The sequence below is a fragment of the Bradyrhizobium sp. STM 3561 genome (assembly GCF_045571455.1).
Lineage (GTDB): Bacteria > Pseudomonadota > Alphaproteobacteria > Rhizobiales > Xanthobacteraceae > Bradyrhizobium > Bradyrhizobium vignae.
In genome coordinates, this window is the sequence record NZ_CP120695.1 from 8023038 (window position 1) to 8080708 (window position 57671).

Genomic DNA, 57671 nt, shown 5'->3' on the forward strand with positions numbered 1-57671 from the left:
GATATGACGAAATCGCCGAACGTATGGATGATGCTGCCGGCATCGCCCTCGGCTAGGATCAGTCGCGTCGTTGCAACGGTAAGAGCGAGACGAAAGACGGTGGAGATCAGGATGACGCCCGGTAGGGACGAAAAGTCGAGCGGCGTGTTGAGATACAGGGCGACCATCAACAGCAATATGGCAAACCCCAGATTGAAGCCGATCAGCATATCGATCACGATGATCGGGATCGGCATGATCATCATTCCGATCGCCAGAAGAAGCATCAACGCGACCATCAAATCCGGATGAGCCGGCGCGCGCGTGATGAGAGTTCGTAGAAGGTTGGCCATGAGAAGCCTTATTGTTGTTCGATTGCAGCTGTGCTGCCCCGCAACAAAACATAGCGTTTGAAGACGGCTTGCGCTTCGGTCATGCGGCCGGCGTGACGCAGGGCGTGGCTGCGCATCAGCATCAAGGGCAGACACGAAGACGGCTCGTCATCCAGTTTGTCAAGCTTATCCAATACCGACAGTGCTTCGTCACCGCGACGCTCCGAGATGAGAGCGTAGGCCAGGATGCGGAGCAGGCCGATGTCTTGGGACTGTTCGTGAGCGACCAGCCGCAACAGAGCCAGGCTCTTGGCGCTCTGTCCGCACGCAAGGTAGACATAAGAAAGCACGCAGAGCAAATCTCGCTCCGGCCCGGAGATCAGTTCGACAGCGCCGGCTTCGGAAACGCGCTGTGTAGATGTGAAGTGTTGCACTTTGTCTGGCGCGGCCATCGCTAGCCTTTGATCAAGCCGTTGTGACTCTGGCGAAACAGGATTAATCGCTGCAGCTCCAGTTGCAGAAGTGCGGCCCCTTCACGTGACACCAAATCCTCTGGCGCGGCTGATAGCGTATCAGCCAAACGCTCCAGAAGAAGGCCGTGTTGCTCTGGACGCAGAACATGCGAATGGCGTAAGCGCGGCGTCACGAAGGAGAGTAGACCGTGCGCGAGATTGGGCTCATTAAGCCAAGCGAGTTCCGAGCCTGGCTCGACCTGACCGGGCGGGGCGCGCGCCTCGTCGAGATTGACGCGCGAGACTGCATCGATCGAACTGAGCTCGAGCGCGCTCTCGATCGTGGCGTCGACCAACGGATCCAGCACGTCCCTGTGGCGAGAAATTGAGGTGTGGCTCTTGGTATCATTGCCACGGGTCCGATCAATCCCGATGGACTTGGCTCGAGAACTAACCGGCGTGGTGGCAGATGCATGATGATCGACGTTTGGCTCCTGAAAAGAGGTGCCAGGCTTGACGGGATTCGGGGGCAGCCTAGTCATGGCACTTTGCTTCCTTACATGCGGCCAAAAGCGCTAATAGGGTAGGGTGGCAAGCCGACCATCCCGGCTCAGCAGAACACGCCCTTCCTCAATCCCGCAGACGGTCCATCCATTGCTCAAGAGCGCGCCGACGAAATACTTTTGACCAGCAATGACAATATAGGGTTCGCTCCCGCGCCAAACAGCTTGGACCTCAATTGCGGGGGGCGTCTTCTCAACCTTGATGGCGACCGCATTGACGAGCGTATAAGCGCCATTGCTATTTTGATCAAACCGCTGCTGGACGTCTCGCCATGTGGCCAGCGAGGCGGGCGTAACGGTGCCGTCGGCGGTGACGACGCCCGCCCCAGAGGCGACCTTGATGCCGACAAGGCCCGCTCTGTCAACTTCCTCTTGCAGCCGCTCGGCAGCTGCATCGGTGGCCAGGGCATCAGGAGCGCTGAGCGCCAGCTTGGGTGCAATGGCTGTAGCAGGGGACGACGGACTTGACGCCACTGTGGCGTCGGTCTGGACAAAACTGGATGAGACTGCGCCAACCGCGGCAGAGCTGATCAGGACAAAAGTGAGAACGGCGAGCGATATACGCCGGCGGTCGATGGAGCCAGCTTGTTTGTAGTCCTCGATCGTCCAGCGCATGGACATCGCCCCGGCATGCAAAACGACAGGAAGAGGGACAACAATGGGCTCATTCGCTAAAACAGTCTCGTGCCCCTCGATCCTGACGTCCCTCGCAAGGGCCTCGATCTCGATTGAATTGGAATGCGGGGTGATACGGAAATGGTGCGGTTCGAGGCCTTGTTCGACGAAGATTAAGTCTGCATCGAGGCTGCTGCCAATCAGACACGGTCCGATCCCCACTTTACTTGTCAGCCCGGAATAACACCCCGACAGCACTTCGAAATGCAGGCAATTTGGTTCATTCACGGTCGGTTTCCTGAATAGCGAATGGGACCGTACGGCAAAACCGTACGGCCCGTTGCGACTTCACAGACTAAGCAGCCGGGGAAAGTGGTGGGGCGACGTCGCCCCACCTCATCCCTTACTGCACCCGCTCATCGGCCGCTTTTTTGACGGTCGAGAGCTCGGTCGAGACGACGCGAAGTTCCACATCCCTCTCAGCAGCCTTTGTGCTGGTCAAAGTCAGAGCGGCGATTTGCCGTTGGAATGCCGCCTCTCCAGCAGCTTCAGCAGCCGTGGAAGCTGCTGCAGCAGTAGCGGTGCCGGCTGCTCCACCTGCAGCCGAGGTATGAGACGCACCAACATTCTTAGTCATCCTATTTCTCCTGTGTGTTCAATTTCGCCGCCACGTGCGGCTCCTATTTCCTAACGTCGCAACATGCGACGTCAGGAATCCTCCTCTGTCTCGGCCATGACATCGTCGAAATGGCTCATTGCACTATTCACAAATTGGAGAGCAACGGCTCCCAGAGCGACGTTGAACGCTTGCTGCATAGCGGCTTCATGCGAGTTACCGCCCGGAGTGGACGCGCCGCCGTTTACGGGAATGTTTGCATCAGGCGATCGGCCATGATCGTCGCGCTCGCCAGGCTTGTGAGATCCTTTTTTGCCGCCGCTTTTGCCGCCAGCCGCATGGAGGTCAGCATCAACGTGCCCAGCGGCGCTAGAGCTCGTAACGCGCATCGGGTTCTCCTATGTCAATTCGATGTGCCAATCGAGGCAGTTTCCACCCTCCACTCTGCAAGGATTAGCTTTCGACAAGCTGACGAGTCGTAGAAAATACAATGAGCCGATGGTGGATCGTCACTAAACGGTTCACCAGCAGACCGTATTTGAAAGGTAGCCGGCGAAAGCTGGAGATCAGATGGTTAAGACAAACAATCGTTTGTGGAGCTTGATCGGGTGAGCACGTTGCTCATCTTCGAAAGCGTTCCATTGGCGAAATATCAAAGCCACCACTAAGTTTTGGGCTGAACGTGCTGCAATCTCGGGCTCATGTCTCTTGCGATGCCTCCGAGCTCTTTCGACAATTTGCTTGCGGTCAGGCGATGCTGCACGGAGTTTGACGTCGTCGGGAGCGAGGCTGAAAGCCAGAGTGACGGCCGATTCAGCGGCCAGAGCGGTCCATCGGCCCCGGCGGGCCCATGGCAGATCCTTCAATCGCGACCCACTTTCACGGAGACCGAGCAGGAGCCCGCTACTCGAGAAAGAGCCATTCGGCTCTACCGCTCTGGACCAATGTGCTCTCGATTCTTGCGCCCGGCAGGCTCCGCGGCTGTGGCCGGTCTGTCGGGTATTGTTAATGCATCGCGATGTTGACAGGCGGCGTATGCAGTCACTGGAACATCACCGCGGCAGCCTGACGATCGTGTCGGCCAACATAGCTTGTGCGCAGCGAAGGGCCGAAATAAGTTCCTCGGATTCGGGGCGGTCTCAAGTATGCTGGTGGAGCTTGCGCGACCTACTGCTCGGCAGAGAGGCCCAACCGCGCGGAGGTCGCGCAAGCTCAGTTTCCAGCGTGATCCTGAGAGGATAGCGTCGCTCCGCCTAGGCGTAGGCGCCTGCAGCTTGCAAGCGCTCGGACTCGATGCGAGCCTTCAGGTTATTCAAATAATCCTCCGCGTAGGACTGGGCCACCGAAACCGGCAGGTTGATGCCGGCCGTCGCGGCTTCTTGAATTGCCTGCTTCACCAAGCCTTCTCGCATTGCTAATTTGACCTCAGGTCCGGCGATGCAGCCCACCGCCTGTGCCGCAAGGCTCAGCCCGGCTTCTTCCAGCGCTTGCTTTATGTTGCCGCCACTGATGGCAGTGTGAAGAAGATTTGCAGCTTGCGCCTCGGCTTCGAGCACCATTGACGCCAGATCGGCCAATTCACCCAAACCTGGAATGAAGCCAAGTACACCGACTGCTGTCGCGGCCCAGTCGAATACCTTAGAGCCAACTTTGAGCACGTCATTAAGTGCGTGCATAAAGGCGCCACCGTTCTTTTTGGGAGACTTGATGTCGGGCTGGTCTGCCACGCCCATCGTCATGTCCGCGACCGCGTCCTGCTCGGCAGGCGTTCGGACGGCATGCGTCTTCACTTGGTGGACGGTGCGGTTCGCACCCGACATGTTGTTGAAGAACTGGTTGAAGTCGCTGTTGCTGATGTTGCCGGAATCGACCGTATGCCCGCCGCCGAAGTCGAAGAACTTATGGTGGGTTTTGTAGCCCGTAATTGCGTTGTTCATCAACCCGAACAACACGGGATCGGAGAGCAGCTGGGAGGCCGCCTTTCGCACCTCGGGCGTGAGGCTCTTATCATCGACCATGCTCGCCAGCTTTTCCCGGGTCAGATCACCGTTCCCGAAGAAAGCGTTTTGGTTCTTGTTGATCGTATTGAGCGTATCGAGCTCGGCTTGCGTGAGATTCATCGATGATGAAGCAATCTGCAGGAAGTCCTCTTTGTGGACCTTGTCTATCGAGCCACCATACAGCTGCTTCCATTCATCCGGGTGATCGAGGAAGTATTGAGCGGCCGCGAGAACCTGCGGCGGGCATTTGCCGGTTTTGGCTTCGCCGTCGACGATCCGCTTGAAATCCGCAAGGCTCAGGTTCTTAGGCAGGTTGTCGGAATACCGATAGAGCTCGCGCAATGCATCGGTCTGGGTCATAACCGATGGCTCGCCATTCCGGGTGCCGTCGGAAGGGATGTAGTTTTGCGTATAGTTCTTTGCCCGCTGCTCCTGGAACGCACCAACCTGAGGGTGGTGATCGGAGAAGCTGGAGAGATCACCTGCTTTAATCTTCCCGCCGCAGCGGCCGTCACCTTGCGAGCCTATCGCATAGAAGAGCTCTGGGTCCTGTTGCAGAGCCTCGATCGCCGCTTTTAGATCCGGTGGTGTGGAGGGATCGTTGGCCAAATCTCCAAGAGATTTCCAATCCAGCGGGCACTTGTCTTTGTGTCGGTTCAGCACCGACACAATCTGCAGCTCGGCATGAGTCAACGTGCCGCTGTTCCACGTGATCCTGGAGCTTTGTACGGGTGCCTCTGCAATCTTTGGTGCGCTCTCAGCGGAGGAGGACTCCGTGGAGGATGGCTCTGGCGCCTGCTGACATGCGTCCAGTGCGGCCTTGATCTCCGGCGGGAGGATGTTCCGCACCTCCTGCGTGAGTTCCTCCGTCAGCTGCTTGGCTGAGTCTGCAGCCGCCGGATCCTGCGGTGCGGAATGGTCATCGACCTTGTCTTTCAACGAGAAACTAGCCAGCATCGCCTCGAAATTTGAAAGATCCCGCGCCGATGAGGGCCCGGGCGCCAGCCCGGACAAAGTGGAGCTGGCGGTTAGCGACAGGTTGTTGACTGACATTATAGGTCCTCTGATTTGAGATCGCACCACAGGCCGGGCATGTGGCGCAGCCCGAGAATCGCGACGAACAACGAGCAATAAATGTTGATAGGATCGATGGCTCCTACCAATTGCTTCCGATTGCTCAGTGCGCCCCAGCGCTCAGTTCCGCTACAATCTATAGGCACATCGCCGTCTAGATATTCACGCCGTATGGTAGGTTTGATTAGCTTTCCAAAAGCTGACGGCATTCAGAGGTTTCATAACGAGGCGCGAAATGACAGTGTGAAAGGCGGTGATGGTTCTTGATATCGGAATCGGCTTGCCTGTTTTGTTTCGATCGCTCGCCTCCACGCTAACTAGGTCGAATCAATGAACCCGAGTCTGCCGCTCTGCGGATGGTCACGTGCGCTGATTCCTGCAACAACGTCGCAGGTCTCCGCAGCATCTGATGGTGAAATCACCCACGCCTAGCGACCTCGCGCCTGCGCCCAACGAGAGTGTTGGCGTCTGCCCGATGAGCCAGATACAGAATGATCGTATCAGATTGACTGGCGCAGATGCTCGAAAGAGTCCGTCGGTATTGTGCCGACCATGTTGCCCCGAGCGGATCGAAGCTCAGCTGCGCCTGGCATTCTTCATGTCATCATGCTTATCCGCTTGGCGAGTGTTCGCTCGAGCCTACAGGCCAAAGGGCAGAGTCTAGCGATGGTTTGATACGAATTGAACCTTCTTCTCGCCATTCCGCCCTGACAGGCACACCCAGGTTGGTGAACGTGATTGTCTGTGAGCCCTGGTGGGTATGAGATTGCGGCTTCTTAGCATTTCGATCTGAGCAAGCGTAGCGGTTTGGCCAGTGAAGACCCACTCGCCCCTGGCGCGACGGCCGTTCGCCATGGCGAAATCTCCAAGTTCCGGCGGAGCAACCCGTGCGGGCACGCGAGTCCGCTTGAGACGGTCCAGCGTTGAGGTGACCCGGATCTTGCCAAACAAGGTCGTTGCCGAACTCGGAGGCGTCCACGCGGTGCTGAGCGATCGGCTGTTGGGAATTGGTCCGCTCGCCGCCGCTCAATGATGGCTCGACACGCGATGATCTGCCTCCGAGTTCCTGCCAAATTAGGTCCTGGCTGTATTCGGGTATTTTATGCAATGCGACTCTCTCGGACCGGCGGGCGACGAGGACGAGTGGGATGCTGGGCTGTTGTCCGCCGGGCTTAGCGAGTTGAAGTTCATCCTGTTCCTCCCTTTGGACAACTGAGGGGCTTTCATTCTTGCGCGATGAAGCTCATTTGCATGGCAGAGTTCGTAGAGTTGTTCAAAAGCTCGCATGAGGCGCTAAAGCGGCAAAGCACGGTCACCGATGCTGTTGGCCAGGACCTGGTTCGCGTCCGTGGCTCCGGCCTGGACGTTTATTTGCGCCGCCCTGCGGCATCGACCATCTACATATCCGCGCTTGGACACTGGCAGCAGTAGCTTTCGAAAAGCTGACAGAGGGCATAGACAGACGCATGGCACCTCTTCGTAGGCGATCTGTTGTCATCAGGTCATTTCTTACCTGCATCGGGTAGATGGACCATGCCGTCTTGATGTGGTGCCTCCGGCGAAGGAGCGTCATTCGGTCGTCCTTCGCGAATGACCACGCTGGAGGATCCCCGAAACAGCATCAAAACCGACTCGTGCGGTGGCTTTTCGCCACCGCTCGGGTTTCGCCGTGCCTGTGCCTCCGCCGCAAGTCCTTTGAGTGTTTGCTCCACAAGCGCGACAAAGCGGGGTGGACCAGAGGCGAAGACGAGGCCATCTCCCGGTACGGCTCTCACGATGTAACGCTCGTCGGAGATGTTGAGCGCATCGAGTGCCGCCTTGAGCGCATCAAAGCTGATTGGACTCAAGACCAAAAGGCGGCTTTGCGCCTCATGCGCGTCGGATACATAGAGCACCAGCCCATCGTAGTACCATTGAAGATTGTAGAGATTGATCAACCGTTCGAGGAACTCTCGCGGTGGGAGATCGGGCAGTCGCCCGCGAATCCGCCCCTTCACCCCGGTGCTGACATTGACTCTGATATTTAGGTTGTTGCCGAATTCCTGCAGTGCGGCCGCGAGGTCCTGATCCAGAACTGTGTAACTATAAGGCGTCGATGGCAGCGCCAGGGGAGCGCCGAGCGCCTCGACGACGCCCAAGCAAATGAAAACACCAGCATAGAGAAGTTTCTTCAAGATGTGCCGCCTTGTGGATGGAATGAGCATTCCTGCTTTTTACGCTTGAGAACAAGCACCGGAATTCGTCCCAAAATTTGGAAGCCGCTGCTTCGTCGAAAAATGGAAGCTGACCGTGATCATTGGATGACAGCTGCTCGTCAGTTTTTGGTCAGCTTACTTCTCTAGGGTGCCGGCCCGTTCGTGGGAACTGACGGCTCACCTCACTACGTGACAGAAATGATTTCCTCCATCTTGTTTGGCATTACGTCGACCCCTGTCAACTCCGTCGAGTGTGCCTCCAACGGCTGTTCGCCGGCAAACGCCCAGTTTGATCAGAGTCTTGCGCAGGCGGCCTCGAACCAAGGTGTCACCTCTTCTGTGACCGAGCGCACGCCAGCTCCATTGCTGGCGGAAGTGCCGCGCGCAGTCATATCGGCGAGCCCGCTCGGCGATCGCGTCCTTCAGAGCATTTCTGCTATCCATCAGGGCAAACCATTTCCGTCGGGTGCAGTTTCGCCGACGCTCGTCGGTGAGCCTGATCCTACTAAGGGTCTCCAGCTTGGGCCGGCAGCGCAACCAGTCTTGCGTGTTCAGCAAGTCGAGGTACATCCAGCGGGCAAACCGGAAGGTGCGGATCATTTCGACTCGGCGCTGGCGAATCTGCGGGATGTTTACAACGGCGTCATCCAGGTTTCGCTCCTCTCCAAGGGGACAGGTGCTGTCAGTTCATCTCTGAACAAGCTTCTATCGGCGGGCTGAGCGGGCCGTTGGCTGTCTTGACGAAAGACAAGATCGGTAACGGCTGCCCCGCAAGAAAGCGGCTTCATGCTCTCGTCCTGTTGCCGGTTTTGCTGGCCCTCGCCGGTTGCAAAGCTGATCTGTATACCAAAGTTCAAGAGCGCGAAGCCAACGAGATGCTTGGGCTGCTCCTGAGCAAGGGCGTCGATGCCATCCGTGTTGTCGGTAAGGATGGGACCAGCACAATTCAGGTGGAAGAAAAGCAGCTCGCCTACTCGATCGAGCTTCTGAATGACCAGGGCTTGCCGCGCCAACCCTTCAAGAGCCTTGGTGAGGTGTTCAAGGGGGCGGGCCTCGTTGCATCTCCGGTTGAGGAGCGAGCCCGCTACATCTATGCTCTCAGTGAAGAATTGTCGCGTACGATCAACGATATCGATGGTGTTCTCTCCGCCCGTGTTCATGTCGTTCTGCCGAAGAATGATCTTTTGCGACAGGATGCAACCCCGTCTTCGGCGTCGGTGTTCATTCGATACGCCTCGAACGCGAAGCTCTCAGCCTTGCTGCCGCAGATCAAGATGCTCGTCGCCAACAGCATCGAAGGCCTATCATACGACAAGGTGGCGGTCGTGTTCGTGCCGGTTGAGCGGGCTCAGCATGAGGTCTCCGTTGTGCCAGCGGCAGCTTCCGCCGAACCAACCAAGTTCAATGCAACCCACATTGCGATCGGTGCAGGAGGTGGGCTCGCCGCGTTGGGCATTCTATCTCACGTGCTGCTGAGCACACGTGGGCGACAGCTTCGTCAATCCTGGCGCAAAGTGACGAGTCTCGGCAGAGATGCCAGCAACCCAGCGGTCCAGTCCGCCGGCAAAAAGCTCTCCTCCGATCCGAAATAGCGGCAGCAGGTCCGTATCGATGGCATCCACTAACACAAGTTTTTCACTCAACCCGCATTCCGATCGCCTGCGTGAGCTTGCCGCTTTAATCCATCCCAGCCGGTTTTCCGGCCATCTTGATGAGCGCCTGTCGACCGCCACAGTGCTGCAGTTGCAAAAGTCTCCCAGACTGCAGCAAAGACTGGCCGAATTGCTGCTAAGTAGTGAGGAGCTGGTTTCGAACGGAACCGATTGGGGTAGGGACGTTCTGCTCGGGCATGATCCGCGTCGAGCGGCGCTGCTCGCTGGCAGTATCTGGCATGCCCGTTCTGTGCTGAAGTTTGTGTCAAGACATGATGTAGCGATTCTGATCGAAAATATTGGTGCCGAAGCACATGCTTTCGCAATCCGACACTTATCCAACGCCGTCGCAACCACATCGATTGACGATCCGCAGAAGCTGGCGAGCCAGATTGAACATGACGGATGTGCCTGCCTTGGCGCTTGGCTCAAGGACGCATCAGAGCTTGACCGTGTGCGCGTTCTTTTCCGCTTACCTGTGGGGACCACCGCAGAATCCCCAGCAGCCGAACACCACAACTCAGCGGGTCAGTTACTGTCTTTGGTGGTGGCCCACTTGGCCACGGAGGAGCCAGCGGCATGACGGCCAATGAAACAGTCTTGCCAGATAGCCCGCGGATACGGCCGCTTGGTCGGCTCATACCAGCCGCGGAACTTGGCATCTGGTACGATGCGGTGCAGACGCGCGCGCTAGCCGAGCGATACCTGCGGCAGGTTCGCAGTTGGGCAAGGAAGGCCTATCAGCAGGAGCGGGAGCGCGGGCACTGCGAGGGTCTAAGGTCAGGCTCGGACGAAATAGCACGGCTGATTGCCGGAGCTGCTTCCGATGTGGCCCGGCGAAAAGCCGTTCTGCAACAGGAGTTACCACAGCTCGTCATTGAGATATTGACCGATTTGTTGGGCTCCTTTGATCCGGGTGAGATGTTGGTAAGGACCGTTCGTCACGCCGTCGAGAAAAGATATGGCAGCGGAGAAGTATGCCTTCACGTGTCTCCTGTGAACGCTGATGCACTAAGACATGAATTCCTGGCGTTCGATGGAACGAATGGTCGGCCGAAAGTCAGAATTGATCCGGACCCTGCCGTGGGGCCGGACCAGTGCGTTCTGTGGAGTGAGTTCGGCAGTGTCGATTTAGGACTTGCCGCGCAGCTCCGCACATTGCGTCTCGGCCTTAATCCATCTTCTCAGGAAAGCTAACCGTGACGATGCAACGATCAGGCCAAGATCAAGCCGGCGGAGAAGGAGATGTGCATGCGGCGATAGCATCGCTGAGATTCGCAGCAAAGGATGTCGATACGCGTGCCGTGCGGGGACGGATCACGCGTGCGATCGGCACCTTGCTCCATGCCGTGTTGCCAGGGGCCCGTGTTGGAGAACTTTGCCTGCTGCAGGATCACGCTTCCGGATGGTCGCTTGAGGCGGAAGTCATCGGTTTGCTGCCGGACGGGGTGTTGCTGACGCCCATTGGCGATATGGTAGGCTTGTCCCACCGCGCGGAAGTGCTCCCGACCGGGCGCATGCAGGAAGTGTCAGTCGGGCCCGACCTGCTCGGCCGCGTGATCGATAGCTTCGGCCGTCCACTCGATGGCAAGGGGCCGATAAAGACGGTCCACACTTGTCCGCTCCGCGGCAAGGCGCCCAACCCGATGAGGCGGCGTGGCATCGAGGAGCCGTTTCCGCTTGGCGTTCGCGTGCTGGACGGACTTCTGACGTGTGGCGAAGGTCAGCGGATCGGAATCTATGGAGATGCCGGTTGCGGTAAGTCGACGCTGATGTCGCAAATTGTAAAAGGCGCAGCCGCCGATGTCACCGTGGTTGCGCTCATAGGGGAGCGTGGACGCGAGGTGCGTGAATTCATCGAACGTCATATTGGAGATGCTCTCGCTCGCACGATCGTTGTCGTTGAGACATCCGATCGATCGGCAATGGAGCGGGCGCAATGCGCTCATATGGCGACCGCACTCGCCGAGTATTTTCGTGATCAAGGTCTGCGGGTCGTTCTGATGATGGATTCGCTGACGCGATTTAGCCGTGCGATGCGCGAAATCGGCCTTGCCGCCGGCGAACCTCCCACCCGGCGCGGCTTTCCTCCTTCCGTCTTTGCGCTGCTTCCTGGTCTGTTGGAGCGAGCCGGTATGGGCGAGCGGGGCTCGATCACGGCATTCTATACCGTGCTTGTCGAAGGTGACGGCACGGGCGATCCGATTGCCGAAGAGTCGCGCGGAATTCTCGATGGTCACATCATTCTTTCGCGCGCGCTGGCCTCGCGAGAGCATTTTCCCGCCATCGACGTGCTGTCGAGCCGAAGTCGTGTCATGGATGCGGTCGCCTCTGGTCCACATCGCAAGGCGGCATCCACCTTCCGCGATCTGCTCTCGCGCTACAATGAGGCTGAGTTTCTGATCAAGGTCGGTGAATACAAGCCAGGCAGCGATCCACTGACTGATCGGGCAATCGAGTCAATCGAGGAACTGCGCGCATTCTTGCGCCAGGGACAGGACGAGCCGTGTAGCTTTGAGGAGACCGTTTCATGGATGTCGCGTCTGACGGCCTGAATCTCGTACAAGCGTCAAAATTGCGGCTGGTGAAAGACATGAGAGAGCGAAGCGCGCTTCGTGAATTGTCGAACATGGAAGACAGGCGCCAAATTGCGGTCGCAGCGCTGCAGCGAGCGTCTGAGAATCTTAAAGGCGCTGAGAATCGTCGCGCCAAGGCCGAAGCTGAACTTTATCAGGAGCTGGTGTCCCTCGAGATGATGTCCGTGGCCGAGCTCGATCGTCGCTGTCAAGTCGTCCTTGGGCGGCTGGCAGCAGAGATCGAATCGGCACGCCAGGCGCGTGAGCAGGCGCGCATCGCGCATGAGCAGGCCGAGCGGGCAGTGAATGAGGCGCGCACCATATGGGCCAAGCGGTCGGCGGCGAGCCAGAAATGGCAGGAGATTGAGGGCGATGTCCAGCGCACTACCGCTGTCCGTTCGGAGTTTGCAGCCGAAGTCGATGCCGACGATGAGGTTTTGCTCCGATATCAGGGTGGTTCGCGCAGCCAGACGGTCGATGGCTCGAACTAATGGCTGGTTCTCTTACCGCGTCGCGAGCTGCACCCGCGGAACCTGTCGATAAATGCCATGGGTGAACCCGCACTATTTCAGCCAGCGGCAAAGCTGTCGCATGAAGTGGTCTCCTGGCTCAACGAGACCGCCGCACCGCGCACGGTTCTGCAGAGCCGCATGGGCGATAAGCCGCTATCGATCCGTATGAGCCGGCTTGTTTGGCAGGCCGAGCCATATGCCATGTCGGTGCTCGACTGCGTATTTTGCGCCGGAGGCGAGACCGCTGTGTTGTCCTTGCCCCGCCTTCTCGTCGAGGCACTGATTTCAACGGTCCAGTCTGGCCTTACTTTACCTTCCGACCCAACCCGCTCGCTCCTTCTCGAACTTGCACTGGAACCTTGGCTCGCTCCACTCGAGATCGCGCTCGCGCGGAATTTGCAGCTGATCCGCGTCGAAGACGCAACGGCCAAAGACCCCTATTTGGAGTTCGACGTTACTTTCGGGCCGCTGGCGGCCAAGGCTCGCCTGTTCTTGTTCGCGCCTCTTGACGGTCTGGTTCCGTCTGCGTTTCGTGTCTTAGGCGAGCTGATCGGCCAATCACCGCGAGATTTAGGTAAGAGTTCTTCGGAATTGCCGGTCGTAATTGCGAGAGAGATCGGCTCGCTGCGCGCGCCCATCAAGCTTCTTCGCCAAGCACAGCCCGGCGACGCACTGCTGCCCGAAGTCATTCCCTTTGCTCATGGCCAGCTCATCCTCGCTGCGGACAAGTTGTGGGCGCCGGCGCAGGTCGCGGGCGACAGACTTATCCTTCGGGGACCATTCCGCCTGCAGTCCCATCCTCTAAGGTATGCAAATATGACGATACGCCCACAAGCTGAACAAGCAATCCCGCTCTCGGAAGCCGACATCGACAGTATTGAGATCACGCTTGTGTTCGAATGCGGCCGCTGGCCCATCCCGCTGGGTACGTTGAGAAGCATCAACGAGGGGCACGTGTTCGAGCTTGGCCGGCCGGTGGACGGTCCGGTCGATATTGTTGCCAATGGTCAATTGATCGGCCGCGGCGACATCGTACGTGTCGGTGAAGCGTTGGGCATCCGGTTACTTAGCAAGTTGGCGGTCAATGGTTGACATTCAACCGAGCATCCTTGCGCTTGTTGCGGCGACCGCCGGTCTTGGCCTGCTGGCGTTCGCAGTTGTCACAACAACGGCGTTCATCAAGGTTTCCGTCGTTCTCTTCCTGATCCGCAACGCGCTCGGCACTCAGTCCATACCACCGAATATCGTTCTGTATGGTGCTGCATTGATCCTTACCGTGTTCATAGGCGCCCCAGTATTCGAGCAAACCTACAACCGCGTGACCAATACGCAACTTCGTTACCAAACCGCCGATGACTGGTTGACCGCCGCCAAGGAGGGGAGCGAGCCGCTGCGCGCCCATCTCAAAAAGTTCACCACTGAGGAGCAGCGCACGTTCTTCCTGTCGTCGACGGAACATATCTGGTCGGAGGAGATGCGCGCCAACGCAACAGCCGATGATTTTGCGATCCTCGTGCCGTCTTTTTTGATCTCGGAGCTTAAGCGTGCGTTTGAAATCGGTTTCCTTCTCTATCTTCCGTTCATCACGATCGACCTTATTGTGACGACAATTCTGATGGCCATGGGCATGTCAATGGTATCACCAACAATGATATCCGTTCCTTTCAAGCTCTTTCTGTTCGTCACAATCGACGGCTGGTCGCGGCTCATGCACGGATTGGTCTTAAGCTACGCATCCCCGGGGGGGTGAGATGGACGAGGCGAGCATCCTCACCCATCTGAGCCGATCATTAGTCCTGTTCATGATCTGGGTTCTACCGCCGCTCCTGGCAGCCCTCGTGGCCGGATTGGGTATTGGCATCGTGCAGGCAGCAACCCAGCTCCAGGATCAAACCTTGCCGCTTACCGTGAAGCTCCTCGTCGTCGTCGCCGTGCTCGTTCTGTTTGCCCCGGTGCTGAGCGCGCCGCTGATCGAGCAAGCCCAGCATATCTTCACTGAGTTCCCCGCGCTCACAGCGAGGTATTAGGCTAGTGCGCGCGGAACGCAGGCCTGTCTAAGTTTCAGCTATAGCGTCGCGTTTGTTGGCGTTCATTGCGAACCACAAAAGGGCGAGTTCGTCAGCTTATCGAAAGCTCGCCTCACTATTCTGAGACGGATAAACATCCGAACTGTCCTGTTCGGCTCTATGAGCCTGCCGTATTCGGAGGAAGAATGACCCCATTTGGAATTTCTATCCGTTCGATTCAGGTTTGCTTACGATGTGATGGAATTACCTGCTGAGACCTGGTCCTCGATGCACAGCCTGGCGAGTTGTCGACGCAAGTGAACGGGCAAACCGCTTTGATTGCAAGCGGCCCCACGAGTCTGGCAGTCTGGTGAATGAGCCTACGAATGAAGGTGCCGCTCGAGACCGATCTCCATAGACTGCGAAATTGATGGAAGCTTTGAGGCCCTCAGATCTTCAAACCGCGCTCGGTGAGAGCGGAAGAAGCGTGGCTTGCAGGCGGCGCGAGATTTCGCCGGTGCTCTCATCGAATGGTCATACCTCTGCGCCGGATGGCTGTAGTCATATGGATAGTTGAAGCCGAAGTCATCTGCGAGGCCTGTCGCTCTGCAACCGCTGGGACACGAGATCTGCAGAGTTCTTGACGTCTCACACCATGACGACGTGAGTGCGACGGTTGCATTGGCTGAAGGAACGACGAGCTGAGCTCAAATGGATGCCTTGTCAGCCACCGAGACGCAAACTCTGATTCAGACTGCTGTCGAGTTCGTCGTTGCGGCCGGTCTTGGCGCGGCCCGGGCCCTCGGGATTATGCTGGTTCTTCCGGTATTCACGCGACCGCACATTGGCGGGATTATCCGCGCAAGCGCGACGGTTGTGATTGGATTGCCTTGTTTGATGCAGATCAGGAACGGCTTGCAGACACTAGATCCGGGCACCCGTATGGTTGCGGTCTCGCTCCTCGGTTTGAAGGAGATATTTATCGGCCTGCTGTTCGGGTTTCTGCTTAGTATACCACTTTGGAGCATCCAGGCCGTTGGTGACATCATTGATACCCAGCGCGGCATCTCCAGCCAGGTGGACGATCCTGCGACACGCAGTCAAACCGCCGCGATGGGGCTCTTTCTCGGGACTGCCGCGGTTACGATCTTCGTTGTATCAGGGGGTCTGCAGACCATGGTCAGATGCCTCTATGGAAGTTATCTGATCTGGCCCGTGTATCGGCTGCTACCGCCTCTGACCCAGCAAGGGGCAATGGAGTTTATCGGGCTCCTCGACCATATCATGCACACGACCCTCGTGGTCGCCGGGCCCGTGCTGGCTCTGCTGCTTCTGATTGACGTATCCCTCATGCTGCTGGGGCGCTTTGCGCCGCAAATCAAGCTGAACGATCTCTCTCCGACCATCAAGAACGCCGCCTTTGGCACCATCATGGTCAGCTACGCCGTCTTCCTGATCGAATATATGGGAGCAGAGATCATTCGGTTCAACGACGTGCTGGAGTGGCTCGAGAAGTTCTTGAAATGAACGACACGAGCGAAGAGAAAAACCTTCCACCAAGTCACAAGAAGCTGAGGGACGCGCGTAAGAAAGGGCAGAGCCCGCGCAGCGCCGAGTTTGTGACCGCGGCAAGCCTTTGCGCTGGTTTCGGTTGCCTGTGCTTCAGGGCCAGCTCGATCGAAGACGGATGGCGCGAAGCCGTGCGGCTCATCGACAAGCTGCAGGAACAGCCCTTCAACAGTGCGGCCCGGAAGGCGTTGCTCGGATTGATAGACCTTTCTATAGCAGCCGCGGCCCCCATCCTAGGTGCGGCGGTGGTTGCGGCGATTCTGGCCGGTGTCTTGGCCGGCGGGGGGCTAACGATTTCGGTTGAGCCGCTTAAACCCAGCTTTGAGAAATTGGATCCCGTCAAAGGGCTGAAGCGGATTGTCTCCCAGCGGTCGGCTGTCGAGCTTGGAAAGTCTATCGTCAAAGTTTTGGTTCTTGGCGCTACGTTCGTTTTCACTGTGCTCGCAAGTTGGAGGGCACTGGTATACTTGCCCGTGTGCGATTTGAGCTGCTTTGGTTTTGTCTTTAAAGAGCTCAAAGTGCTGATCGCGATCGCTGCCGGCGCTCTTCTGATTGGCGGCTTGGCTGATCTGCTCATTCAGCGTTGGTTGTTCTTGCGCGACATGCGCATGACGCAGAGCGAAGCCAAGCGCGAGTCCAAGGAACAGGATGGTAATCCGCAGATCAAGGGTGAACACCGCAGGCTCCGCCGGGAGTCGGCGAACGAGTCTCCGCTCGGCGTCCATCGGGCGACATTGATACTGACGGGGCGAGCGACATTGATTGGGCTGCGCTACGTTCGGGGCGAGACCGGCGTTCCGGTACTGGTGTGCCGCGGCGAGGGCGAAACGGCTTCACAGTTGCTGGCGGAGGCGCGCGCCCAACGTCTGAGCATTGTCGAGGATCATGTGTTGGCGCGTCAGCTGATCCGAAAAGGTACGATGGGCAAGGCCGTTCCGATGGAGTGTTTCGAGAGGGTTGCAAAGGCAGTCTTTGCCGCCGGCCTCGTTTAGCGTCGCGCAAACATCGATGCGCTCAAACCACTGGGCAATGACCGAACTGTCCCAGAACCTGATCTGCGAGCTGCACGATCCCCAAAAAAAGACCGAGCAAAGGCTGGAGTCCAGGAGGCTCGTCGGCCGATTCCAAACAGAATGCCAACCGACGTTCATGCTGTTCGGGTTCTACGAGCAGCTTATTGGGTTTCTGGCGCAACCCTGGTATGGGTGTCATCCTCCAAATTGCTCCTGTTGCCCACCGTCGTTGCCCCACGTGCGGTGATGGGAAGCACTGCACGATCACCACTGGTCGGCATGACAGCGTGATTGCCTAACAGGTCGCCAGGATCATTGATCGTGACCGCGAGGTTATTCCGGACTGAGCAGCCAAGGGTCGGGTTGAACGAATTCTCGTTCACCGTAGGACCGACGATGGAGAGCGAGGGGCAGACCGGAGGATGAGCTTCGAAAGTGATCGCTTCGATCCTCACCCCGGAACGAGCCGGCAGATCCACACGAGAAGCGGACAGGAGGATGTTGTAATTGGCAACACCCATGGCGCGAGCCTCGTCGGCGACCTGTGCGATGAGTCTGGGTGAGCCGATGACCCTCACATGGAGGGCATCCCGCCGGCCGCGACTGGTCGCTGCAATAAAGCTTCGCAGCCGATGCCGTTCGGGGCCACGAAGGCTCTGCAGGAACAGCACGCTACTCTTCTGCTCGACCTGGATCTCTTGGTCAGCCGGCGCGGGCTGGATCGAGGCCGGATTTGCGCAGCCACCCATTATTGCCGCAATAAAGATCGGGTAGCACAGATGTCGCAATGTCATTTGACGATCCTCATTCGACAATAAAGCCGGCGTTGCCGGTCAGTCCTGGCGCGCTGGCGCGAGGCGCATCGCGCTCTCGTGGCGGCCGGGCCACCGTGTTCGTCAAAATCCGCCCCGCGTCTGAGGGCGGCGAGATGCGGTCGCTTGGCGCACTCATCTTGTTCGGATTCGATGCGGGCCGCACGATGTAGGGCGTGACAATAATGACCAGTTCGGTTTCACGTTTTTGAAACGATGAGGAGCGAAAAAGTGCGCCCAGGATGGGCACATCACCAAGCCAGGGAAACTCGCCGATGTCAGTGTTGAAGTTGCGCCTGATGAGGCCGCCGATTGCAAAGCTCTGACCGCTGGCGAGCTCGACCACGGTGCTCGCCCGCCGAGTCGAGAGGGCAGGGACCGCCATGCCATTGATTTTGACTTCGCCTTCGCTCGACAGTTCGCTGACTTCGGGCTTCACCCGGACGTTGATCTGATTATTGTTGAGAACCGTCGGAACGAACTCGAGGCTCACGCCGAACTGGCGAAATTGGACCGAAACCTGCCGGTTATCCTGCATCACCGGAATGGGGAATTCGCCGCCGGCGAGGAAGCTTGCCGCTTCGCCGGACATCGCCGTCAGATTCGGCTCAGCCAGGATTGAGGCTAGGTGCTCGCTTGCGAGAGCGTCCAGAACAGCGCTCAAGTTGGTGTTGCCGGCGCTAAACCCAATCCCGATCGTGCCGCCGCCGCCGGCTGCGCCGGACCCTCCCCCTTTGCCGGTGACAAGGAAAGCGCCGTTTGGGCTCGAGGCGGTGAAGTTGATGTTGAGATCCTTGACCGCGCTGCGGGAGACCTCTGCCACCCGGACGCTGAGATTCACCTGTAATGAGCCGGCGACCTGGATCTTGTTGACTACCAGCGCGCCAGCCCCAAGAAACTGCTCAGTGACCTTCCTAGCGGTCTCGACGACCTCGGCATTAGGCGCCGTACCGCTAAGGATCGCACCGCGCGGGGTATAGCTGACCTGAATCGGATAGTCGCCGACCTCGGCCTTCAGCGCGGCCCGCAGATCCTCGATCGGTTGGGTGACGACAACACGCAGCTCGGCGAGAGCCTCTCCATTGTCGTTTAGCGCGAACAGGCTAGTCCGTCCCGACTTTTTGCCAAAGACGAAAATCGTGGTGTTCGAAGGCGCCTGATAATCCGCAATGGCCGGGTCGGCAATAAAAATGCTCGCAGCCGGTCCGGTCAGATGAACTGTCTTTCCCTGTGAGGAGGTAAGGTTGAGCGTGCCGGTGGTGCTGCCAGGCGCAGCACGTGGCGGTTCTCCTTTGCCCTCTCGCTTTGCCTGAGCTGCGGCAGCAAGCGGAAGTAGCAGAGCGACTGCGCACAGGGCGTAGCAGAGGCGGGGAAAAGCGGCAGAGTGCGAGCTGCTGGCGACCACCGACGGCTCATCGGCGGCGGCGTCATTGTTAACGACGTTCAAGGGATTGTTGCCTTCAAGTGAGACTGCTAGGCAGCCGATGCTGCGCCGATGAGTTCAAGGGTGTAGCCGACACCGCGCGCGGTCTTGATCCTGAGCGTTGCCCCGGCCTGGTTCAAATGCGCTCGTAAGCGGTAAATCCCGACCTCCAGCGCATTGGTCGAGACCTCGTCGTCAAATGCATACAAGCTTTCTTCGAGCGCTGTGCGGGGCACGGTACGGCCCGCGCGGTTGAGCAAATGTTCGAGAATGCACACTTCGCGGCGCGCAATTCTCAGTACTCGCCCACCGACGGAGACCTGTCTCGCGATCGGATCGAAATGCAGATTCCCGAATGTCACCACCGGCGCCGTCATCTGCGTTGATCGTCGCAAAATAGCTCGCATGCGAGCAATGAGTTCGTCGATAGACACTGGCTTTGGCAGAAAATCATCTGCGCCCGCATTGAAAATTGCAATCCGCCGGCTGAGATCATTGAGACTGCTCATCATCATAGCCGGCATTGATCGTCCCTCGCGCCGCAACTGCTTCAGCCAGTCCAATCCGTCTCCATCGGGCAAAACCGATTCGAGCAAGACCATGTGGTAGTTCGCGCAATCGAGCGCGGCCGACGCTTCATCCAGCGTGCGCGTCACGTCGACGACGAACCCACAATTTAAGAGCGTTTCCTTCACGGCGCGGCCAAAGTCCGCATGATCATCAACCAGGAGAATTCGCATTCATCGCCTCTCGTCCATCCTCGCCAGGACTTGAGCGTGTCACGCTTGACCATGAGAGTCGGCGGAACCCTGAGGCTGCCGCTTTGGCGTGAAATCGAAAAGCCGTAAACGACACGCAAGGGCTTGTTGGCAGGCGACCCATGTCTGCGCGTCCATCGTCATGGGATAGGTGGAGGCCTGCGGCGGATAGCTTGCGCGGGCGGCGCGGCTCACAATTTCCCTTACGCCGGCAAGAGCTCTGCAATCTCTGACGAGGCTGAGAGTCCTGGCCGCGCGCTGATGCATCTGTAGGCCGAGCATAGCGGTTCCTGCATGCGCTACGCGAGCGCCTGCAGTAGCGATAGCGTCAAACCGCCCGAGCGAAACGAAAGCGCAGGCGAGAGCGGCTGTATTTGGCGCCGAACAGACTTGCGAAACCGACATGGAAACTCCCTGATTCGTCTTGATCCGCGGTCAGTCCTGCAAGGCTGTTGAGCCCGTAGTGTCGTCACGTCACGACAACGCAAGTGTTCCGCGTTTGAGGACACTTCACCCGCTAAGCATCCGCCAATGGGCTGGAAAAGGCCGAGATGCGCGACGAGAGGATCAACACGCGCCCCATCGGCGGGATACACATCCTCTCGCTAGCCGATGATAGCCAAGCAAGATGTCAACTGCCCCGAAGTTCGGTCGCTCCGGAGACGTTATCCGCCGCAGTCGAGCAAATGCTGCCAACGGAGGACAAATTGAGTCCGGCGTTGCCATCATGCATTGTCTGAGGTGGTTACGCCGGCTCCGTTTCGTCAGACGGGGTGAACGGCGAAAGAATGATCTAATCTCGAGCTTGGACTCGGCCTGTGGTCGGCATAGGCGAAAGAGCGATTGTCCGCGTTGTTCTCGCGCGCTGGATCCTGGTCTGGCTGCGAGGAGGGTGCGGCATCCTGCGCTCACAGAGCAGATGAACGACGCAAGCTTTGAAGGGGAGCAGTCGAGCACTGTGACGAGGCGGATCGGCCGAGCATTGAGGTGTTGAGACGTTCGCAAGTGTTGCTACCTGTCAGGAAGAATTCACGCGAGCGGATTCTGTCGCGAGACTGTCGGAAATCCTACAATCTGACGCTGGGTAAGATTCAAGTGCCCTTAAAGGCTCCTTGTAGCGTGCCCTCAAATTCGGAATCGTTGCGAGGCAAACGGCGACACAGTTCGGCCATGCCGTCGACCTGCGCGTGACGGTCGGTCTCGCTCTTTCCTACGTCGTGAGCATTTGTCCATCCAATTGAGAGTAGCGCCAGAAACCCCTTTGACCTGCGCGAAGAGCCAGTCGTTGTTATCAGGCTTTGCGCAAACCATGACGCCAGGATCGGGCGATCCGATCCGCCTCATACGTGGCAATTTAGTGGGAAGATCATGGCGAGGCGCGGGATGCGTCCACCCGACGACAGGAGCGTCGTGCGAGCAAAGTTGTGCGGCAAGGGACTGAGGAGAGAATCGATTGCCAGACGTCATCTTGAATGCGGCCTCCATACATTGCGATCGACTATGGGGCGTTTAGGTGTGCTCGGCAAAATCGATTGTTTTGATGGAACGCATCCAGGGGGCGGATCGGCCGTACTGCAACAGCGCCGCTTGCTGCGGACGAGTGAATAACTGATACGATCACGGCCGAAACACCTGTTGGTTGACCGCGCGGTTAATGTCAGGCCGATCTAGCTAAGGCGGGGAGCGTTCAGCGGCTTACCTCATCAAAGCCGCCCGTCAGCCGCGAGGGGAGGCTAACAAATTGATGCCGGGCGGTGTCACAACACATCCAAGATGCAAGGATGCTCCAACGAGAGGGCTGGGGAGAGAGGATGATCCGGCGTCCTCCCGACCGTCGGAGGCGCGTTCTTCGTCGCAGCCCTCAGCCGCTGTACCGGTCGATCGGCGAGTTGATCGTGCCATCGGTCACGCCGCCATTATGCTCAAGCTGTTATGCGTGAGGCGGAGCTGGTGTGCCGTTTTCTAGTTCCTCCTTGGGCTGTGTTTTGGTGCTTGACGCCTACGAACCCGCCAAACGGCGCAGTCGACAGACCATCTACTCATTACCCTCGCGCTTGTAGGGATTTGCCTCGCTAGCGGTCCGGTAGCCTTCCAAATTGCCGCCCAGGAACAGGCGTTCGGTTTCTCGAGTTGGCGTTCTACCCAGTGAGCACATTAAATCGACGTCCCCATCGATGGTGTCCTGATCTTCGGCATTCATTCCAAGCGCAATGCTCCTCAGCACGTCGTCCGGCGTCCAGATAGTGGACTTCGGTACGGTGTAGGTGTGCAGCGCGTCCGCATTGTTGGCGATCGCTCTCGCCCAAGGATCGCGAGAGACGACGAGTTTTGTCGGATCCTCGACCAACGATACGAAGGGTGATGCTGTTGTCTTGCCGCGCATATGCCAGCCAGCTTGGCGCGCTCGGTCCATAGGATACCGCTCCAGAGGATCTCCAACGGAAGAATGATCCCGAGCTGTGTTGCGGACATGCGATATTGCGCTCGTGTTTTCTTCCGTGCGCGGCTTGCAATGATTGTCCTGATTTTGAAAACGCCGCAGCGTGACATATGACGACCCCGCTACGTCGTCGAATACGCGGTCTCGATCAATGTCACCATCGATCGCCGACGACCAACGTGCTGCTTGCTGCTTGGCAAGTGCGATCTCGTGCCGAAGTGCTTCAAGAGTGGCACCTGTCAGTGTTGCGGCAAGCTGAGCGCGCGCACTGACGAATGATGCGGCTGGATAGCGACTGGGTTCCGAGGCCGCCTCGTTTGGCGCAGATGAGGGCGTGGCGCTCGCAGGATCTGCCGCTAAGGAGACCGACTCCGAGGTTGGATAGCGCGAATTCAAGTTGTCTGGAGCCAAGTCATTCAGCTGCCGCTCAAAGCTTGCTTGAGCGTCTGAACTTGTCGGTGCGCTGGTGTAGGCGCTAAGCCCGTCCTGCTGCCCACCGACGTGGTGCGGCTGGTGAACCTCAAAGGAATTGTCTGGGGCATTCCGTGGATCGACATTCATCTCACTCTCCTTCGAAGTGCCGCCTGTCGGCGCGGATTGTTGCAGCTCCAGCTTTCCGGAAGCTGACGGACCATAAACGCCATTTAGCTTAAGCGCTGCCTTGTGGCTTCTGGCACTGCTGATTCGATTAGGTTCAGATCGGGGGCATCGACCGCCGCGAAGCGTTCGCTCCACCACCTCATTGCGGACGCCTCGCCTTGAGTAGACGGTCCTTGAGACTAAGAAGGACAAGCAAGCGGATGCGCCTGATCGAGTTATTCTTTCGTAGGTCGTCTGCTTGTGCAGATGTGACGGCTGCATTTTCTCGCTTAAAGGGCCTGCAGTTGGCGAGCGCGACCGCTCGCCGTTTTGTGTTCCAAACGGCCGACCATCAAACGAATCGTTCTAGTCGACGCCCGCGAGCCGAAGCCCCTAGAAAACCTGACCTACGAGGTTGTGACGTCGGAATAGCCGTCACAACCACTTGCGCCTGATTGCGGCAGGCTGCTTTTGTACAGGTGCGGGCGCGCTTGCTGAATGAAAACCAAACAAGTCGCCAGCACGACATCTTGAAAAACGTAAGCTGTGGTACTTACCGAGGGAGAAGAGCATATGAAGATTACCGGCAAAGGACTGACGATCCTGTTGTCGTCCTTGCTTTCGGTCGCGAGCGCTGGCACTTTGGCGAGAGCCGATGAGCCCTCACCGAAATACACCGAGGTGCTCAATGCGCTGCAGACGGGAAAGAATGTGAAGCTCATACTGGACATGAGCCGCTGTAACCCCGCGGAGGGTGGCAAGCCGGCATCGGCGACGCAGGCCGGTCTGGTTATCAACGCATTCAGGGTGACGGCCCAGAACGGAATCAGCTTCGCCAATGCTCATCAAACCGTCGACAGCTCTGGGCATGCCGTGACCGAGTACATCCGCCATAGTCTTAGCCGCGAAGGCAAGCTGACGGTGCGAGCCTCGAAGCTTGTTGTCGGAACCACCGAACTTGTGAATCAAGGCGAATTCATCTGCGAAGTCCCGGATGGCGCAAAGTTCATCTGGTAACGAAGAGCACAGAGAAGAGGGGCGATCCGAAGAGTTGCTTCTTTAATTCTGTAGAGACCGTCGCACTATGACTCGGATCCTTTCGATCTCAGGAACGCGGAGGTTTTCTGGCCGTCTTTTCGTCTGCGAAGGAGCGGGTTGCGGCAACTTGCTGCTGTTCGACCAAGGTAAGTCATGAGCGCCGTCGATCTCCCGTCGATCTCAGCGATTGGAGCATCGGCGGTCCGGCTTGTCATCATCTGGGTTGGAGCCAAGGCTTCTCAGTTGAACGCTCTAGATGAGCTGGGCGAGGTACGTCCCCACGCCCTCCGCGGCTGTTGAGGAGTGTATTTACAACCCGATCAAGCGGCGGACTCGCCATGATTTCGCGCGACCCGCGGCTGCCCCTGGATGCGCTCGTATCTTTCACCCCGCGTCTTTTGGAAGGCTTTCACTTGAAACTTCCGTGCTGCCCAATGCAGCCGTAAAGTGATTGAACGATCCCGCCTAAGATCATCGCTGTGAACGGGCGGTACAGGTTTGCTCCCGCCCGAATCATTCGTTGAGGCGCTCCTGATTTACCAAAATAAGCGATCCAACGTGGATTCGCGAGCTTGAGCGGCTGCCCGCGGTGTCGACCGCATATTGTTCAGCCAAATTGCGGCCGATGGAAGAGAAGAACGCGGCCACCGGGTAGGCTTTCAGCCGTGTAGGGCTCACCATGGATCAAAAAGCAGGTCATGGGGACGTCCTGGCTCGGCAGAAGGCCAAGGTTTTGGAGCATGTCAATCACGCGAGGCGAAGCTTCTCGCGGGCCGTGCCTCCAATCGTTGCCGAAAAATTCTCCGAGTTCAGGCACGTGTGGGAACGAGTGATGGCCCGGGACGGGCGCGGCGGACGGCAGTTGAAGGTTCGCCGCCTGTAATTCTAACCAAGAGGGAAGATCAAACCCAGATGAGAGACCGTAGGTTTGCGGGGGAGCCGCCGGCGACACGAGCGCAGCGTCACTCCTCGAAGCGAACCTTGGGTGATGGATGAGTTGAACGTCATTGGATCCTCTCGGCCCCAGCACGGCTGTATAGCGTTCTCCGCCAATCTCATAGTTCATGAGCGGATATTCCGCGTTAGGCAAGAAGTCCCACTTGCCCAGCTCTGAAAGCATCATGTCCGGAGCCGGCTGGGTGCGATGGAAAAAATCGTTGGGCGCTGCGAACGAAACGTCAAATGTATCGCCAACAGCGGGAGAGCGCAGATGGACGAGCTGAAGATCGCCATACCCACGCGGTCCGAACACACCCGAATAGCGTTCACCGTGAATGTCGTAGGTCTTTACCCGCTGTGCTGCATCCGGCATCTGACCCCACCGGCTGAGCTTGGAACGCAGCATGTCGGGTGCAGGCTGGGTGCCGTGGGAAAAACCTTCGGTAACGGCCAAGGAGGCGTCAAAGCTCTCGCCGGCGGTCTCCCCATCTTGATCCATCATTCGTGAAAAGTCTTTCTCAGAGGCGGGACCCTGCGGTCGTGAGCTGGACTGCCAAATCACGGCATCGAAAGGATCCGCTCCGCCGGCGCTATCGGCTGTCGCCTCCATTGCCGGCCATAACTTCGATACCTCCAGATCGAAAGCAGGCGCAAACTGGTCTCGATCCGCAGCATCGAAGAGCTCTTGCTGGACGACACTTTGCACGTGCGGAGGGGGGACCGAGCCGGCGGTTGGCCAACAGACCGGTGCATCGTTGGATGTCGTCGGCAAGGCCTCGCGATTAGCAGCACCTAGGAGCTGATCGCGGGCGACATCTTGCACGGGCGAGTGGGCGACCGAACTCATGCTCGGCCAAAGCACCGGTGCACTGACTGGCGGCAGGCCCTCGCGATCGGCGGCATCGAATAGCGCTTCCTGTTCGAAACTCTGCAGGGGCAAGGGGGCGGCGGCACGCATTTCCTGCCAAAGTACCGGCGCATCGAAGCTGACAGGTGGAGGCACATCGTTTTGGCGCACAGCGTCGAAAAGCATATCCTGTGCGACAAGCTGCGCTGGAGAACGAGGAGTTAAACCCATTCCCTCCCAAAACTGCAGAGCACTGAAACCGCCCGCCGGCAATGAGCTCTCCGCGTTCGCTAACGGCTGTTCACGTTCGAAAAGCTGGACGGGTAAATCGGCGGTCGGCTGCATTGACTGGCGCGAATCGCCCCCGTAGCCCGGCGAGTTGTCCCGCCCCGCGATGCGGCGATAGTCATCCAGCCTGTTCAACGCATAGATCAGTCTCTTGTCCTTCGGAAACAAAGCATCGGCATAGCCGAGCAGCGCTTTGTGGCTGAGCTTGGTGATCGACAAGGGGCGCAATGCTGCCGCTAGCTTGCGAAGACTGCTAGCGTAATTTCCGGCGGTTTTTGCGTCCATTGCTCGACCAAAGCCCGCATCAGTCGCCTCTCTGATGAGGTTGGCGTCTTCCTTGGACGGACGATAATGAGTTGTGGGGGGCGGAGCGGTATCGCTGGGCTCCCGGTACCTACTCACCATTGACAGTGCAGGGACGATGACCTTGTCTTCTGGCAGGAGCTGCTTGGAGCGCTCAAGCAACGTATCGTCATCGAGCTCAGCAATCGAGTGACCAGACTGCTTCAGAAGCTCCGCCAATTTGCGAAGCCGACGGTCATAGATTTCAATGGTAATCGCCTTTGGCGGTGGGCCTCGTTCAAGGGCAGCACCAGATGCTGCTTGGATGAGGCGATCGTCTTGTTCGGTGATGTCATAAAGCCCGCTATGGGAATATACCGGGCCAAGCTGTCGCGTCTCTCGCAAGTGTTGCTCGAACACCGCTTGCGGTTCTTTGGGCTGTTCGGCCCTGGTATCTGACGCAGCGGAATCTTTATACGCTGGGTTGATCGCGTCGTATCGATCCATGCTGCAGTCCGCGGGCTTCGTTTCCTCGTTCTCTCGCTATTCACGTTAGCTTTCCAAAATCTGACCTGGCCGGCCGACAAGTTAGAATGAATGTTGGTCGGCAAGTGCCTTTTCGAGCCCGACGACAAGTGCGGCGAACGTAAAGACGGTACAGGCTTCGGCTAAAACTCTGGTTTTCCAGGGGGGACGCGGAGACTCCCCCGACGGCCAGCTCGGCCGGAGCATTATAGACGGAGAAGGCTGCTTTCGATTTCCGAGCATCGAAAACAGCCGAGTTATCTTGCTAAGCCTCCACCCTCAATCTTCTTTGCCTGACTTTCTGTATGGATTCGATGTGCTCGCGGTCCGATAGTCATCCAGATTCCCGCCCAGAAACAATACCTCGCGCTCCTCAGTTGGGGTATCGCTCACCCAGGCCAGGTCGGGTTCATCATCCTCAGTCCCGTCCTCAAGAATACTGACGATCTCATCGGCCGTCCAAGCGGTGATCCTCGGCACCGTGTACGTGTGCAACTCATTCGCATTTTCCGCGATCACTTTGGCGCCATACTCGTTGTCGTCGTCCGGCGAGAGGAGCAATTGTGAGGCCTCCTCGGACAATGAAACAAAGGGCGAAGAAGTGGTGTCGCCCCTCATGTGTTCTGCCGCTGCGCGACCCAGATCAAGTCGTTGGCCTCCCCAGATATTCCAGGGGGCGGCGTCGAAACGCGCAGCCGCCATAGAACGCAAATGGGCCATCGCGGTTTGATTGGCCAACCCGCGCGGCTTGCAATGGCTGGCGTGGTTTTGGAAGCGCTGCAGCTCCGCGTATGAGGATGCCACCACGTCGTCGTAAACCCGGCTACTATCCACGCCGCCGGCCGACGGTCCAGTCGCTCCTGACCATGGCGTTGATGTCTGCGCAGCGAGTTCGATTTCTCTTCTGAGTTCCGCAATGTTCGCGCAGGTCAGCGTTGCGGCGAGTTGAGCGCGCGCTCTTACAAAGTTTGCGGCTGTGCACCGTTCGCTCTTCGGGATAAGGTCCGCTCTCCTATTGCCTTCCGTTGCAGTTCGGGACGATCCACCCCCGGCTGAAGCTGGTGCTGGGAGGACAGGCCGATGCTCTCCAAGCCGCAGCTCAAAGTCTGCTTGCGGCGCAGTCTCTTCCTGGTGCGGCTCGACGTAACTGATGCGAGCCGCGGACGCGTTGACGTTGTCAAATGGGTCCATTCCCTTCTCCCACTGGTTGCCTTGTCAATGTCATCGAGCAAAGTTGGTCCGATAAGGATCAGAGGCTGAGCCGGGCGCAACTCTCGATAAAATTGCGGCGGACGGTATGTTGAGGGCGTACGGAACGGGCTGAGCCAGGATCCAGGTCCTTCTCTTCCAGGTCTTGAGCCATCAAGTGGGCCTGCTAGTCCGAGAGAGATGTTGCTATGCTAAAGGGCTTAGCTGTCGAATAGCTGACCAGGCCCATAGGTTGAAGTAAAGTTCGGGCCCTTGCCGCTGTGCTGGAGGGCCTGTTGTTCATTGCAGAGTTGAGTTTGGCGGACCCTTCGCCCCTATCCAGCTCCACGGCAGTGCGGTGTGCATGGTCTGGGAGAAGCGGTGCGCGAAAGCGCTGCAATCGTTGAGCTTGCGCTGGGTGATAAGTTCATCTGGGCCAGCTTGCATTGTGCGCGAGTCGATGTCGTTGAAAGGTTCGTCCAGGAGCTAGCTCTGATCCGAGTAGTCGATGCCGCAGCCATCGGGCTGGTGATTGCGCCGGTCTGGCGCATTGTGCTTTGTTGGGACTGCTGTTTGGGGCGAGGAGTCGCGCGGGCGCGGCGAAGGCTGGTCGCAAAACACAACCCGCTCGATGCTATTTCAATCCAGGCATCCGCCGCGAGACGTTGAATTGCCAACCAGACGTGACAAGACCACGAACGATCCAGCCCAAGAGGCTCCCACTCCCATGTGCCGGTAAGTGTCGCGGTCCGATATCCTGCTGGGTGACTTCGTCGACGTTGATGCGCCGCGTTTCTTGATGCTCAAAGGCGCCTGTGTCCAAGCTAGCTGAGTCCCGATGCACATATCGGCGCGCTCGCGCGGCCGTGAAGACGGGCGTTTTTGGCAAATTGGCGGTGCGTCATCACACCCGTAGAGTACGCGAGGACATGCGCCGGGCGCGAGAGAATTAACGACGCTCCAGCATCCTCGAATCCAGCGCAGCTTCGAAGCGTTGCGCGTAACGCTGCATCTATAATCTAGAATGGTTCATCGCATTATTAGATGGTGGGCTTGGCGACGCCTTATTGATCGGATGTCACTTTGCGGGCGCAGCAGCAAGCGGTTGACCAATCATGTCGCGCCAAAACTGCCGTGTGCTCTCGAGCGCATCGGGTCATCTCTTTCGCATCGCGCCGGCGCTCCCAATTGCAGTCGCCGCAATTACGCAGAGCGTGTTCGGTGAGTCTGGTCAGAGAGCGCTTGGATTTGAGCGATCGAAAGTAAAACATCGCAATAGAAGAGGATGCCAAGAGACGATAGTAGATTGAAATACTCAACTATTGCGTTTGCACGGTCTGGACCTCTAAAGATCCTCTGATCATTGCTAGCCCGGCCCGGAGTCCAAACATTTGGATCGCGAATGCCATCCAAAACCTCTTCCTAAAAAGGGAGCGAGCTTCTGATGAATTCTGGAGAGGCGATGTGAGTGTACTCGTGTGGAAGCAACCAGCCGCTGGAAACAAGCTGCTACGTGCACGTCAATCGGCAACCCGCGTGGTCGAAGCTCTTCTCGTCCGCGCCTGCTCGGAGAAGATGGCAACACCTAGCAAAAGCTTCTTTGGTGACATTCTTCTCCCATCATCCGACTGTTTGTTGTCTATCGCTCAAATTGATTGCCCGGAGCGCATGAAAGTGAGCTTGCGCGAAAGCGCAGGGCTGCTGACGAGATCAACTTGTCCACAAAGCCCGCCAAGCAGCTCAGAAGCCGCCGCATGAGGGGCTGTGATGTCTTCGGGTAGCTCCATGCTTCATCTTGGCTTAAATCTTCATGGTGCGGGTGGTCATTCCGCCGCGTGGCGCTGGCCGGGCACAAATCCAAGCGCCTTTTTCGACATCGAGCACTACGTCCGCGCTGCGAAGATTGCGGAGCACGGTCTGCTGGATGCTGTATTCCTCGCCGATACCCCCGCGATAAGTTCCGACATCACGCACCAGCCGCCGCTTAATGGGCTCGAACCGACGCTGGTTCTCGCTGTGATTGCACGTGAAACGGAGCGAATTGGCCTGATTGCGACGGCCTCGACTACCTACAACGAACCATACAATCTTGCTCGGCGCTTCCAATCGCTCGATGTCATCAGCCGCGGGCGCGTTGCGTGGAACGCGGTCACGACGTCGAGTCCGGCGACGGTTGCGAACTTTGGCGGTCGAGAGCTCGGGCGAGCGGATCGCTACAGACGTGCGGAGGACTTCGTTGAAACGGTCCGTGCTCTCTGGCTGAGCTGGAGCGGCGAGATGGTCATCGCCGATCAGGCTGCGGGTGTTTACGCAGATCAGAGCCAGTTCCGCCTGCTCGATCCCGCTAGCAATAGTTTCGGCATCCGAGGACCACTTACGCATCCCGCCTCGCCCCAAGGCCACCCAGTTATCGTTCAGGCGGGCGGTTCGGATCCCGGACTACGGCTTGGCGCCCGCAGTGCAGATGTCGTGTTTGCGGCAGCCGGGGACTTGTCAACGGCTCAGCAGGAGGCAGAGCGCCTGCGCGCGCTTTCTCGGCACTTCGGCCGCCCTGCGGCCCCGCTCATCCTGCCAGGCCTTGTCACCTGTATCGGGGGCACCGAGGAAGAAGCGGCGCGTCGCAAAGAAAGCCTTGATGGGCTGCTCGATCTGGATCGCGCCGCCGCCGCTCTTGCACGAAGCATGGGCGTGGCGGTCGAGAAGCTCAGCCTCGAAAGGCCGATCCCGGAGGAGATTTTGCCCACTGCAGATGATGTTCCGTTTTCTGTCGGTCACCATCGCACGATTGAGACTCTGGCGCGTCAGGGTCGGACGGTCCGCGAAATCATCAGCAGCGTTCAAGCGTTTGGCCACCGCTTGCTCGTGGGGGCACCCGAGCAGATCGCGGATTCGATTGAGGCATGGTTCCGCGCTGGCGCGGTTGATGGTTTCAACATCATTCCGGACGTGCTGAAAGATGGTACTTCAGCGTTTGTCGACAATGTGGTGCCCATTCTGCAGAAGCGCGGGCTCTTTCGCAAAGAATATCGCGGGCAGACGCTGCGAGAGCATTTCGGACTTTCCATTCCATTCCAGCCGGGCCCGAGCCACAGCTAGCTCACCATTATGACGCTTCCTCAACATCAGATGATTTGGAGACTGGATATGCATTTGTCGAATGCGCGGTCAACGAGGCGCTTCACTGGACAGTCGAACTATCCAGCAAGAACCGTGAAGGCGACCCTTCTCGTGCTCCTGGGCCTGTCCCAACTGCCGTCAAGCATTCAGGCTCAAGAAGCCTCAGCCGGTAGCATAAAGCGAGGAGGCGTTATTCGTTACGGGCATTTTCAAGAGCCTTCTTGCCTGTTCGGGGGCTGGGTGCAGCAATGGTATCTGCAACGTCAGTACAGCGATAATCTGGTTGCGCGCAGCGAGGGCGGCAACATTGTGCCATGGCTTGCCGAGTCTTGGACGATCTCCGACGACAAGAAGGTGTACACATTCGAGATAAAGCCAAATGTCAAGTTTACCGACGGGACTGCGCTCGATGCGCAGGCTATAGCAGACAATATCAACGGATGGCTCAGCAACGACCCCGATCTTCGCAATCCGACTGCCGCTCCCTATCTTGGCGATAGCTTCGAGTCGGCAACTGCAATTGCTCCTCTGAGATTGCAGGTAAAGCTAAGGGTGCCGTTCCAACTCTTGCTGAACGTGTTCGCCCAATCCTCGCAAGGCATTCTCTCGCCATCGGCACTCAAACGTGGACTTACGGTCAATTGCGAGAACCCTGTCGGTTCCGGCCCATTCATTGTTGAGAAGTGGCGCCATGGACGAGAAGTCATCTTCCGCCGCAATCCCGACTACAATTCGGCCCCGGCCACCGCAAAACATCAAGGGCCAGCTTACGTTGATGGGATCACCTGGAAGTTTTTGCCAGATCAGACGGTCCGCTACGGCTCGCTGATCACGGGGGAGACCGATGCCATATACGATATCCCGGCTGTTGCATGGAAGGACGCCAACTCCCGGTTTTTCGTATTGCGGCACCTTACCGGCGGCACCCCCCTACGCTTGGCGTTGTATACGGCCCGGCCCCCATTTGACGACGTGCTCGTCCGCAAGGCCTTTGCCTATTCTACTGACCGAAGGGCCGCGGTTGACACATCGTTCCTTGGCTCTTTGCCGTTCGAGGGCAACGGGGCGCTAAGCCAGAGCTCGCCGGAATACCTGCCTGAGCTCGGCCATTCCTATGGATACGATGTCCGGAAGGCCAATCAGCTGCTTGATCAGGCCGGTTGGACCGAGCGCAATCGGAACGGAGTTCGTGTCAAGCACGGCAATCCGCTCATCGTGCGCGTTTCCTATTCGAACGCTTTTCTAAAGCCGGATGGTGAGCAAGCCTTGCAAGTTATCCAGCAGCAGGCACGGGAGGCCGGTTTTGACGTTCGTCTTCAACCCACCAATCCGGCTGATTTCTTCGCCGGCAAAAATCTCGGACCTGATGATTATGAGGTCGTTCTCCTCTATTGGGTTGCCCCCGGGGCCGAGATATTCCGAATCTCGTGGAAGCCCGATCAAAATGGCGAGTCCAATCGCTTCAATCCCTCACGCTACCAGGATCTGACGCTTTGGGACCTCATTCAAAAGGCGGAGCAGGAGTCTAATGCGGTTGAACGTACCACCCTCTACCAGCAGGCGGAACGGAAGATCGTGGATGACGCTCCTGTGATTGGCCTCACGGTGCTGGACGTAACTTTGGCGACTAAGCCGAACCTGAAAGACGTTTGGCTGGACCGCGGGTCAGTTGGCGAACCTGTCTTCTATGACGCTCATTTTGACGACAAATGATGCCATGAAGATAGCAGCCCATCATTCTATAGTTTGGTTCGGGCGTCGGATACTGTCAGGCCTAGTCGTGGTGTGGGCTGCCGCAACATTTGCGTTCGTAATTCAGTGTGTTCTGCCTGGCGATCGCGCGCAGATCATCATCAATGTGACAAGCGGCAACGTCGGACTGGCGTCCTCTGCAGAACTTGCAGCGATCAATGCGAAATACGGATTTGATCAACCCCTCGCGATTCAATACGGAAAATACATATCGGGAATCCTACATGGAGACCTTGGCGAGTCGTACCAGCAGCATCGGCCTGTCGCAGGGATCATCGCGGAACAGATCGGCCCCACCATTGGTTTGGCGGTCACCGCGCTGCTGTTCGCATGGATTATCGCAATTCTGACGACCTTGTTCATCGCCGGCAGAGACAACATATGGGCGAAGTTGCTCAATGACACGCAGGTCTTTTTTGCAACCGCGCCGCCTTATTGGTTGGCCACAATTCTGCTGGTTGTTTTTGCGGTAAAGCTGCGCATTTTTCCAGTCATCGGTGGAAGCTCTCCGGTCGGGCTCATTCTGCCGACAGTTGCGTTGGCTCTTGAACTCTCGGGCTTTTTTGGACAAGTCGTTCAGAACGAGTTCACACGCGTGCTCGAGCAGCCGTTCGTTACATCGGCGCGGGCGCGAGGTATGAGTGAGTTCGGCGTCAGGCTTCGCCATGTCCTCCGCCACGCCGCATTGCCCGGCATTACTTTATCAGGTTGGGCGCTCGGCAAACTTCTCTCGGGCGCGATTGTGATCGAGGTGGTTTTTGCCCGTCAAGGCCTAGGTGGAGTCCTTGTTGCTGCAACGTCCTCGCGAGACGTTCCGATTGTCTCGGGAGCTGTTTTGATTTCTGCGGGCCTGTTCGTTCTTGTCAGTTTGATTGTCGATCTGACTTACCGAGTCGTCGATCCGAGGATCAATTTGACATGAGCATGTTTGCCGAAGACACTGTGTCCCTGCTGCTCAAAGAAGTCCTGGCAATCGTCCGCCATGTTCCGTTCCGAGTTGCCGCCTGTCTTATCGTCATTGGCCTTTTTGCCCTCGCGGCTATAGGGCCAAAGGTGCTGCAGACGCACGATCCGCTCGCTATTGATTTGAGATCGTCATTGCAGCCACCGTCGTTCGCCCATTGGCTGGGAACTGATCAATTGGGTCGAGATCTTTACTCTCGAGTAGTCGAGGGGGCAGGCCAATCCGTGGCTATTGGATTAGGCGCGACGGCGCTGAGCATGTCCATTGCGATCGTTTTCGGCGGGGCCGCCGCACTTTTTGGTGGCGTATGCGACAGCATCCTGAGCCGGATTGTCGACGTGCTCTTCGCAATTCCCACGCTCCTGCTCGCCCTTGTAGTCGTGTCTGTTTTTGGGCCGTCGGTATTGACTGAGGTCATAGCCGTCGGAATCGGCACAGCGCCCGGCTATGCGCGCATGATCAGGGGCCAGATGCTTGCCATCAAGGGGATAGGGTATGTGGAGGCCGCTAAGGTGCTGGGGCATCCATTTTCCCGTATTGTCCGGAGGCATATTCTTCCCAACGCCATGAACCCGCTGACGGCAATGATGACGATCGGCGTAGGTCAGGCGATTATATGGGCCTCTGGGCTTGCTTTCCTAGGACTCGGCGTCGCTCCCCCGGCGGCCGAATGGGGCGCGCTGCTCAATGCCGGGCGCAATTATGTAATCTACGCCTGGTGGCTGGAGATCATACCCGGTCTGGCAGTTACGGCGTTTGCCCTGAGCCTCACCATCATCGGGCGCCATCTACAGGACCGTCTGGAAGGAAGAAAGTGAATGTCGCAGGGTCGCCCCCAGCCTGTCCCGCAGCAGCCAGACCTTCTCACGGTCGATTCGCTGCGTGTTTCCTTCGGTCGCGGCATCCACGAGAAAGCGGTTGTGCGGAATATATCGTTCTCCCTCCAACCGGGACGGTGTCTTGCGATTGTCGGTGAATCCGGCTCGGGCAAGAGCGTGACTGCGCGGGCTCTCATAGGGCTCGCTGGTCGCTACGCCAATGTTCATGCACGCCAGCTAAGCTTAGGCGGGATGGACCTGATGGGTCTTAGCGATCGTGCCTGGCGGCGCATCCGCGGCAACGAGATTGGCTTTGTATTACAGGATGCACTGGTTTCGCTTGACCCGCTTCGCCGGGTCGGCAAAGAGATTGGTGAATGCTTGCTCCTGCACGGTGCGGTATCATCACGCGAGGAGCTCGCGCAGCGCGTCGTTGCCCTCCTTAAGCTCGTCGGTGTCCCTGATCCCGAGACCAAGGCCGAGCAGCTGCCCCATCAATTATCAGGCGGCCAGCGTCAACGAGCTCTCATTGCTTCGGCACTTGCGCTCGATCCCCGCGTCCTGATCGCGGACGAGCCGACGACTGCTCTCGATGTGACGGCGCAAGCTCATGTGCTGTCACTCCTTGAGGAGACCAAAGCGAGAGGCAAGGCTCTGATTCTGATCAGTCACGATCTGGCAGTGGTCTCCCGCGCGGCGGATGAGGTCATCGTCATGCGAGGAGGCGAGGTCGTCGAACGCGGTAGCGCCGTCGAGATATTCAAAGATCCGAGGCACCCCTATACTCAGCAGCTGCTGGACGCCGTGCCATCGGGCCGGCCGCGCGGCTCGCGCCTCTCACCATCGACTATTCTGCCCTCGCCTGCCCGGCACACGCAGGCGGCTGCGCAATCGCCGCCGAAATCTCCTCCCATCCTGCTCGAAGCGACAAGTCTGGTGAAGCGCTTCAAGGGCCCCGATGGCGCTTTACGAGCGGCTGTGGATGGTGTCTCCTTCGAACTGCGATCCGGCGAGACGTTGGGCATCGTAGGTGAGTCCGGATCGGGAAAGTCAACGATGGCGCGCATGGTCCTGGCGCTCGAGGAGCCTGACGAGGGAGCCGTTCAGTTTGCAGGCCGCCCTTGGACCACGCTCGCCGAGCGCGAACGGCGAGCTCGGCGGCGGTCGCTATCGGTCATTTACCAGGATCCTCTTGGCTCGTTTGATCCACGTTGGACGGTCGGACGCATCATATCCGATAGCCTTCCGAGTGATGTTGAGACACGGCGCAAGCGGCAGGATCGCGTTATCGAGTTGCTCGATCTGGTCGGGCTATCCGAGGCCTTGCTGGACCGACGACCGCTCGAGCTCTCGGGCGGTCAGCGCCAGCGCGTTGCGATCGCACGCGCGATCGCACCAAATCCTGCCGTCATCGTCTGCGATGAGCCGGTTTCGGCGCTCGACGTCTCGATCCAGGCTCAGGTCCTCGACCTGCTCGGCTATCTGAAGGACCACGTCGGCGTAAGCTATCTCTTCATCTCGCATGATCTCAGTGTTGTTCGTCACATCAGCGATCGCGTCATAGTTATGCGACGGGGGAGAATCGTCGATAGTGGGGCCACTGAAGAGATATTTCGCCATCCACAGTCTGAATATACCAAGAGCCTTATCTCCGCCATGCCGCGTCTTGTGCGCGAACATCAGATAGGTCATCCAGGTACGATCCTCGAAGAAGGCATCGCATGAACGTCGATGTCCTCGAATTCGATCCTTTATCATAATTGTCTATCTCCGATCGCGAGGGCATTCGCCTTTGTGCACCGAGTTGGTCACAATAGCGCGCTCGTTCATCGCTCGATCAAGACAGTCTGTGGCACGGGTTCCCGCTACATGGACTGGTCGGCGCGCGGAGCAGGACTATCCGCGTTCGAACACTCGCTATCGGCGAGGTCGGCAATCCGCAAATGTCGGATTGCAACTCATCGATTGCGTGCCCGGAAAAGGACGGGCGGCTCTTGTGCTCCTGCGAATGAACTCGCAATCTTCGCTTTCACGATAGCCTTGCGCTCATGGTGCGGTCCCTGACAACGAGAGCGTGTTTGTCAGGTTCAAAACATTCGGCGGCAACATCGATTTGGTGACGTCTATTCAGCTCTTAGTGGCGACTGATGCGGCTGGCACGGTCATTGCTATCGGACATGAGGTAACGCCAAGTAGCGGCTGACGTCAGGTCTGTGAACGATCACGTTTCCGCCCGGAAGCCGTGGGTCCATTCTGAAAAAAGCAAGACCTTGAAGTTTTTTGCATTCGGCTTGATGGAGAGCGATTTGGATTTGCCTACAAGCGCCGAGACTAACCGCAACTACCGGATATATCGGCATTGTCGAACGACCGTTGCGTTGTCAGCGTTGGCGGGCTCAGTGAACAATCTTGGCGAGCGGATGACTAGAATTCGGCTGCCGTGCTCAAGCTCGCCGGCTGCGGAGGTCACCGACACAATAGGCGCTTCATCGAGGCATCGTGTCGCCATTTCGCCGACGAGTTGGCCACAGGTCGCATAGCGTACCGCCAAGGCGGAGCAAAAGAGGTCGATAACAGGCCCCCCGTAATCCGGGTAATACGGAATCGTCATGTCGCAAACGATCGACCCTGATAGCGAGTGCACCGCGAATGAAGGGGCAGAGCACTCGTCAGATCCGAAACACAATCTTTCATCAGATGGCGACTTTGTTCGGTACTGGAGCCGAGCTGCCGATCGGCTGCGCGCGGTGGCGGCCGTCGGGAGGCGAACCGAAGAGGCGATCAGAAGGACCGGGATTGGCTTGCAGCTATCCTCCGAGAACTTTAACGGTCATGACTTGTCAGATTTCCCGCTGCGACGCTGTACGCTCAATCGTGCGCAGCTCTACGGAGCAAAGTTGGATCGGGCAGACCTTTCTGGGGCGAACCTTATCTGTCCGGGGCTAGAAAGGGCAAGTTTCCGCGGCGCCAAGTTCGATTTTGCGTATATGCATGCGATTGCAGCGCAGGTCTGCAACTTCGATGATGCCAGTCTACGCAATGTAATTGATGCAACGGGCAGCCTGTTTCACGGTTGCAGCATGAAAAGGGCGCGCTTTGATAACGCCATGCTCAGCGGGCTTCTCGCTTACCAATGCGACGCGAGTGATGCTGTATTCGATGGCGCGGAGCTACAGGGATCGACCATCAATGAATGTTTCCTTCCTTCCGCTTCCTTCCGCTTTGCCAAGCTGAGCCAACTCACGATCACGAAAGCACATCTGGCGTCTTGCTCGTTCCTCCAGTCAAAGGGGAGCTGCTTATCGATTGTACGTCCCACCTCGGTCGATGGTCTTGTCCTGGAAGGCGCTCATCTTCCGTATCTGAGACTCTCAAAGGTAAGCGGCCGCATTAGAGCGAGAGGCATGAGCGCCCCATTTGCTGACATTCACTTGTCAAATCTTCCAAATGCGGAGCTTGAGCAGGCAGACTTGAGCCAGGCGCGGCTTTTGTCCGTAAGCTTGTCCAGCGGAAATCTTGTCGGTGCCGTGCTCAACGGTGCGTCCTTTCATTCCTGCCAGCTCGACGGAGCGGACCTGTCTCTGGCATCAGGCGAATGCATTTCGATAACAGAGAGCACAATGCGAGCCGTCAAATTATCGGGCTTTCGGGGGCGCTGTGCCTTTGTGCGCGACTGCGATCTCGAACGCGCAGACCTATCCAATGCTTATCTCTACAGGTCGATGATCACCGGTGATCCCCCACGATCAATGGCACTGGATGAGGCAAATCTCGAAGGATCGAATCTCGTTCAGGCATATCTCGCGGCAGGAATGACGAGAACCAATCTGGAGGCAACGCGGGCCGCGTATGTTCGCATGAACCAATCGTCCTTGCGCGAGGCGAACCTGAGTGGGATGTCGCCGTTCCAGGCCAGCTTCGTAAAGGTGGACTTTTCGGGCGCTAAGATAACCACGTTCGAGCCACCATTCTTTGCAGACCGATGTCCGGGCCTACAGGCCGCTCTGAAGGGGGATGAGCCACGCGAGCCATCAAGCTATCTAACTGAATTCTCATCGTTGATCAGACGGAGTCGCGAAGGGTCCACCTGACGGCTTCGAACGCTACAAAATAGAAGGGAATGTAGTGTCGGTGAGCTTAGGACAGGTCTGGGCGGCCGTCCGAGCTGTGAGCGGGCGCTAAAACGCTATGTGGCTCGTGGCCATTGCCCGCCGATACGATAGGCAGGGCAGACTGTCTGCGCGATCCGACCGATCAGATCGCTCTTTTGGCGTTCAAAGAGACTGGAGTAGGAAAATGCATTTTGCATGTCTTTCCGCTGGTAAAGCGTTCCTCCGGGAGGTGGCGAGGACAGGGCAGACTATCGGGACAGTACATACTCTCGGCGCCCTGCATCTTGGGCATGCAGAACTGATCAGAAGGGCGGCATCGGAGAATGACGTCGCGATCGTCACAGTCTACCCGAACAAGATCCAGCTTAGGCCAGGCGGGAGCTACGATTTCAATTTGGACGAGGATATTGGACTTGCATTGCGTTCGGGAGCAACTGCCGTGATTTCCTCCAACGACACCGAAATGTTCCCGCCTGGGTATCGAACCCTTGTATCGCAAGGCGACTGTCATTTGCGTCTAGGGGGGCCTGAGGCCTATTTGAAGGAAGCCGTTACCGGGGCAGTCCGCTGGATCTGCTATGCGAGGCCAACTCGCAGCTACTTCGGCCTGAAAGATATCGGTCAGGCGATCCTGGTGAAGCGCGCCGTCGCAGACCTCGTTCTGGATTGCGAGATAAGGTTTGTGCCGACCGTGAGATACAAGAACGGAGTGCCCATTTCGTCGCGTTTAAGGCGATTTAGCCGTTCCGAGCTTGATGAGCTGTCGTGCCTTTTTAGGGCACTCGACCATTCGAGGAAAGAGATCGCCCAAGGGGTATCTAGGGTCGAGGATCTGGTCGCGTCGGCCACATCTCAGATCAAGTTCCGAAACTTTCAGCTCGATTTTGTTCGGATCGTCGATGCTGACAATTTCGAAGACCTGGAGCAAGTCAAGCTCCCTTTTATAATTTTCGGAGCGGCAACGGCTCATGGTCTCAGGATCTTCGACAGTATCTACGTTCCAGATCGGGATACTCTCGTGAAGGGTCCTTCGGATATCTGGATCGATCTGCCTGAACCGTCCTAGCCAGACGAGTTTTCATCCGTGACCTTGAGAAAGCGATCCGCTCCGGCGGTACCTGAGGGCCGCGGGCGACCTTATGAAGGTGCATTCGGCTTGATGTTGCCTCCAGTGCATATCCACATCTAATCAGCGCTGATAGGTCTCATTGATTCCTGAGTAGATCGAGTCGGAAAGTCAATGCGATCCTGACTGCCCGACATGGTAGGGCGAGGCCAGCTGCACCGTGAGGTAGCCTGGTCGAGCGGCCCGTCGCAGCCAAGCGCAGCGGCAGCTCGAAACGATGAATGGCGCCACACCGTAAATTCTCGAGAGCAGAATCTGCAGGGATGATCATGACAAGGCGATCGGAAGATTATGGGGCTGAGGATTCGTGTGTTATCCCGCTGAGCAAGCTGGATGTAAGCGAGGGCAAGCGCTTTCAAGACGACAGCATGTGGGCTTGCTTTGAGCGGCTGCGAAAGCAAGATCCCGTTCACTACTGTCGAGACAGCGCTTATGGTCCATATTGGTCCGTAACGAAATACCGCGATATCGTGGCCGTCGACACAAACCACAAAGCGTTCTCGTCAGAAGAAGGTGTCACTATTGTCGACGTGCCAGGCGAGCACTGGACCCCGAGTTTCATCAAGATGGGGCCTCCCAAGCACGCCGAGCAGCGCAATACCGTGAGCCCGATCGTCGGACCGGAAAGGTTGACGAAGCTCGAAAGCTTGATCCGGTCTAGGGTCAGGGCGATTCTCGCGGGCTTGCCGCGCAATGAGACCTTCAACTGGGTGGACATGGTGTCCATAGAGTTGACGACGCAAATGCTCGCCACGCTGTTTGACTTTCCATTTGAGGATCGGCGACTGCTGACCTATTGGTCAGACGTCGCTGTTACAGCTCCGAAAGCGGGCCATGCGATCGACAGCTGGGACAAGCGAAGCGCAATCTTATCCGAGTGCCTGGACTATTTCAACGGGCTTTGGAACGAGCGCATCAAAGCCGAGCCGCGCCTCGACTTGATTTCCCTGATGGCGCATTCTCCTTTCACACGCCAGATGGAGCCGAACGAGTTTCTCGGAAATCTGATTTTGCTGATCGTTGGGGGCAATGACACCACGCGCAACTCAATTACCGGCGGCCTCCTGTTCATGAATCAGTACCCCTCCGAATTGCGAAAGGTAATTGACAATCCCAAGCTGATCTCGAGCGCCGTGTCGGAGATTATTCCCTACCAGACGCCAATTGCACATATGCGCCGTACAGCCACGATCGACAGCATCGTAGGTGGAAAACAGATCAGGAAAGGCGACAAGGTCGTCATGTGGTATATCTCCGGTAACAGGGACGAGGAGATCATTGAGAACGCCAACAATTTCGTGATCGATCGGAAAAATGTGAGCCAGCATCTCTCTTTTGGGTTCGGCATCCATCGCTGTCTTGGTCGACATCTTGCGCAACTGCAGTTGAGAGTCCTGTGGGAAGAGATTTTGTCTGCGGAATTGTGGTTCGAGGTTGTCGGCGAACCCGAGCGGATTGCGTCTAACTTCGTGCACGGCTATTCCGCTCTTCCCGTGCGGATTGCATCCTAGCCCCTGATTTGCTGTGCTCACGCAGAGGGCAGGCGGCGGAGCGGGCTTGTCCTGAACCATCTTTGGTTTGTGCAAGCAAGGCAGATTGGGTGATCGACGCGAAACAACGCTGCATGTCGAAAGCCAATTACCGGCCCGGCAGACGCTTGGAAGGACCTGCGAGAAGCGATAGGTGAGGCGCGCCTCTCGACTCGCAAGCGTTTAACATACCGAAAATTGAACTCAACTGCTACTCCGATGCAGGTCTCTTGGGCCACCTCGAGCAGCCGAACCACAGAGGCCGATGACCTTGATGTTGAAAATTGCGGCTATGGCGGCCATTTTCCTTGGAGAAGCGCTTTCGATTTGCGCCGAGTTGATTGCCTCAAGGCAATTCGGAAAGACCGGTGGCGATCTGACGATACTTTGGCCGATGTTTCTCCTGGTATGCTTGGGTGGCATCCTCCTCGTTTTCGGATACGCGCTGGGCTACATGCATCTGCAGAATATCTGGATCATTGTCGCGATATCGGTCGGAGCTATCCTGATCGTGGAGCCAATGCTCACATTTCTGCTCTTCAGAGATGTGCCGACGGCCGGTTCGCTGATTGGGCTGGTTCTCGGCGGGTTTGGTGTGCTCGCTGCGATATTTCTATGAAGGTGATCTCACCGGGCCCGGATGGGCGCCGCACTTTTGCGAAATGCAGCCTGAGGATCTGCGGAAGGTCGTTCGGCCCATTCGCAAGGAGAAAAAATATCGATGCTGATCGAGCCTTCAGCAACTCGTCGTCGGTGTAGGGGCCGTAGCTTGTTAAGCTCTTATGTCAAAGTCCCCTTACCGTTAGCAGGACGCATGTGGCGAGCGTCAGGTCTGCCAATCCAGAAGCTGGCCATTTCTGCTTGATCATAATTCGCCGATTAGGCCCGACTGTTCTCCCGGCTACTTACCCAAGTGTTGGGGACGACTTAACTCAGTCGGCGTGGACGACGCCACCGGCAGACGGCCAAGACTCGTACCGGATCGCGTCCGAGGCGAGGGCACTCAGCCGCGGTTACGTCGCGGCTGCTTACAGCGACACAGTTACCCGCATCGCTCTCTTCAGCGACATTAGAGCTCCGACGGAAATGGAACTTCAGGTGACATCGGCTTTCTTGTGCATCCGCAAGAACGCTTTTGGTCAGCTAGCCGTCAGTCAGGCGGTCTATCCAGACGGGCTGCACATTCGCGACTTTTATCGGAGACGAAGCATGACAAGCATTGGCCGCGCCGGCGCATCGGAAGCTGGGGCCGCAGGAGCGCGCAACACCGGAGACGTAAGCGGTTCGAACGTGGAGCCCCGCCTTTTTCCGGGAGCACTCAGTCAATCTTTCGATGCCGTCATCGAGCGGATGCGCTCTGGGCCTCAAGACAGAACCGCGGCGCTTGGCAACTCAAGTTCGGAGGTGGCAGCGCCCACCCGAGACGAGATAAAGGCAGCAAGGCGAAAAATGGGCGGCCTGCTCGAGGAGCTTGAAGCTAGCCGTCGAGCGGCCACGCACGCCCAGACCTTCCAACAAGCGCAAGAGCTGATCGATCAAGTCGTCAAAGCAGGCTCAACAGTTCTGGAGTATTACGCGGATTTGCCTGCCAATTTGGCGCGCCGCATCCTGCCCGACGATCGGGCTCGCCGGCTCCGCGATGACACGCTGAACGCGGCCGAAGAATGTAACGCAGTGGCCACCCGGATTATTTACGAGCTGGAGGACAAAAGAAAGGAAGCATTAGGCTGGCTCCCGAAGATCAGAGCCAGCGGTACGCCCGCCCAGGTGATCGGCGCGTTTAAAAGCGTGGCGAAACACTATGCCGCCTGCATGGAATGGTGGGGAAAAAAGGTGTTGCGCTCGGAGCGGACGCAGTCTGTCTGTGCGGCTACTGCCAACTTGCCAAGCAGCACGCCCGAGATGCGCAAGGCCGAAGAGGCCGCACTAAGACTGCATACCGGATGGGCTCTGAATACAAAGTGCATGTATCTGCAAGCGCGGATCGCTCTCGCGGAGCTCTTGATTGACTCCCGAACGAGCACGCTCGACCCAGACGTGCGCGAGGCCCTCATGGAGGAGAGCGGGCGGGTGCGTCTGCTCGGAACCTTTATCGAGGATGTTTTTCCGGCATTCGTCTCGACGAGCCAGGCCGTTCTATACAGCGATGGAGCAGTGCTCGACGCGGAGCATCGCGTCGTTCTTGAAGGAGTCATGGAGCGGCTTTCGGAATTTGCATCCGGGCTGAGCGGCATCGTTGCCAGCCTGAGGCAGGTCGGAACGGGCGCTGAAGTTCCCCTGCAGTTGCTGGACGAGATCGTGGAAGGGGCGTGGGTGACCGCGAACGAGGTCATGCGGCTGCTGGCATTGCAGCCAACTACGCCAGCCACGATTGAAGCGCCGGCTTGGGCTGCGATGCCGGAAAATACTGCCGGGGTGAGCCAAGGCAATTCAGGTCGCAGAAAAGGAAAAGCAAGAGATAGGCGCGCAGCGGCTGCAGGCGAGGGGAGTTCAACGGTCAGCTCATCCGAGCCACAACTCGCCAGACCCGATACCGCTACGGCTCCGACGCGCAAGGTTATCGTGCGCTCAGATCTCGGTACCAAGAAGCTGGCGACCACGGAGGAAGCACGCGCCTCATCCGCTGCAACCGAGCATCTGCAGGTGTGGCAGGCGCCGCCGTCCAAAGCAGCCCTGGCGGGATTACTTGAGCGATTGGATAAGCTGCTGCAGTTCGACCTGCGGGCGCAGCAGAGAGCGGTCTCGCAGGCGCGCCAGATGAAGCCTGAGGACGCCGAACACGTCTTGGATCGGGTTATTACGCGCTTGCGGACGCAGGCCGACGAAATTGATGGCTGTGTAACCGCGCTGCAGGAGCCGCGCCGACGTGGCCTGCTCACACCTTCGCAAGTTCCCGAGGTGCACGACAAAATAGTCCGGCTCAACGGGATGTTGTCCGAGCTGCAGGGACAGGCAAGATCATGGAAAGAGCAGAAGGCAGCGATCACGAGCGATTGCATGAAGACCTACCCGTTTCCATCGCAAAACTACCTCGAACAGTTACGCGCGGCGGGGGAACTGGAGTCAGTGGATCCGCCGCGCGCCTTGAAGGGAGAGCCAGGGAAGCTATTCGAGATCAAGCTGCAGCCGAAGGCGCTGCGCAGCGGCGCGATGCCACGGCCGATGTGGGTGCACATCCATACCGAGCAGCCGGTTCGTGCCCGGCAATTGGCAACGCTGAGCGATCGCGAATTCGCTGCATGCCACGTGAAGTCCGACGAACAGCGCGGATACAATCAGCATTGGCAGAACGCGCGAGCCGCTGAGGGCCACGAGAACGTCGTGATCCACCGGGGCAAACTGACGCCTGCGTTCTGTAGGTCCTTGTTGAGCACCGCCGCTGGCCAGCCGTGGCAGCCCCTTCCCGATCCCGGGCACGTTTCAGCGCACATTGCTCGACTGGGGATCTCGTGAGTGAGTTGTCTCGGGGGCAGCCGTTCGGTGGCAGCCTTCATGCCTTCGGATCGGCTCGGTGGATTGCCTGAGCAGCGCCGAGCCATCTCGGGCCCATCTTACAAAAAGATGGAGCCTCGGAAAGAATGCACCTCACGCGAGGGGTAGCGAGTGGGCCATTCCGGAGGATTGACCACGAGCAAGCTGCCATTCCGGGGTGTAGCAAACATCGGCGCTCGGGCGAGAAGCTAGGCCGCTGAGCATTGCAGACCGAAAACATGTACCTGATGCCGGCGGCGACCCGCTCGGATGTAACAGTGCTTTCGCCTGTTTGCCCGCGGCAAGCTGGCGCGCAAACCTTCGGCGGAGTTTCAACGGATCGCGAACGGTTCGGTGGCACGGGAGCTGAGCATCACGGCCGCTTTGACGAATCGGATCGGGCGGTGCACAATAACGTGGCCTGTTTGCTACTCTTGCATAAGGCTACGACGGCCCCAGCATCAAGCCTCCTTGGCCCCCAAGATGCTGGGGCTGTCGTTCTTGCTCGAGCGTCTCAAGCCAAGTGGCGTCGGAGCTGCTTCACTTCAACTGCGATGTCGCGCCGAGCCGTCCGACAATCCCAACATGTGGGCGTATGGTCAGTCATGTCGCTGCGTGTTCAGCCGCCGTCACGAGCACACGACGGCGGCATTGCCCAAGAGCAGCCTCCACCAGCCGATCAGCTTGGCGGAGGCTATCCATTGAGTTAAGACCGAGCTCACGATAGCAACCCGTACATAGGTCTGACCGTCTTTTTTAGCTCGACGCCATGAGCCGTAAGCGCCCGGTGCATCGCCGCGCCTTTGATCTCGCGAGCGAGCTCGTCGACAATTTGAGCCCCGACCGTTCGCTCGGCATTGCCCCTCAGGACTGGCTTTGGCGAGCCGTTGATTCAGCCGAGCGTGAAACTCGTCTTCCATCGCCTCGAGAGCCGCTCCTCAATTGCTGCATGATCTTCGGGAACACGTTCGCGGGTCAACGGCTCTCCCCTTGCGGCGCCGCATGTGCGGGAGCATGCAAGCCGACTGTCGCCTTGCTCGGACGATCCGTCGGATTCAAGCTTAACTCGAGTGCTCCCAGACGTCATCGACTACTCCGAGGCTCCTCCAGCGTTCGATCAAGCAGATTGCAGGTTCCGCGCGCGCTAACATCGAGCCTTACGGTGATGTCCGCACTTATCCATTCCCTAGATAGATCTGATCAAGAAAATCAATTTTACCGCTTGCAGCGTCCTCATATAGACCCGAGGAGGGTTGGGGCCAACCTAGGGAAGCGATTTCTCGCATGAAAAAGTCTGTGTTAGTGACGGCGAGCGCCCTCGCGCTCGCAACGGCGGCGGTGCCTCCTTTTGCTGCAACAGTTTCCGCGCAACCGGTGGCCGCCAGGGTGCATGTAGCCGATACTTCGTATCCTCAGTGCGCGGACGACCCGCTGGATGGTATCTGCGATCTGTTTTTTTGTTTGGCCGATCCCTCGTGCGTGCGACACTGAGAACGGAAAACAACTCAAGCAGAGAATGAGGATCGATCCTCGTGCGGCCGCTTGCTCAAACAGCGGCCGCGCCCTCCGCCGTACAGTTACACTGGCAGATGGTGCAGGCGGCGCCACCTTATTCAAAGCGATTGCTCACTTTCAGCCAGTCGGTAGCTAACGCGCAACCGCCGCATCAGCGAAGGTTGGGTAGACGGGAGAAGCCGTTGAGAGCGCCACGCTGTGTTCCGCTGCGAGCCCCTGCTCGATCCAAAACTAATCAATCATCAGTATCTGTTGCTCTTCCATGCTGCACCGATAGTCCTTTCCGATGATTCGAATTTCGGACGTCATGGATGTCCATTCTTCCCGCTATGCCTAGGGTAGCCGTCGTGGCGTCAGGAAGGATCATTTATGGTTGGGTGTAAAATTGAGTGGCGCCGTCTGCGGCATCATGAGCATGGCAAGGAGCCCGGCCGCGCTCGCGAAAAGCATGTACCATGCGGGCACGAGTGCGCTCCCGGTCAGGTGGATCAGCCAAGTGACGATTGGTTGAGCTGTGCCTCCGAAAATCGCTATCGCTAAAGCGTAAATCGTCGCGAGGGCGCCACCACGAAGGTTCCTGGGCAAACCTTCGGCCATGCTTACGTAGAAGGCGCTATACGGAATCGTTCCGGTCAGGGTGAGGGCGCCGAGACCTCCTAGAAGTGCGAACGCACTGCGACTCTCTGCAATCCACAAGAATACGGGATAGGTCATCAGCAATGCAGTAACCTGCGGCCATATCATGGTGCGGCGACGGCCTGCGCGGTCGGCGAGCAGGCCGCCCAGCAGTGCTGCAGCAATTCCCACCGCATTGCTGATGAGCGTAGTACCAAAGGCAAGCGGCGCGGAAACGTGAAGAGTGTTGATCGCGTAGGTCGTCATATATCCCGTAACATAAGTAGTGATCGTGCAGCTGGCCAGGATCACAAATCCCAAGCTCATGATGCGGCGATCGGCACGTGGTTGGCCCCAAGGCTGGGTGACCAGAACGTGCGCCTCGGGCCGGTGCAAAGTTTCAGGCAGAGCGCTCCGCAACCAAAGTCCAAACGGCAACGTAGCGGCGCCGAGCAACAACGCGATCCGCCATCCGTACGCATTGAGAGCTTCGCTCGTCATGGTGAACGAAAGTATTTCTCCAACCAACGCTCCAGCCGTCGCAGCTATCTGTTGGCTCGCGGGCTGAAAGGAGACAGTAAGACCGCGGGCGTCAGCGGGGGCGGCTTCCATCAAGTAGGCGGTCGTCGGCCCCACTTCACCTCCGAGGGCAAAGCCTTGCAGCAAGCGTGCGAAGACGACCAGTGACGGAGCGGCAAGTCCTATTGCCTCGTACGATGGCATCATAGCTAACAATAGGACCGCCGCGCTCATCATGGTAAAGCTAGCGGTCATCGCGGGTCGTCGGCCGACCCGATCCGAATACGAGCCGAGTACGATCGCGCCGATCGGTCTGGTCACGAAACCTGCACCGAAGGTTGCGAGTGACAGCATGAGGCTGGCGAACGGGTCGGTTGCCGGGAAGAACGCTTGGCCGATCTGTATCGCGAAAAAGCTGTAGGTCCCGAAATCGTAGAATTCGAGAATATTGCCGATGGTTGCGCCCAGCACAGCGCGGCTCGTCAGGCGTTCGTCTGCGGGATCGAGGACCGGCTCCAGCCTCTCTCGAGTAGATTGGCTCGACATCCTCGACCTAATCTGAAGCGCGCTCCCTGACCCAAACATTTTGGACAGGTAGGTCGCAACTGTTGCATTCCACGCGCCGAACTCGTCCCTGAAGGCCATTGCGCCAGTCAACATGTTGGCTGAAGCGAGTCACGACGAAGCTGACCGTAACATCTGCAATAAAAATGCCGGTCTCTGCGCCAACCATATAGCCCTTGATCTGATGGTTGGCCTGCCAGCAAGGACAAATATGCGGACCTGCTGCTGCTGTCGGGCGCCGCAGATATTGCGCGGCTGTCGCGAGTTTGCGACAAATTGGCGTCCGCCGAACACGATTGACCACGACTTGAGCCATTTCAGCGTCACCTGGTTGCGTCCACACCTTAAGGAGAAGTGGGCCACGGCCTTCAGCGCCAGGCGCTTGCCCCCACTCAGGGCGCCTGCGCCGGTCCCACGCGCCTGCAAGATCGCCATTTATAGATGCTCCACCTACGGCCGCCGCCGGGTCGCCAGCGGGCGACTCAGTCTGCTCAGGGGCCGCTCGCATCTGCCGACAATCAAGACCCGGACCATCTTCGTCCGTGCGTTCGGCGCCGCTCGACGTGTATCTCGGCTATCTCCGGCACGAGGGCGTCACCGGGACGGGGGACAAGAGCGGCTTATTCGGCCCGGAGGCCGACGATGCGATCTCAAGTCGTTCGGTCAGCGCTGCCAAAGTGTCAGGGTCGTACATCTTGGTCAGCCGCTCGGGGAGCTGGTAACGCAAATCAGTGACGCGACACGTAGGAGCTAGCGTTAGTGTGCCCGGACGGGCGAGCACCAATGCGGCCTACATTTCCTCGCCAGCGGAGCGTTGGAATGAGAATTCACTCGTGTCCTGAATAAAGAAAATCGTCGCAATTCGTACACGGGATGCCGAAGTTGCCACTGAAATGTCCGCTCCCTGTAAGCGCACCGTGACACGAGCGCCATCTGCATGACGCTGAGCGACAATAACGTCCGGGACAAAGTTGGCCGTTCGTATTGCCTCACCTGAGGATGTAACATTCCGCTTGACCGATCTAGCTCCGGCGTCAGTCCGAGATTGCGTCATGGCGCGCAGGATCGGAGACACTGGGGACGTCGCGGAGTGCCCATTACCGCAGTGGCATCCGCAGTCCCGGGATCCCAGTTCCCTCCGCGGTTGCCTGCTCTCACGTAGGTCGCGCTCTCGTCTGTTCTCGCTGGCGCGGCTACGGTTAGCGGCCAGAGTATAGGCTCGAAGTGTGAGCCAGGACGACTGGTCGAGAGCAGAGATCGAAATGTAGATGTTCGGTGCAAGACTGTGTCTGGCCGCGGTACACATGGCCTGGCCCTTCTAACCAGCTTTACGGCCAGGTGAATGCGATGCCATGGACGACGCAGACCTGCGCCGCCGACCGGGAGATCAGGCGGAATGAGATTTGGCTCGGAGATGATCGTATCCGACGTGACAGATGCGGTCGCGGGTTTGCCTCCCTTTGTTCGATCTTTGTCAGCTTCTCGAAAGCCAACCTCCTTAACATTCGAACTTGGCCTCTCGATGACGAAGCCGCCCATATCTGAATTCGTGACGAGCTTCAGCTCATTCCCTGGGGAGATCTTCAAGAGGCCTTGTTCTCATAACAGAAAGGAGAGCTTTATGGATCCGAACCGGATCGGCCATTCCCGTCCACCAGAATCACCAACGGCGCACGTCTGGACACAGGAAGATCATGATCTGTTCAGTCAGTTCATGAATGAAGCGGGACCATCATCATCTGCCGCACGTGAGGAAGCGGTAGATGTCTCATTCGCCGCTCCCCAGAGATTTTCACACGGTTCGCAAATCGCGCCTGACTTCATGGTCGAGAGGCTGTTCCACCAGGGTCTCTTGCCGGACTCGGACCAGCCGACGATGACCTATGAAATCCGAGGTCACCGCTACACGGCCGGTTTGGATGGGTCCAATCGTGTTCTTCTTGTTCATAACCCTGCGGAGGACCAACTGGTTGGGGCCGGCCGGGCGGGGGTGCCGGACTTCGGAGCATTCTTCACGGAGCACCGGCGCTTCGGAACGCCGCTAGCGCAGCAATGGGCCACACCTGCCCTGATGGACAAGCTGCGCGAAGAAGGTTTCATGCCGACCGCTAATAACCCCACAACAATCCAGCTTAACGGACGGGCCTACAAAGCCGAATTAGCTGAAGGAGGGTTCGTCAGGCTTACGCGGGTATGAGACGCAAGGCGGGGTGAAGCGGATCGCGCCGGACTGGCGCCCTGCGGTCACTTCGGTTGTCCTTACCTGGATAGACAATTCACCGCTTAGCAGTGGATTGCTCGCGCCGCCAGCGGGTACGCATCATCGGACCCGCTGCCAACCCACCAGATGCACGGTCATCCTGGCCATTTCGGTCTTGGTGACGCCAGACCCGTCATGCGGGCTGCAATATTACCTCCGCATTGCCTCCCCTGAGGATGTTACTTTCGCTTGACCGATGTAGCTCCGGCTGTCCGCCAGTCCGAGGTTGCACCATAGCACGTAGGATCGGAGGACTGGAGGACATCGTGGAATGCCCATTACACGCGGCCAGCGCTCGCAGCTTTAGCCGTGCGCGGGATGATCGTCTCGGCTGCTTTGCGTCTGAGCGATCCCAACAAGCTCTGCACGACAGTGTGCTGTGGCCGCCCGAACTGTCCGAGGTGTTGTTCAGCTACGCGGAGACTTGCCAGCGCCTCAGAGGGGGCTTGGCCGCCAAACCAGCGCTCGATGTCGACTGGGTTCGCGCAAATTGGGCAGCGAAATCGGCGGCCGTAGTGGGCACTCGGAAGCGGCCTAGTCTTTGCCGGTGCGAGCCTACATAGTCTTGGCGGAGGTATTCTTAAGGAAGTGGCAGCAAAGGTCGCGTAGCCGCAACCGACCGTCGCAAGTGGCGCAGTCGCTCTGCGTAGCAGTGGGACTGCGCCAGCGTATTTATCGGACTGTCAATTGGGCCCTACCAGATCTGGGCGTTTTGCAAGCAGTACCTCCAACGTAGGGTCAGGGTAGATCGTAAGCACATGGTCGTGTGCAGCCAGCTTCGACGCGGAGAAGAGCGCATGACGAACATCAATCTTAGCTGCCAATCCATTGCGGATGCATGCTCACAGCGAACCATCGCCGATCAAAACACGACATGGAGAACGCTTGGCCCGAGACGTCGAGGTTTCCAGATGATACGAGGAAAGAAGCCGATGGCGCGGATGGTCGTAGCAATCAGGCGCGCGTTCGCCATGTACGATCTCGATCGGTGCTGCGCAATTTGGTGGCTCTATCGTCTCCATTTCGGAGTCACCCGCGACGTGATGTTGGGGCTCGCCGCGGTCACAATTGCTCAGGAGAGATCCCGCTGCGGAATCTAGAAATAGTGGCATCGAGCGCATGCCGGCTCGGCCACCGAACCTGCCGCAGGTTACGCGTTTGGCTGGCGGACAAAAGCCTTGCCCAACGGCAATCGCTTCAAGTCTCTCCCGGCCAACAGGCCGCAAATCACATCGAGTACCGGGGGCCTGCGCGGTGCACTGATGGTGCCGGCCAACGCGATCAGCAGGGCGCGAAGATCGGACTTGTGCTCGCACTTCACACTTAACGTCGAAACTGTCGACGGATGATGCTGCCCATAGCCGAGTTGTGAGTGGCCGAACGGTGGCGCAAGCGATCGTCGAGGATTTACGTACTGCGACGAAGAGCAAGGCGGCCGCTGCGCAACATGCCGCTCTTGCTAAGAAGCGGTTGTCAGGTTTGAGACCGACGTTCAAAAGTTGACACTTGCATGGGGTGGAAACGACTGGAGAACCTCCAATTTTCAAGCGGCACGCTGCTTGCACCATGTGAAGCCAACGGACGCGGTTCCCGCATGCCAGCTCTTTGAAGCGGAGTATGCATCTTTCAAATGCTTCCACTCACCTAGGACGAGGCCCAAGTCCGCCTGGCTAACTTCAGGACACTCCCATGAAAAATTCGCTTTTTCTCGCAGCGTCGCTATCCATGAGCTGTTTGATGGCCGCGGGGCTGTCGCATGCGCTAGCGCCTGCGAGCGGGGCTGAGGATCCTTTTCTTTGGCTTGAGGAAATCGAAGGGCCGCGCGCATTGGATTGGGCTCACACCGAGAACGACAAGACACTCAGTGCGCTCCAATCTGATCCACGTTACCAGCGCTTCTACGGGGAAGCGCTCCACGTTCTTCAGGCCAGGGACCGAATTCCGTACGTCTCATTGGGACGGCGCGGCCTCGACAATTTCTGGCAGGACGAGAACCAGGTGCGCGGCGTCTTGCGACGCACGACGCTTGAAAGCTATCGCACCCAGAGCCCTCGATGGGAGACCATCCTCGACGTGGATGCTCTCGCCGACGCGGATAAGAAAAACTTGGTCCTTAAAGGGGTGAGCTGCCTTCCGCCCGAAGAGCGCCTATGCTTGCTCAACTTGTCTGACGGCGGAAAGGACGCTGTGTTCGTCCGGGAGTTCGACGCTATCGCCAAAACCTTCGTCACGAACGGCTTCGCACTTCCCGAGGGAAAACAGCAGGTCACTTGGGTAAACAGCGACACGGTCCTAATTGCACGAGATTGGGGCGAAGGGACCATGACGCAAGCCGGTTACCCTTTCGTCGTGAAGGAGCTCAAGCGCGGTCAGTCGCTCGCGGAAGCGCGCGAGGTCTTCCGTGGCGAGCCGACCGATGTCGGGGCCAGTCCATTCGTGCTGCGCGACAGTGAAGGCAGGGTCCATGCGACCGGCGCGGTGCGCGGCATCAGTTCGTTCGAACATGAGTATGTTCTCTTTGGGGCCAAGCCGACTAAGCTCAATCTGCCAAAGAAGGCGACCATCGGGGCCATCGCCAGTGGTCGCCTGCTGGTCACACTCAACGAAGACTGGATGCCACCATCCGGAGAGACCCCCTTCTCAGCTGGCTCGATCATCTCGTATGACCTGGCCGAATGGAAGCAGGATCCGCTGCGCGCCAGACCCTCGCTCGTTTTCAAGCCTGGGCCTCGACAAGCGCTCAGCGGATTCACCGCCACAAGAAACCTGTTAATCCTAACGATTCTCGACAATGTTCAGGGTAAGGCGTTCGTCTACAAGTACCATCAGGGCGCCTGGCGGGCCACGCCGATCCCGCTTCCAGAGAATGCGAGCGTCGGTCTGGCTGCAGCATCGCATGAAACGGACGAGGCGATGTTCACCGTCTCCAGCTTTCTTAGCCCGACGATGCTCTGGTACTTCGACGCGGCAACCGAACGCCTTGAGGCACTGAAAGCGACGCCTCCGAGGTTCGACGCCTCCAGACTTGTCGTCGAACAGTTCGAGGCAATCTCGCGCGATGGCACCCGCATTCCTTACTTTCTGCTACGACCCAAGAGTGCAAGGTTTGACGGATCAACTCCAACGCTTCTCTATGGTTATGGTGGCTTTCAGACTCCGCTCATCCCCTCTTACGTGGGCCTCACCGGACGACTCTGGCTCGAGCAGGGCAACGCGTATGTTGTCGCGAACCTGCGCGGCGGGGGTGAGTTCGGGCCGCAATGGCACCAGACTGCTCAAGGAGCAACGAAGCAGCGCACATGGGATGATTTTATCGCTGTCGCGGAGGACTTGATCCGGCGCAAAATTACTTCTCCCCGCCGACTGGGCGTAGTCGGCGGTAGCCAAGGAGGCCTCCTGGTAGGGGCAGCAATCACCCAACGACCCGAGCTCTTCAATGCGGCCATCTTACAAGTTCCGCTGTTCGACATGATTCGGTTCACTAAGCTGGGCGCCGGAGCCTCCTGGATCGGCGAGTATGGCGATCCCACCATTCCCGAACAGCGCAAGTGGCTCGAGGCCTACTCGCCCTATCAGAGGTTGGTGCCAGGCAAGACCTACCCGGCCCCCTTCATTCTCACGTCCACCAAGGACGACCGCGTGCATCCAGCGCATGGCCGCAAGGCGGCGGCGAAGCTCGCTGCGTTGGGCCAACCGTACCTCTACTATGAGAATATCGACGGGGGGCATAGCGCCGCCGCCAACCTCATTGAACAGGCACGCCGGATTTCTTTGGAATATACTTATGCATCCCGGCGGCTTGTCGATGAGTGATGTCGAGGACTAAGATCTACTTCAATGATGAGCTTGGCGGACGAAGTTTTCGGCAGCGGTGTCAGCAAGCCCGTCTTTGCTCATTCTGCGCAGACTATGTTGGGGATGAATACGAGCGATCCAGCTACGCCCTCAGTCTCGCCTATCAGTCCGGGTAGATCACTCAAGGCCGATTTCTCGTTAATACCCACGAGGCATTTGGTGTGAAGAGCCCCGAGAGCAAAGCCGATGCGTTAGCCTCTCGATCCCGTGGCTTCATTGGCAGTGCGGATGCGGATAGGGATAGCGCCTTTCTCATCAAGTCCCCGAAATCATCCGTTCGCTTCTCAGCATGTTTATGGAAGCAGTTATAAAAATCGTTCGCGACATGGAGGAAGTTCTTAAACGCATCCTCCAACTCGGGATAGCGTCCAGACCAAATGCGAGTGAGGAGCCAAGGACGAAGCTGTTGCAACTTTTCGTCCATTGATGCCTCAATCGAAGGCTGGCCACCGCCAAGAACCCAGCTTGTCCAAGCGGTCCAAGTAGCCAAGCCAGCCATCTCGGCCCACTTATCAACGACTTCGGCGTAATACTCATCCTCCCTTTGTTTTTCGGCATCGAAACCGAGTTGTTCGCGCACCCACTGCTCATGATCTGCTTTGATCTTGCGCAGACGTTCGAGCGTGTATTCTCCCACTTGCGCGTCGATCACCTTGTGGTGGTTACGGCAGAGAAGGATAAGGTTGTTGTAGCTATTGCGCCGCTCCATCGGAATTGTTGGGTCTGCGCGAGGACCATCATTGCTCTCTGCGACCATGTGGCAATTTTCGCCAACTAACGTGGGGTCATCAGTTTCGGTCTCGTCTTCGTAAAGATCGATCCGGCATTCAGGGTGAGAGCAACGTCCTGCGGCGCGTCCCCACAACATCTTCTGCGTTTTGACTGAGATTGCCATGCCTGGAGAGTGGCAGCCCCGTGAGCCAGATGCAACGGTTTCGGGGGACTTCTACGTGGACGTACGGTCCAATCCCCTCAACCGCCGTCCGATCTTCCTTCTTCGCCCACGCATCGCTATCTTGAGCGCTCCTCATCCGTCATCGGAATCATCGGCCTCGGCTTCGGACGGGCCGGTGAACGGGGGGTGGCAAGTGTCGAAGAAGTAATTTACCGGTTGATCCGCTGTCATGAGCATCACCTGTGCCCTGAACCAGAATTCGATGCCGTCGGGTCGGATGCGTCGCTTCCTTTCTTCGGGCGTCAGAGGAACTAAGTTGTAACCAGCAAATGGATCGCTATAATCCCTCGCGTTGGTCGTACCGAAGTGCTTCAAACCGGCCACCAGCTTGGCGTTCCCCATCGCTGCGTTATGCTTGAGGCGCTCTCTGAGTACGTGCCTCTTTGCCTTTATCAGGCCGGCGCTCGCTCCAGGGTGAATTCGGCTGTCATGAAACAATTTGTAGGCAGTTAACGATTTCAACTTTTCATTCTGTTCGGCCGTTATATCGAGCCAATTAATCGGATCTCTTCTTGCGATTCGGTCGATCTCGGTGGGCAGTAGTTTGTGGGAACTCCCAAGGGTCGTAAAGCCACATGCTGAGAATATCTCGCCAATCAACTCAGAGCAGAACACTCTCTGATGGCGCTTCCGGGTAATACGCAGGTTGTATTGATCGCCCGCTAGTGCAACAAACGCATTCTGAAACAAGCCAAGATTTGCGAAATCATCCTGCACCAAGAAAGCGTGTAGCGGCGCAAATCGCAGTATCCGGTAACTCGCCTTGGGGTGCATCACCTCCATGAAAACCGTCTCCTCGACGCCCGTTCTCACAGAATGAAATAGAGTGTACTTCCCAATAAACATCGCGGCGTGCGTGGCGATCGGCAATCCATCGTGATAAATGCACGTTGCCCGACACGACTTGCCGATTTCTCATCGCCGTAGATTAAAACGATATCGCCAAACATCGTTATGTCCCCCCGATGGCACTGAACCTGGGTGGCATTAAACCGGCATAAAAATCTTGAGAAAGTTAGCACGCGTTCATTGTACGTGCGACATTAAACTCCAAGGCCCGAAACGTCGTGCGCACCATCGCACCCGCGACATCTTACGGCCCCGTGTTGTGGGTCACAGGATCGGGACAGTCGGGGGGAGGGGCCGGGCATCGACTGCAAATTGCCGACGCAGCGATTGACTCTGCGGAAGAGCGCTAGGATGGCGGCTTGGTTGGTGGTGATCGATTAAAGATTGCACATCTCTGGGATCAGGCTTGGCTCAAAGGCGGTGGGACCGTCGCTGCGGCTTCAAATGCCTTGCGCAGCAGGCGCCTCAGCAAGACCTTCGCTTGTTCCTCGGTCGTTGGGTTTGAGGGCGCTGGATTTTTCCGGCGAGCGTGCCTTGACCAATTCGCGGTCTGTTTGAGCAGCTTCACTTCGTTACGCGGAGCCCAATCCAGAGCGAGGAAGGCGGTCTCACCACCACCAAACCTCTGCATCAGACATTCAAGGGCGTTGTAGAGGTCGAACCAAAATGTTGGTGGGCGCGCCGGGTCGGGCGGGAACGCTCGACCAAAGTAAATCAGCGCATCCTCCAAAAGATCATCGCCATCCGCGATCGCCGCCCAGCTTTGCGCTTCGCTTGGTATGGGAGGTGGCTGTGGCATTGGTTTGCCGTCAGCGCCTACCGTCACAGTCGCAGCGGCAGCTCTCAATCGCAAACGTCCGAAACCCTGGGCGAAAACTGTTCGGTGAACTTTGCCTTCGGGCGTAATTTCGGCAACACCAGAAAACTGGAGCGGCTGACAATCTCTCATCACTGACATAGCGCCATTTAATCGTTCAATGTGAGCGACCACGCGGTCGCGCACCTCGCTTGCTGATGTAAGGTCATCAAGGGAAGCTGATCGCAACACATGGTCGGTGCCATGTACCTCGACCCACGGGTCAAACGGGGGCTTGAGCATATCGCACCAGTCTTGGAGATCATTATCATCGCCGCGCAGTACGGCCCCCCAACTCTTGGACATTCCCGTCACCTTTCATCGTTCCCCCGGCCACCACGTTGACGGCGGATCGCTCGCCGAAATCTTCTTCGGCCGCAGCGCAATAAGATGGCTGCGCTTGTGCGGATAACCTCGCACCTGCGAGCAGTCCTTGCAACGCATGTAGCGTTCCAGCTCGTGGATCGGCGGGTCTCACAGCCAAGACACACTTCACTTCGAGATATAGGTACCCGGCGTTG

The 57671-nt window shown here is 57.9% G+C and carries 45 protein-coding genes and 1 pseudogene (2 of these 46 cut by a window edge); 26 read left to right on the forward strand and 20 right to left on the reverse strand.

The genetic code is table 11. The features are described from left to right. From sctV to P6U28_RS38035, 8 genes are all read right to left on the reverse strand, one after another. On the reverse strand, positions 1 to 332 hold the beginning of the coding sequence (sctV, locus tag P6U28_RS38000; RefSeq protein ID WP_407120896.1) for a type III secretion system export apparatus subunit SctV. 1786 nt of this gene lie to the left of the window's left edge; only the first 332 of its 2118 coding nucleotides appear in the window; the start codon lies at positions 330 to 332; the stop codon falls past the left edge of the window. 8 nt (positions 333 to 340) lie between these two features. Beyond that, complete coding sequence (locus P6U28_RS38005; RefSeq protein WP_407120898.1) at positions 341 to 763, reverse strand: histidine kinase; 423 nt, start codon at positions 761 to 763, stop codon at positions 341 to 343. A 2-nt stretch (positions 764 to 765) separates the two neighbouring features. Further along, positions 766 to 1305 (reverse strand): hypothetical protein, encoded by a 540-nt coding sequence (locus tag P6U28_RS38010; RefSeq protein ID WP_407120900.1) that lies wholly within the window; start codon positions 1303 to 1305, stop codon positions 766 to 768. Between the two features lie 33 nt (positions 1306 to 1338). Then, positions 1339 to 2229: a hypothetical protein gene (locus P6U28_RS38015; RefSeq protein WP_209294978.1), complete on the reverse strand. Its 891-nt coding sequence runs from the start codon at positions 2227 to 2229 to the stop codon at positions 1339 to 1341. Positions 2230 to 2344: 115 nt separating this feature from the next. After that, positions 2345 to 2578 (reverse strand): nodulation protein NopA, encoded by a 234-nt coding sequence (locus tag P6U28_RS38020; protein WP_122405452.1) that lies wholly within the window; start codon positions 2576 to 2578, stop codon positions 2345 to 2347. A 71-nt stretch (positions 2579 to 2649) separates the two neighbouring features. Next, positions 2650 to 2946, reverse strand: a complete 297-nt coding sequence (locus P6U28_RS38025) for a hypothetical protein (RefSeq protein ID WP_160118921.1) — start codon at positions 2944 to 2946, stop codon at positions 2650 to 2652. 864 nt (positions 2947 to 3810) lie between these two features. After that, entirely contained in the window at positions 3811 to 5610 is a 1800-nt protein-coding gene (locus tag P6U28_RS38030) for an HrpF/NolX family T3SS translocon protein (RefSeq protein ID WP_283809918.1), read from the reverse strand. A 1523-nt stretch (positions 5611 to 7133) separates the two neighbouring features. Then, positions 7134 to 7835: a secretin N-terminal domain-containing protein gene (locus P6U28_RS38035; RefSeq protein WP_122405450.1), complete on the reverse strand. Its 702-nt coding sequence runs from the start codon at positions 7833 to 7835 to the stop codon at positions 7134 to 7136. Between the two features lie 189 nt (positions 7836 to 8024). Here P6U28_RS38035 and P6U28_RS38040 point away from each other — a divergent pair, with 189 nt between their 5' ends. The 11 genes from P6U28_RS38040 (at position 8025) to P6U28_RS38090 (ending at position 17133) form a co-directional block, all read left to right on the forward strand. Further along, the gene (locus P6U28_RS38040) at positions 8025 to 8546 is read left to right on the forward strand and encodes a nodulation protein NolB (protein ID WP_407120904.1); all 522 of its coding nucleotides are present in this window, start codon (positions 8025 to 8027) and stop codon (positions 8544 to 8546) included. Between the two features lie 17 nt (positions 8547 to 8563). After that, positions 8564 to 9418 carry a type III secretion system inner membrane ring lipoprotein SctJ gene (gene sctJ, locus P6U28_RS38045; protein ID WP_407123155.1) on the forward strand — a complete coding sequence of 285 codons (855 nt, stop codon included), beginning with the start codon at positions 8564 to 8566 and terminating at the stop codon, positions 9416 to 9418. 19 nt (positions 9419 to 9437) lie between these two features. Next, positions 9438 to 10061, forward strand: a complete 624-nt coding sequence (locus P6U28_RS38050) for a nodulation protein NolU (protein WP_407120906.1) — start codon at positions 9438 to 9440, stop codon at positions 10059 to 10061. Next, positions 10058 to 10675, forward strand: a complete 618-nt coding sequence (gene sctL, locus P6U28_RS38055) for a type III secretion system stator protein SctL (RefSeq protein ID WP_122405448.1) — start codon at positions 10058 to 10060, stop codon at positions 10673 to 10675. The genes P6U28_RS38050 and sctL overlap by 4 nt, the downstream gene beginning before the upstream one ends. An 8-nt stretch (positions 10676 to 10683) precedes the next feature. Next, positions 10684 to 12033 carry a type III secretion system ATPase SctN gene (gene sctN, locus P6U28_RS38060; RefSeq protein WP_122406901.1) on the forward strand — a complete coding sequence of 450 codons (1350 nt, stop codon included), beginning with the start codon at positions 10684 to 10686 and terminating at the stop codon, positions 12031 to 12033. After that, positions 12009 to 12545 carry a hypothetical protein gene (locus P6U28_RS38065; RefSeq protein ID WP_209294976.1) on the forward strand — a complete coding sequence of 179 codons (537 nt, stop codon included), beginning with the start codon at positions 12009 to 12011 and terminating at the stop codon, positions 12543 to 12545. Before sctN ends, P6U28_RS38065 begins: the two co-directional genes overlap by 25 nt. Positions 12546 to 12602: 57 nt before the next feature. Further along, a complete protein-coding gene (gene sctQ / locus P6U28_RS38070; protein ID WP_407120908.1) occupies positions 12603 to 13658 on the forward strand; it encodes a type III secretion system cytoplasmic ring protein SctQ in 1056 nt (351 codons plus the stop codon). Continuing rightward, complete coding sequence (sctR, locus tag P6U28_RS38075; RefSeq protein WP_129143715.1) at positions 13651 to 14316, forward strand: type III secretion system export apparatus subunit SctR; 666 nt, start codon at positions 13651 to 13653, stop codon at positions 14314 to 14316. The genes sctQ and sctR overlap by 8 nt, the downstream gene beginning before the upstream one ends. A 1-nt stretch (position 14317) precedes the next feature. Further along, entirely contained in the window at positions 14318 to 14593 is a 276-nt protein-coding gene (locus tag P6U28_RS38080; RefSeq protein ID WP_025038819.1) for an EscS/YscS/HrcS family type III secretion system export apparatus protein, read from the forward strand. Positions 14594 to 15283: 690 nt separating this feature from the next. Beyond that, positions 15284 to 16099 (forward strand): type III secretion system export apparatus subunit SctT, encoded by an 816-nt coding sequence (gene sctT / locus P6U28_RS38085; protein WP_122405444.1) that lies wholly within the window; start codon positions 15284 to 15286, stop codon positions 16097 to 16099. Beyond that, positions 16096 to 17133 (forward strand): EscU/YscU/HrcU family type III secretion system export apparatus switch protein, encoded by a 1038-nt coding sequence (locus P6U28_RS38090; RefSeq protein WP_407120911.1) that lies wholly within the window; start codon positions 16096 to 16098, stop codon positions 17131 to 17133. Before sctT ends, P6U28_RS38090 begins: the two co-directional genes overlap by 4 nt. 182 nt (positions 17134 to 17315) lie before the next feature. On the opposite strand, the gene P6U28_RS38095 is transcribed toward P6U28_RS38090, so the two are convergent. The 4 genes from P6U28_RS38095 to P6U28_RS38110 form a co-directional block, all read right to left on the reverse strand. After that, a complete protein-coding gene (locus P6U28_RS38095; RefSeq protein WP_407120914.1) occupies positions 17316 to 17948 on the reverse strand; it encodes a CpaD family pilus assembly lipoprotein in 633 nt (210 codons plus the stop codon). A gap of 10 nt (positions 17949 to 17958) precedes the next feature. After that, positions 17959 to 19413: a type II and III secretion system protein family protein gene (locus P6U28_RS38100; RefSeq protein ID WP_164936934.1), complete on the reverse strand. Its 1455-nt coding sequence runs from the start codon at positions 19411 to 19413 to the stop codon at positions 17959 to 17961. Positions 19414 to 19439: 26 nt separating this feature from the next. After that, positions 19440 to 20129 carry a response regulator transcription factor gene (locus P6U28_RS38105; protein WP_129143711.1) on the reverse strand — a complete coding sequence of 230 codons (690 nt, stop codon included), beginning with the start codon at positions 20127 to 20129 and terminating at the stop codon, positions 19440 to 19442. 2053 nt (positions 20130 to 22182) lie between these two features. Further along, positions 22183 to 23148 carry a hypothetical protein gene (locus P6U28_RS38110; protein ID WP_407120917.1) on the reverse strand — a complete coding sequence of 322 codons (966 nt, stop codon included), beginning with the start codon at positions 23146 to 23148 and terminating at the stop codon, positions 22183 to 22185. Positions 23149 to 23739: 591 nt separating this feature from the next. Between P6U28_RS38110 and P6U28_RS38115 the strand changes: the two genes are divergently transcribed. Then, positions 23740 to 24183 (forward strand): VirK family protein, encoded by a 444-nt coding sequence (locus P6U28_RS38115; RefSeq protein WP_122405438.1) that lies wholly within the window; start codon positions 23740 to 23742, stop codon positions 24181 to 24183. A gap of 628 nt (positions 24184 to 24811) precedes the next feature. On the opposite strand, the gene P6U28_RS38120 is transcribed toward P6U28_RS38115, so the two are convergent. Next, on the reverse strand, positions 24812 to 27067 hold the full coding sequence (locus P6U28_RS38120; protein WP_407120919.1) for a hypothetical protein: 2256 nt from the start codon (positions 27065 to 27067) through the stop codon (positions 24812 to 24814). 297 nt (positions 27068 to 27364) lie between these two features. Then, positions 27365 to 28276, reverse strand: a complete 912-nt coding sequence (locus P6U28_RS38125) for a hypothetical protein (RefSeq protein ID WP_407120921.1) — start codon at positions 28274 to 28276, stop codon at positions 27365 to 27367. A gap of 1461 nt (positions 28277 to 29737) precedes the next feature. On the opposite strand from P6U28_RS38125, the gene P6U28_RS38130 reads away from it, so the two are divergent. The 11 genes from P6U28_RS38130 to P6U28_RS38180 all read left to right on the forward strand — a co-directional run bounded on the left by P6U28_RS38130 (position 29738) and on the right by P6U28_RS38180 (position 45144). After that, a complete protein-coding gene (locus P6U28_RS38130; protein WP_407120923.1) occupies positions 29738 to 30031 on the forward strand; it encodes a hypothetical protein in 294 nt (97 codons plus the stop codon). 27 nt (positions 30032 to 30058) lie between these two features. After that, positions 30059 to 31369, forward strand: coding sequence for an NtaA/DmoA family FMN-dependent monooxygenase (locus tag P6U28_RS38135; RefSeq protein ID WP_407120925.1), 1311 nt, complete (start codon positions 30059 to 30061; stop codon positions 31367 to 31369). Between the two features lie 114 nt (positions 31370 to 31483). Next, positions 31484 to 33103 carry an ABC transporter substrate-binding protein gene (locus P6U28_RS38140; RefSeq protein ID WP_407120927.1) on the forward strand — a complete coding sequence of 540 codons (1620 nt, stop codon included), beginning with the start codon at positions 31484 to 31486 and terminating at the stop codon, positions 33101 to 33103. Then, the gene (locus tag P6U28_RS38145; protein WP_407120929.1) at positions 33078 to 34064 is read left to right on the forward strand and encodes an ABC transporter permease; all 987 of its coding nucleotides are present in this window, start codon (positions 33078 to 33080) and stop codon (positions 34062 to 34064) included. Before P6U28_RS38140 ends, P6U28_RS38145 begins: the two co-directional genes overlap by 26 nt. Then, positions 34061 to 34924 (forward strand): ABC transporter permease, encoded by an 864-nt coding sequence (locus tag P6U28_RS38150; protein ID WP_407120931.1) that lies wholly within the window; start codon positions 34061 to 34063, stop codon positions 34922 to 34924. The genes P6U28_RS38145 and P6U28_RS38150 overlap by 4 nt, the downstream gene beginning before the upstream one ends. Further along, a complete protein-coding gene (locus P6U28_RS38155) occupies positions 34925 to 36649 on the forward strand; it encodes a dipeptide ABC transporter ATP-binding protein (RefSeq protein WP_407120933.1) in 1725 nt (574 codons plus the stop codon). An 884-nt stretch (positions 36650 to 37533) separates the two neighbouring features. After that, positions 37534 to 39015, forward strand: a complete 1482-nt coding sequence (locus tag P6U28_RS38160; protein ID WP_407120935.1) for a pentapeptide repeat-containing protein — start codon at positions 37534 to 37536, stop codon at positions 39013 to 39015. A 205-nt stretch (positions 39016 to 39220) separates the two neighbouring features. Next, entirely contained in the window at positions 39221 to 40102 is an 882-nt protein-coding gene (locus P6U28_RS38165) for a pantoate--beta-alanine ligase (protein ID WP_407120937.1), read from the forward strand. 329 nt (positions 40103 to 40431) lie between these two features. Beyond that, positions 40432 to 41673, forward strand: a complete 1242-nt coding sequence (locus P6U28_RS38170) for a cytochrome P450 (RefSeq protein WP_407123156.1) — start codon at positions 40432 to 40434, stop codon at positions 41671 to 41673. 283 nt (positions 41674 to 41956) lie between these two features. Continuing rightward, a complete protein-coding gene (locus P6U28_RS38175) occupies positions 41957 to 42310 on the forward strand; it encodes a hypothetical protein (protein ID WP_407120939.1) in 354 nt (117 codons plus the stop codon). Between the two features lie 590 nt (positions 42311 to 42900). Then, complete coding sequence (locus P6U28_RS38180; protein WP_407123157.1) at positions 42901 to 45144, forward strand: hypothetical protein; 2244 nt, start codon at positions 42901 to 42903, stop codon at positions 45142 to 45144. A gap of 1896 nt (positions 45145 to 47040) precedes the next feature. On the opposite strand, the gene P6U28_RS38185 is transcribed toward P6U28_RS38180, so the two are convergent. Both P6U28_RS38185 and P6U28_RS38190 read right to left on the reverse strand, forming a co-directional pair. After that, positions 47041 to 48357 carry an MFS transporter gene (locus tag P6U28_RS38185; protein ID WP_407120941.1) on the reverse strand — a complete coding sequence of 439 codons (1317 nt, stop codon included), beginning with the start codon at positions 48355 to 48357 and terminating at the stop codon, positions 47041 to 47043. 7 nt (positions 48358 to 48364) lie between these two features. Further along, the gene (locus P6U28_RS38190; RefSeq protein WP_407120943.1) at positions 48365 to 48691 is read right to left on the reverse strand and encodes a hypothetical protein; all 327 of its coding nucleotides are present in this window, start codon (positions 48689 to 48691) and stop codon (positions 48365 to 48367) included. Between the two features lie 1305 nt (positions 48692 to 49996). On the opposite strand from P6U28_RS38190, the gene P6U28_RS38195 reads away from it, so the two are divergent. From P6U28_RS38195 to P6U28_RS38205, 3 genes are all read left to right on the forward strand, one after another. After that, on the forward strand, positions 49997 to 50572 hold the full coding sequence (locus tag P6U28_RS38195; protein ID WP_407120945.1) for a hypothetical protein: 576 nt from the start codon (positions 49997 to 49999) through the stop codon (positions 50570 to 50572). 860 nt (positions 50573 to 51432) lie between these two features. Beyond that, positions 51433 to 51735, forward strand: a complete 303-nt coding sequence (locus tag P6U28_RS38200) for a hypothetical protein (protein WP_407120947.1) — start codon at positions 51433 to 51435, stop codon at positions 51733 to 51735. Between the two features lie 589 nt (positions 51736 to 52324). Continuing rightward, entirely contained in the window at positions 52325 to 54448 is a 2124-nt protein-coding gene (locus P6U28_RS38205) for a prolyl oligopeptidase family serine peptidase (RefSeq protein ID WP_407120949.1), read from the forward strand. Positions 54449 to 54611: 163 nt separating this feature from the next. On the opposite strand, the gene P6U28_RS38210 is transcribed toward P6U28_RS38205, so the two are convergent. From P6U28_RS38210 to P6U28_RS38225, 4 genes and pseudogenes are all read right to left on the reverse strand, one after another. Then, positions 54612 to 55385 (reverse strand): HNH endonuclease, encoded by a 774-nt coding sequence (locus tag P6U28_RS38210; protein WP_407120950.1) that lies wholly within the window; start codon positions 55383 to 55385, stop codon positions 54612 to 54614. Between the two features lie 132 nt (positions 55386 to 55517). Continuing rightward, positions 55518 to 56228 carry a hypothetical protein gene (locus P6U28_RS38215; protein ID WP_407120951.1) on the reverse strand — a complete coding sequence of 237 codons (711 nt, stop codon included), beginning with the start codon at positions 56226 to 56228 and terminating at the stop codon, positions 55518 to 55520. A gap of 466 nt (positions 56229 to 56694) precedes the next feature. Continuing rightward, positions 56695 to 57456 (reverse strand): hypothetical protein, encoded by a 762-nt coding sequence (locus tag P6U28_RS38220; protein ID WP_407120952.1) that lies wholly within the window; start codon positions 57454 to 57456, stop codon positions 56695 to 56697. Positions 57457 to 57468: 12 nt separating this feature from the next. Beyond that, a pseudogene (locus tag P6U28_RS38225) lies at positions 57469 to 57671 on the reverse strand (hypothetical protein) (it continues 167 nt past the right edge of the window).

Excerpts from the sequence above, each read along its gene's own strand:
- P6U28_RS38005 (WP_407120898.1), bottom strand. The coding sequence starts at position 763 with ATGGCCGCGCCAGACAAAGTGCAACACTTCACATCTACACAGCGCGTT.
- P6U28_RS38010 (WP_407120900.1), bottom strand. The coding sequence starts at position 1,305 with ATGACTAGGCTGCCCCCGAATCCCGTCAAGCCTGGCACCTCTTTTCAG.
- P6U28_RS38020 (WP_122405452.1), bottom strand. The coding sequence starts at position 2,578 with ATGACTAAGAATGTTGGTGCGTCTCATACCTCGGCTGCAGGTGGAGCA.
- P6U28_RS38025 (WP_160118921.1), bottom strand. The coding sequence starts at position 2,946 with ATGCGCGTTACGAGCTCTAGCGCCGCTGGGCACGTTGATGCTGACCTC.
- P6U28_RS38030 (WP_283809918.1), bottom strand. The coding sequence starts at position 5,610 with ATGTCAGTCAACAACCTGTCGCTAACCGCCAGCTCCACTTTGTCCGGG.
- P6U28_RS38035 (WP_122405450.1), bottom strand. The coding sequence starts at position 7,835 with ATGCTCATTCCATCCACAAGGCGGCACATCTTGAAGAAACTTCTCTAT.
- P6U28_RS38040 (WP_407120904.1), top strand. The coding sequence starts at position 8,025 with ATGATTTCCTCCATCTTGTTTGGCATTACGTCGACCCCTGTCAACTCC.
- P6U28_RS38050 (WP_407120906.1), top strand. The coding sequence starts at position 9,438 with ATGGCATCCACTAACACAAGTTTTTCACTCAACCCGCATTCCGATCGC.
- sctL (WP_122405448.1), top strand. The coding sequence starts at position 10,058 with ATGACGGCCAATGAAACAGTCTTGCCAGATAGCCCGCGGATACGGCCG.
- sctN (WP_122406901.1), top strand. The coding sequence starts at position 10,684 with ATGCAACGATCAGGCCAAGATCAAGCCGGCGGAGAAGGAGATGTGCAT.
- P6U28_RS38065 (WP_209294976.1), top strand. The coding sequence starts at position 12,009 with ATGGATGTCGCGTCTGACGGCCTGAATCTCGTACAAGCGTCAAAATTG.
- sctQ (WP_407120908.1), top strand. The coding sequence starts at position 12,603 with ATGGGTGAACCCGCACTATTTCAGCCAGCGGCAAAGCTGTCGCATGAA.
- sctR (WP_129143715.1), top strand. The coding sequence starts at position 13,651 with ATGGTTGACATTCAACCGAGCATCCTTGCGCTTGTTGCGGCGACCGCC.
- P6U28_RS38080 (WP_025038819.1), top strand. The coding sequence starts at position 14,318 with ATGGACGAGGCGAGCATCCTCACCCATCTGAGCCGATCATTAGTCCTG.
- sctT (WP_122405444.1), top strand. The coding sequence starts at position 15,284 with ATGGATGCCTTGTCAGCCACCGAGACGCAAACTCTGATTCAGACTGCT.
- P6U28_RS38090 (WP_407120911.1), top strand. The coding sequence starts at position 16,096 with ATGAACGACACGAGCGAAGAGAAAAACCTTCCACCAAGTCACAAGAAG.
- P6U28_RS38095 (WP_407120914.1), bottom strand. The coding sequence starts at position 17,948 with ATGACATTGCGACATCTGTGCTACCCGATCTTTATTGCGGCAATAATG.
- P6U28_RS38105 (WP_129143711.1), bottom strand. The coding sequence starts at position 20,129 with ATGCGAATTCTCCTGGTTGATGATCATGCGGACTTTGGCCGCGCCGTG.
- P6U28_RS38110 (WP_407120917.1), bottom strand. The coding sequence starts at position 23,148 with ATGAATGTCGATCCACGGAATGCCCCAGACAATTCCTTTGAGGTTCAC.
- P6U28_RS38115 (WP_122405438.1), top strand. The coding sequence starts at position 23,740 with ATGAAGATTACCGGCAAAGGACTGACGATCCTGTTGTCGTCCTTGCTT.
- P6U28_RS38120 (WP_407120919.1), bottom strand. The coding sequence starts at position 27,067 with ATGGATCGATACGACGCGATCAACCCAGCGTATAAAGATTCCGCTGCG.
- P6U28_RS38125 (WP_407120921.1), bottom strand. The coding sequence starts at position 28,276 with ATGGACCCATTTGACAACGTCAACGCGTCCGCGGCTCGCATCAGTTAC.
- P6U28_RS38135 (WP_407120925.1), top strand. The coding sequence starts at position 30,059 with ATGCTTCATCTTGGCTTAAATCTTCATGGTGCGGGTGGTCATTCCGCC.
- P6U28_RS38145 (WP_407120929.1), top strand. The coding sequence starts at position 33,078 with ATGACGCTCATTTTGACGACAAATGATGCCATGAAGATAGCAGCCCAT.
- P6U28_RS38150 (WP_407120931.1), top strand. The coding sequence starts at position 34,061 with ATGAGCATGTTTGCCGAAGACACTGTGTCCCTGCTGCTCAAAGAAGTC.
- P6U28_RS38155 (WP_407120933.1), top strand. The coding sequence starts at position 34,925 with ATGTCGCAGGGTCGCCCCCAGCCTGTCCCGCAGCAGCCAGACCTTCTC.
- P6U28_RS38160 (WP_407120935.1), top strand. The coding sequence starts at position 37,534 with ATGTCGCAAACGATCGACCCTGATAGCGAGTGCACCGCGAATGAAGGG.
- P6U28_RS38165 (WP_407120937.1), top strand. The coding sequence starts at position 39,221 with ATGCATTTTGCATGTCTTTCCGCTGGTAAAGCGTTCCTCCGGGAGGTG.
- P6U28_RS38170 (WP_407123156.1), top strand. The coding sequence starts at position 40,432 with ATGACAAGGCGATCGGAAGATTATGGGGCTGAGGATTCGTGTGTTATC.
- P6U28_RS38175 (WP_407120939.1), top strand. The coding sequence starts at position 41,957 with ATGACCTTGATGTTGAAAATTGCGGCTATGGCGGCCATTTTCCTTGGA.
- P6U28_RS38180 (WP_407123157.1), top strand. The coding sequence starts at position 42,901 with ATGACAAGCATTGGCCGCGCCGGCGCATCGGAAGCTGGGGCCGCAGGA.
- P6U28_RS38185 (WP_407120941.1), bottom strand. The coding sequence starts at position 48,357 with ATGTCGAGCCAATCTACTCGAGAGAGGCTGGAGCCGGTCCTCGATCCC.
- P6U28_RS38190 (WP_407120943.1), bottom strand. The coding sequence starts at position 48,691 with ATGGCTCAAGTCGTGGTCAATCGTGTTCGGCGGACGCCAATTTGTCGC.
- P6U28_RS38195 (WP_407120945.1), top strand. The coding sequence starts at position 49,997 with ATGGATCCGAACCGGATCGGCCATTCCCGTCCACCAGAATCACCAACG.
- P6U28_RS38200 (WP_407120947.1), top strand. The coding sequence starts at position 51,433 with ATGACGAACATCAATCTTAGCTGCCAATCCATTGCGGATGCATGCTCA.
- P6U28_RS38205 (WP_407120949.1), top strand. The coding sequence starts at position 52,325 with ATGAAAAATTCGCTTTTTCTCGCAGCGTCGCTATCCATGAGCTGTTTG.
- P6U28_RS38210 (WP_407120950.1), bottom strand. The coding sequence starts at position 55,385 with ATGGCAATCTCAGTCAAAACGCAGAAGATGTTGTGGGGACGCGCCGCA.
- P6U28_RS38215 (WP_407120951.1), bottom strand. The coding sequence starts at position 56,228 with ATGGAGGTGATGCACCCCAAGGCGAGTTACCGGATACTGCGATTTGCG.
- P6U28_RS38220 (WP_407120952.1), bottom strand. The coding sequence starts at position 57,456 with ATGTCCAAGAGTTGGGGGGCCGTACTGCGCGGCGATGATAATGATCTC.